The 52,901-nt window shown below is 42.7% G+C and carries 39 protein-coding genes; 6 read left to right on the top strand and 33 right to left on the bottom strand.

Features of this window, described 5'->3' with window-relative positions; all coding sequences use genetic code 11:
• Positions 1 to 321: 321 nt before the first annotated feature.
• The 3 genes from PLE34_RS14770 to PLE34_RS14780 all read left to right on the top strand — a co-directional run bounded on the left by PLE34_RS14770 (position 322) and on the right by PLE34_RS14780 (position 5,576).
• Positions 322 to 1,251 carry a c-type cytochrome gene (locus PLE34_RS14770; protein WP_324558185.1) on the top strand — a complete coding sequence of 310 codons (930 nt, stop codon included), beginning with the start codon at positions 322 to 324 and terminating at the stop codon, positions 1,249 to 1,251.
• A gap of 207 nt (positions 1,252 to 1,458) precedes the next feature.
• Entirely contained in the window at positions 1,459 to 3,297 is a 1,839-nt protein-coding gene (locus PLE34_RS14775; RefSeq protein ID WP_324558186.1) for a cytochrome-c peroxidase, read from the top strand.
• 170 nt (positions 3,298 to 3,467) lie between these two features.
• Positions 3,468 to 5,576: a metallophosphoesterase gene (locus PLE34_RS14780; RefSeq protein WP_324558187.1), complete on the top strand. Its 2,109-nt coding sequence runs from the start codon at positions 3,468 to 3,470 to the stop codon at positions 5,574 to 5,576.
• Positions 5,577 to 5,654: 78 nt separating this feature from the next.
• Here PLE34_RS14780 and PLE34_RS14785 read toward each other — a convergent pair whose 3' ends face one another.
• From PLE34_RS14785 to PLE34_RS14800, 4 genes are all read right to left on the bottom strand, one after another.
• Positions 5,655 to 5,903 (bottom strand): hypothetical protein, encoded by a 249-nt coding sequence (locus tag PLE34_RS14785; protein WP_324558188.1) that lies wholly within the window; start codon positions 5,901 to 5,903, stop codon positions 5,655 to 5,657.
• 58 nt (positions 5,904 to 5,961) lie between these two features.
• Positions 5,962 to 6,300, bottom strand: a complete 339-nt coding sequence (locus tag PLE34_RS14790; RefSeq protein ID WP_324558190.1) for a 2Fe-2S iron-sulfur cluster-binding protein — start codon at positions 6,298 to 6,300, stop codon at positions 5,962 to 5,964.
• A gap of 217 nt (positions 6,301 to 6,517) precedes the next feature.
• The gene (locus tag PLE34_RS14795; protein WP_324558192.1) at positions 6,518 to 7,300 is read right to left on the bottom strand and encodes a class I SAM-dependent methyltransferase; all 783 of its coding nucleotides are present in this window, start codon (positions 7,298 to 7,300) and stop codon (positions 6,518 to 6,520) included.
• 86 nt (positions 7,301 to 7,386) lie between these two features.
• On the bottom strand, positions 7,387 to 8,256 hold the full coding sequence (locus PLE34_RS14800; RefSeq protein ID WP_324558193.1) for a helix-turn-helix domain-containing protein: 870 nt from the start codon (positions 8,254 to 8,256) through the stop codon (positions 7,387 to 7,389).
• A 242-nt stretch (positions 8,257 to 8,498) separates the two neighbouring features.
• Here PLE34_RS14800 and PLE34_RS14805 point away from each other — a divergent pair, with 242 nt between their 5' ends.
• Positions 8,499 to 9,551, top strand: coding sequence for an AraC family transcriptional regulator (locus tag PLE34_RS14805; protein WP_324558194.1), 1,053 nt, complete (start codon positions 8,499 to 8,501; stop codon positions 9,549 to 9,551).
• Positions 9,552 to 9,620: 69 nt separating this feature from the next.
• On the opposite strand, the gene PLE34_RS14810 is transcribed toward PLE34_RS14805, so the two are convergent.
• The 26 genes from PLE34_RS14810 to PLE34_RS14935 form a co-directional block, all read right to left on the bottom strand.
• On the bottom strand, positions 9,621 to 11,312 hold the full coding sequence (locus tag PLE34_RS14810) for a RagB/SusD family nutrient uptake outer membrane protein (protein ID WP_324558195.1): 1,692 nt from the start codon (positions 11,310 to 11,312) through the stop codon (positions 9,621 to 9,623).
• Between the two features lie 24 nt (positions 11,313 to 11,336).
• Positions 11,337 to 14,618 (bottom strand): TonB-dependent receptor, encoded by a 3,282-nt coding sequence (locus tag PLE34_RS14815; RefSeq protein ID WP_324558196.1) that lies wholly within the window; start codon positions 14,616 to 14,618, stop codon positions 11,337 to 11,339.
• Positions 14,619 to 14,883: 265 nt separating this feature from the next.
• On the bottom strand, positions 14,884 to 16,056 hold the full coding sequence (locus PLE34_RS14820) for a FecR family protein (protein ID WP_324558198.1): 1,173 nt from the start codon (positions 16,054 to 16,056) through the stop codon (positions 14,884 to 14,886).
• A gap of 70 nt (positions 16,057 to 16,126) precedes the next feature.
• Entirely contained in the window at positions 16,127 to 16,762 is a 636-nt protein-coding gene (locus PLE34_RS14825) for an RNA polymerase sigma-70 factor (RefSeq protein WP_324558200.1), read from the bottom strand.
• A 175-nt stretch (positions 16,763 to 16,937) separates the two neighbouring features.
• Complete coding sequence (locus PLE34_RS14830) at positions 16,938 to 17,981, bottom strand: L-rhamnose/proton symporter RhaT (RefSeq protein WP_324558201.1); 1,044 nt, start codon at positions 17,979 to 17,981, stop codon at positions 16,938 to 16,940.
• Between the two features lie 191 nt (positions 17,982 to 18,172).
• On the bottom strand, positions 18,173 to 19,117 hold the full coding sequence (locus PLE34_RS14835) for a DUF6786 family protein (RefSeq protein WP_324558203.1): 945 nt from the start codon (positions 19,115 to 19,117) through the stop codon (positions 18,173 to 18,175).
• 7 nt (positions 19,118 to 19,124) lie between these two features.
• Positions 19,125 to 19,445: an L-rhamnose mutarotase gene (rhaM, locus tag PLE34_RS14840; RefSeq protein ID WP_324558205.1), complete on the bottom strand. Its 321-nt coding sequence runs from the start codon at positions 19,443 to 19,445 to the stop codon at positions 19,125 to 19,127.
• Between the two features lie 4 nt (positions 19,446 to 19,449).
• Positions 19,450 to 20,370 (bottom strand): polysaccharide deacetylase family protein, encoded by a 921-nt coding sequence (locus tag PLE34_RS14845; protein WP_324558206.1) that lies wholly within the window; start codon positions 20,368 to 20,370, stop codon positions 19,450 to 19,452.
• Between the two features lie 9 nt (positions 20,371 to 20,379).
• Positions 20,380 to 21,549, bottom strand: a complete 1,170-nt coding sequence (locus PLE34_RS14850; RefSeq protein ID WP_324558208.1) for a M24 family metallopeptidase — start codon at positions 21,547 to 21,549, stop codon at positions 20,380 to 20,382.
• A 205-nt stretch (positions 21,550 to 21,754) separates the two neighbouring features.
• The gene (locus PLE34_RS14855; RefSeq protein ID WP_324558210.1) at positions 21,755 to 23,893 is read right to left on the bottom strand and encodes a glycoside hydrolase 5 family protein; all 2,139 of its coding nucleotides are present in this window, start codon (positions 23,891 to 23,893) and stop codon (positions 21,755 to 21,757) included.
• A gap of 44 nt (positions 23,894 to 23,937) precedes the next feature.
• The gene (locus PLE34_RS14860) at positions 23,938 to 25,377 is read right to left on the bottom strand and encodes a sulfatase family protein (protein ID WP_324558211.1); all 1,440 of its coding nucleotides are present in this window, start codon (positions 25,375 to 25,377) and stop codon (positions 23,938 to 23,940) included.
• Between the two features lie 68 nt (positions 25,378 to 25,445).
• A complete protein-coding gene (locus tag PLE34_RS14865) occupies positions 25,446 to 27,812 on the bottom strand; it encodes a glycoside hydrolase family 3 N-terminal domain-containing protein (RefSeq protein ID WP_324558212.1) in 2,367 nt (788 codons plus the stop codon).
• A 303-nt stretch (positions 27,813 to 28,115) separates the two neighbouring features.
• Entirely contained in the window at positions 28,116 to 29,810 is a 1,695-nt protein-coding gene (locus PLE34_RS14870) for a RagB/SusD family nutrient uptake outer membrane protein (RefSeq protein WP_324558214.1), read from the bottom strand.
• 28 nt (positions 29,811 to 29,838) lie between these two features.
• Positions 29,839 to 33,123 (bottom strand): SusC/RagA family TonB-linked outer membrane protein, encoded by a 3,285-nt coding sequence (locus tag PLE34_RS14875; RefSeq protein ID WP_324558215.1) that lies wholly within the window; start codon positions 33,121 to 33,123, stop codon positions 29,839 to 29,841.
• Positions 33,124 to 33,560: 437 nt separating this feature from the next.
• The gene (locus PLE34_RS14880) at positions 33,561 to 34,427 is read right to left on the bottom strand and encodes an alpha/beta hydrolase (RefSeq protein ID WP_324558217.1); all 867 of its coding nucleotides are present in this window, start codon (positions 34,425 to 34,427) and stop codon (positions 33,561 to 33,563) included.
• A 62-nt stretch (positions 34,428 to 34,489) separates the two neighbouring features.
• Positions 34,490 to 35,872, bottom strand: coding sequence for a hypothetical protein (locus tag PLE34_RS14885; protein WP_324558219.1), 1,383 nt, complete (start codon positions 35,870 to 35,872; stop codon positions 34,490 to 34,492).
• A gap of 25 nt (positions 35,873 to 35,897) precedes the next feature.
• The gene (locus PLE34_RS14890; protein ID WP_324558220.1) at positions 35,898 to 37,376 is read right to left on the bottom strand and encodes a sulfatase; all 1,479 of its coding nucleotides are present in this window, start codon (positions 37,374 to 37,376) and stop codon (positions 35,898 to 35,900) included.
• A gap of 211 nt (positions 37,377 to 37,587) precedes the next feature.
• Positions 37,588 to 38,439 carry a class I fructose-bisphosphate aldolase gene (locus PLE34_RS14895; RefSeq protein WP_324558222.1) on the bottom strand — a complete coding sequence of 284 codons (852 nt, stop codon included), beginning with the start codon at positions 38,437 to 38,439 and terminating at the stop codon, positions 37,588 to 37,590.
• Positions 38,440 to 38,457: 18 nt separating this feature from the next.
• Positions 38,458 to 39,846, bottom strand: a complete 1,389-nt coding sequence (locus PLE34_RS14900) for an aspartate aminotransferase family protein (RefSeq protein WP_324558223.1) — start codon at positions 39,844 to 39,846, stop codon at positions 38,458 to 38,460.
• Positions 39,847 to 39,855: 9 nt separating this feature from the next.
• The gene (locus PLE34_RS14905; RefSeq protein ID WP_324558225.1) at positions 39,856 to 41,052 is read right to left on the bottom strand and encodes a carbohydrate kinase family protein; all 1,197 of its coding nucleotides are present in this window, start codon (positions 41,050 to 41,052) and stop codon (positions 39,856 to 39,858) included.
• A 9-nt stretch (positions 41,053 to 41,061) separates the two neighbouring features.
• On the bottom strand, positions 41,062 to 42,426 hold the full coding sequence (locus PLE34_RS14910; protein WP_324558227.1) for a hypothetical protein: 1,365 nt from the start codon (positions 42,424 to 42,426) through the stop codon (positions 41,062 to 41,064).
• 102 nt (positions 42,427 to 42,528) lie between these two features.
• On the bottom strand, positions 42,529 to 43,728 hold the full coding sequence (locus tag PLE34_RS14915) for an MFS transporter (protein ID WP_324558228.1): 1,200 nt from the start codon (positions 43,726 to 43,728) through the stop codon (positions 42,529 to 42,531).
• Between the two features lie 355 nt (positions 43,729 to 44,083).
• Positions 44,084 to 46,018 carry a hypothetical protein gene (locus PLE34_RS14920; protein ID WP_324558230.1) on the bottom strand — a complete coding sequence of 645 codons (1,935 nt, stop codon included), beginning with the start codon at positions 46,016 to 46,018 and terminating at the stop codon, positions 44,084 to 44,086.
• Between the two features lie 457 nt (positions 46,019 to 46,475).
• Complete coding sequence (locus tag PLE34_RS14925) at positions 46,476 to 47,549, bottom strand: dipeptidase (protein WP_324558232.1); 1,074 nt, start codon at positions 47,547 to 47,549, stop codon at positions 46,476 to 46,478.
• A gap of 1 nt (position 47,550) precedes the next feature.
• Entirely contained in the window at positions 47,551 to 48,561 is a 1,011-nt protein-coding gene (locus PLE34_RS14930) for a 3-hydroxyacyl-CoA dehydrogenase family protein (RefSeq protein ID WP_324558234.1), read from the bottom strand.
• Positions 48,562 to 48,622: 61 nt separating this feature from the next.
• A complete protein-coding gene (locus PLE34_RS14935; RefSeq protein WP_324558235.1) occupies positions 48,623 to 49,348 on the bottom strand; it encodes an SDR family NAD(P)-dependent oxidoreductase in 726 nt (241 codons plus the stop codon).
• Between the two features lie 154 nt (positions 49,349 to 49,502).
• Between PLE34_RS14935 and PLE34_RS14940 the strand changes: the two genes are divergently transcribed.
• Together PLE34_RS14940 and PLE34_RS14945 are read left to right on the top strand one after the other, a co-directional pair.
• Positions 49,503 to 50,531 carry a LacI family DNA-binding transcriptional regulator gene (locus PLE34_RS14940; RefSeq protein ID WP_324558236.1) on the top strand — a complete coding sequence of 343 codons (1,029 nt, stop codon included), beginning with the start codon at positions 49,503 to 49,505 and terminating at the stop codon, positions 50,529 to 50,531.
• A gap of 312 nt (positions 50,532 to 50,843) precedes the next feature.
• Entirely contained in the window at positions 50,844 to 51,089 is a 246-nt protein-coding gene (locus tag PLE34_RS14945; protein ID WP_324558238.1) for a hypothetical protein, read from the top strand.
• Positions 51,090 to 51,092: 3 nt separating this feature from the next.
• On the opposite strand, the gene PLE34_RS14950 is transcribed toward PLE34_RS14945, so the two are convergent.
• The 3 genes from PLE34_RS14950 to PLE34_RS21890 all read right to left on the bottom strand — a co-directional run bounded on the left by PLE34_RS14950 (position 51,093) and on the right by PLE34_RS21890 (position 52,766).
• On the bottom strand, positions 51,093 to 51,746 hold the full coding sequence (locus PLE34_RS14950; RefSeq protein WP_324558239.1) for a hypothetical protein: 654 nt from the start codon (positions 51,744 to 51,746) through the stop codon (positions 51,093 to 51,095).
• 59 nt (positions 51,747 to 51,805) lie between these two features.
• Positions 51,806 to 52,396 (bottom strand): Crp/Fnr family transcriptional regulator, encoded by a 591-nt coding sequence (locus PLE34_RS14955; RefSeq protein ID WP_324558240.1) that lies wholly within the window; start codon positions 52,394 to 52,396, stop codon positions 51,806 to 51,808.
• A 232-nt stretch (positions 52,397 to 52,628) separates the two neighbouring features.
• Positions 52,629 to 52,766, bottom strand: coding sequence for a hypothetical protein (locus PLE34_RS21890; RefSeq protein ID WP_502875879.1), 138 nt, complete (start codon positions 52,764 to 52,766; stop codon positions 52,629 to 52,631).
• Positions 52,767 to 52,901: the final 135 nt, after the last annotated feature.

Consider the following 52,901-nt stretch of genomic DNA (forward strand, 5'->3'; position numbering starts at 1 on the left):
TAAATTATATAGTACTTTCATGCCTTTACGAATTAAATGCCTAATCCTATTTGAAGATTACAGGAGAATAAAAATAAGGTTTTGTTTGATTAACAGCAAGGAAAAACAGCAGGTAACAGCAATTTTATTACTGTCATTGCAGTAAGGAAATGGTAAGATAACCGCTCCTTTTATTATCATTTGTTTATGTTCTATCGTCGCTTATTTTCCGGCTGCCGCCTGACGCCCCGGTTCATACAACATTTTGTTCAATTCATTCACCCGGCACTACACCGCTTTCATAACCCCTGTTACCTTGCGTCAACTTTTAAAAACAGGTTTATGAAAAAGTTGAGAAAAACAATTAAATGGACTGTCATCATTATACTTGTACTCATTGGCGGATTGGTTATAACCGTAATGGCAAGACAAGACATTAAATATGAAGCGCCTTATCCCGGTATCACCGCATCAACAGACAGCGCTATTATAGCAAGAGGTAAACATTTGGTTTACAGTTCGGCTCATTGCATTGATTGTCATAGCAGGCAGCATTCAGATTCGCTGATCAGCTTAGGGCTTGAAGTGCCCCTGAGCGGTGGTGTGGTTTTTGAACTCCCCGTAGGAAAGATATATTCCAAAAATATTACCCCCGATAAAACAACCGGCATCGGCAGCTACAGCGATGGAGAAATTGCAAGAGCTTTGCGGTATGGCGTGCATCCCAACGGAACAGCGGTTTTTGATTTCATGCCTTTTCATAATACCAGTGATGAAGATCTTACCGCCATTATTTCTTACCTCCGTGCGCAAAAACCGGTAAACAATAAAGTACCCGGTCATGAATTGAACGCCATAGGCAAGGCAGTGAATGCTTTTCTGATAAAGCCGGTTGGCCCCACAGGTGAAGTGCCTAAATCTGTTGTACCGGACACTACTGCCGTTTATGGTAAATACCTGGCCTTAAGTGTGGCGGAATGCAGCGGGTGCCATACTAAAAGAAATTTAGCAGGCGAATTCATTGGCGAACCTTTTGCAGGTGGAAATGAAATTGAAGGATTTATTACACCCAATCTTACACCCGATTCAAGCGGAAAAATATTTAACTGGAGCAAGGATATGTTTATTGAACGTTTTCGTATGGGTAAGCTCATCCCTAAAAGTCCTATGCCCTGGAACTCCTTTAAGCGCATGACGGATGATGAGCTAACAGCCATCTACCATTATTTAAAAACGTTGAAACCGGTGAATACAGCCGAAGTAAAAAAATAACGACAGCAACAGTAATAATCCGGATCATTGCAGGTAACACCGGATGAACATGCATCATATTAAATAAAACCGATTAAATAGTATAAGGAGGTTATTCTTTTTTGATTATTTACAATAAGTACGACAGTGGTGATTCCTTTTACGGTTTTTATTATATATTTTAGCATGGTTTATTAAGTGATCTGAACGCTGTTAATTGTATTTCTTTTGAGAAAAGCATTGATCCTTTCCGGAATTGTATTCATCATCTTTTCAGCATTTGCTTTTATGCGGAGCACTCCTGCTGAAACAGGTGTTGACAACACGCTACACTATTTCAAATCACATATTCCAACGCTCATTGCTTCTGCAAAAGAATTGAGGAATGCTATAGAAAGCATATCTGTAAATGACACGGTTTCAATACAAAATGCCAGGAACCAGCTCGGGTTATGTAGAGACGCATATAAAAAAATTGAATTTTTTACTGAATATTTTTTCGGGAACCAGGTTGTTAAAATCAATATCCCACCCGTATTTGAGGTGGAGGAGCCCACACTTGAGGTCGGGTGGCCGGTGGGCTTCCAGGTTATTGAAGCACTCTTATTCGATGAGCATATACAAGACCATAAAAAGGAAATGCTTGACAATACAGACGTTATTATCCTAACGGCTGAAGGACTGAAAGGACTTTTATATGAGACCCCGGTTACCGATGAGGGTATATTGGAAAGCTTGCGCCTGGATTTGATCAGGATTTCAACGCTCAACCTTACAGGTTACGACGCGCCGCTTTTAAAATCGGGTATCAGAGAATCAGCAACAGCTTTGCTTTCATTCAAAAAAAACATACAACCCTACCTGCAAGTAAATAAAGCCTTATCAGACAGTATTTCATTTTATATTGAGCGTTCCCTGTATCTCCTGAACGCCGGTGATTCGTTTGATGCTTTTGACAGGATGTATTTTATGACCGAGGCCATGCTTCCCTTACAGAAGAAAACAGCTTTATTAATAAAAGTGCTGCGTAAAGAAGCGCATGAAGCCACGGTTCTAAACCACGAAGCTGAACATTTGTTCGATAAAAGACTATTGAACATTAACGCCTTCGATACCACTAATGCTATTGATATCCGACAGCCGCTTATGGCACTTGGTAAAAGATTATTTTTTGAAACAAAGCTATCTGGTAATAATAAACGAAGTTGTGCATCCTGCCATTTACCGGAAAAATATTTTACAGACGGACTAAAGCAAAGCATCGCTTTTGATGAGCAAAATGTTGTACGCCGGAATGCACCGTCTATATTGTATACCGCCTACCAGTATAATCATTTCTGGGATGGAAGGGCGCCCAGCCTGGTTCACCAGGTATTTGATGTAACTGCTTCAGCCAGCGAAATGAACGCTGATGCTGAACAGATTGTACAAAAGCTGGTGGCAGACAGGAAATACAGGAAGCGCTTTGCAAAAGCTTTTCCTGGCAGGGAGGCCCATGAAAGCATTACTTTTCAGCATATTGCCGAAGCCATTACCGCCTACGAAAAATCATTGCCTGTAATGACATCCGATTTTGATAAATACATGAATGGCGATAAAACAGCTTTATCTGCAGGGCAAATTGCCGGCTTTAATTTGTTTATGGGAAAAGCACAATGCGGTACCTGTCATTTCGCACCACTGTTTAATGGATTGCTTCCTCCGTTATATGATATTTCAGAGGTAGAATCACTGGGAATAACAACCAACGCAGATTTTGATAAACCCGCAGCCGATACGGATAGCGGACGCTATCATATTATACCTTCACCATTTTATATAGGCGCTTTTAAAACACCTACGGTTCGCAATACCGAAAAAACTGCGCCTTACATGCATAACGGCTCTTTGCAAACGCTCACCGAGGTGATGGAATTTTATAACAAAGGAGGAGGAAATGGTATGGGACTAAATCATCCAAACCAAACGCTTTCTGACAAACCATTGGACCTTACCAAAGAAGAAATCGCAGATCTGGTGAGCTTTATCGAGTCGCTTACGGATAAGCCTCTATGGCTAAAGCAGTAAGCGACGAAAACACCATACGATCCCACCAGCAAAACGCAGCATCCCTCAGTTAGCAATTAATAAATTATTGGTTAACAGGAGAAAAAATCAAAAAATATATATAATTTGTACTTTAATAAAGCCTGTAATCCTTGAAAATGCCGCATAGTATTAATCCTTTCTTTCTACTTATGAACAAGGCAACAGGGTTTTCAATAGTTTTCTGCCTGCTTTTTATATTTTCTGATGCGCAGGATCTGCTCCGTGGCCCCTACCTGCAAATGGGTACCAGCACAAGCATGAACGTTCGCTGGAGAACGGATGCAACCGCTATAAGCCGTGTGAGGTACGGAACAGCTTTGGGTGGCTTGACTAACATGGTTGAAGACCTTACGCTAAAAACAGAACATGAGCTGAAAATAACGGGGCTTTCTCCCAATACTAAATATTGGTACAGCATAGAAGGAGCCACGGGTGTTTTGCAGGGTGATGGTGAAAATTACTTTCAAACACTTCCTCCTGTTGGAGAAAAACAATTATACCGCATAGGGGTGTTTGGAGATTGCGGCAGCAATAATGCCAATCAACTCAATGTTCGGAATAGTATAACCGGTTATCTCGGCGCAAATTATATGAACGCCTGGATATTGCTTGGAGATAATGCATATCCCAATGGGACTGATTTACAATACAGCACAGGATTCTTCAACTATTATAAAGATAAATTCCTAAAGCAAAATCCGTTATATCCTGCACCCGGCAATCACGATTATGACTCCCCAACAGGAGCGAGAACCGCACATAATAATCCTTACTATTCCATATTTACTATGCCTGTTGCCGGTGAAGCCGGCGGGTACCCTTCGGGTTCGGAAGCGTATTATTCATTTGATATAGGCAATATTCATTTCATTTCGCTGGATTCCGACGGATTACATGGACCTGTTGGAAACGAGAAGAAAATGTACGAGCTTCCCAATGAACAAGCTTCCTGGCTGATACAGGACCTGGAAGCGAATACCAATAAAGACTGGGTAATTGCGTTCTGGCATCACCCGCCTTTTACAAAAGGGTCGCACGATTCAGATGACCCTGTTAAAGATAATGATCTCATCCAGATCAGAACGAATTTTATAAAAATACTCGAAGACTATGGGGTAGACCTGATATTGTGCGGGCATAGCCATGTATATGAGCGTACCAAGCTGTTGAAGGGATATTATGGTACATCGTCCGATTTTGAGGAATTGGTGCATGCGTTGAATACATCAAGCGGAAAGTACGATGCCACAACCAATTCCTGCCCCTATTATAAAGAGGAAGCAACAGGTAATACCGGCACATTGTACGTGGTAACAGGTTCTGCCGGCCAGCGTGCTAACGCGGGTTCGATAACCAGCTTCCCGCACCAGGCCATGTATTATTCAAACAAAGATGAGCCGGGCGCTTTGATGCTGGAAGTGGAAGGGAACAGGCTCGACGCCAAATGGATAACCGGGGGCGGTGTAATGAAAGACAGGTTTACCATGATGAAAAACGTAAACCAGAAAACCACCTACAATATAGAGGTGGGTACGCCGGTTACATTACAGGCCTCTTATATCGGCTCTTATTTGTGGACGGGTGAAGAAACCACATCCGCTATAACAGTTACACCTACTGTAGAAGGCACTGAAACCTATATTGTTAAAGATGATAGAGATTGTGTTGCAGATACATTCCTGGTGGTGGCTTCAAGAACCCTGCCTTTAACATGGAAGAGCATAAAGGCATGGTACGACAAAGCAGAAGCATCGAATAAACTACAATGGGAAACCATGTATGAAGTAAATGTAGAGTTGTTTGAGATTGAACGGTCAGCAAAAAATGAGGATGACTTTATATATATTGCTTCTGTAAAAGCAGTGGGAACGAATGAAGAACATTCTTACACCTTTACCGATAACCAAATATCGGCTAACATTAATAAATATTATTACCGGATAAAACAGCGGGATAAAGACGGGAAGTATACTTACTCACCCGTTGTATCTGCAGACCGGCGGGTAAATACAAGTTTTGACATACAGGTTATACCTAACCCTGGTAAACCCGGTCAAATACGCATAAAAGTTTCTGCTGACAGGCAGGTAAGAGCTGAGCTTACCATAGTAAATGCAGCAGGCAAAATAGTGATGAGTAAAAAAATATTGCTTACTGAAACAGCACAATCCTTTTTACCGGGTGTACAGAGCGGTGTATATTTTGTTCGTATTCAAACTGAAAAGCAACTCATTACAAAGCGGTTTATAGTTGAGTAAGAAAACGAATTTCTCATACATTCCAGGTATGCTTCACCACATACAGGCACGTATCTCTTTTATGCTTATTTTAACTGCTCAGCATTCCGAATAATCAGGGGCGAAAATTCCATTTACCGCTATTACAGATGAGATGAGCATTTCCGACCCGTCCTGCATCAGCAAGCAAGGTTGCGCTGAGCCGGTTAAAATGGAACTGATCAAGCCTTCGTAACGGGTTAATCCATTGCTGTCGTACAACAATGATATTTTGTCGCCATCAGCATGCAGTTGCTTTAATAACTGAACAAAGGATTGCTTGTCATTAAGTGTTATTCGTGTATCCATAATTGTTACATTTTAACTTAACAAATGGTATTTATCTTTTTTCACATTGCCGCTGCAATCAAAACAAATCATCCGGAATGTTAATGACTGCCCCGTTTAAAGCATCGTTGATAAAAATCTGGCAGGATAGCCTGGCGTTTTTTCCCACCGCTCCTTTCTTTGCTATCGTTGACTGTTCGTTCCGCTCTAAGGTTAACAGACCACCATCCGGTGCCGTTACTTCCACCAGGCAGGTGGCGCATCTGCCCTGTCCGCCGCATTGCCCAAAATCTTCCATGTAAATTTTATCATTCAACAGCGTCATCAGGTTCCGGTATTCATTTTCATAGGTTTGCACTGCGTACTCCTCTCCAAAACTGATAACCGTAAACGAAATCACCTTCCCTTGTCCATTCATTCCCTTATTTTATTTACTACCATTGTCATTCGCTTATTAACCGCACCACATGTCCTAAGCAATAGGCAAAGTTAATAAAAGCATGAACCTACTTTTACTATTTATTTGTTGTGACACATTTTAATAAACCGTATACCCTTACGTGCAAAAAGGGAATAAGCGGTTGGCTTACTCCCTATATTACAGCAAAATTGTTAACACCGGTTGCTATACGCCTTTATTTTTCGGCAATAAAAACAAGGAACCGGTTGAGCTGAAAATAAAAATCATCTACTACATGATAGGGCTGCAATGCAGTTGCAATGGTATCTTCAACCATTTGCCTGCTGTTACTATTCAAAGCTGCGGCAGCCGGACCTGTACCCATAAAACTTTGTATACCATTGGTCAGGCTGGCATATAAAAATGGACAGTCAATCATGGCTTTGTAAGTAAGTTTCAAGCCGTTATCCTTAAATACGCTTTCCATTTTACCGTCTTCGGAAAGTGCAAACGGACCCGGTGTACCCGGCGGCGGAGGAGGTAATAATGTTCCAATGGACTTCAACACCTCGGTGCCATCGCTCAGTTCCGGCTTGGCCCAAATGGCAAGTACCAGCCGCCCGCCCGGCCTTAGCACTCTTTTAGCCTCCAGTAATGCATTTTCGAAACTGCCGGCATACTGAAAAGAATTAAATCCTGTAACCACATCGAAAGTGTTGTCAGCGAATGGCAGAGATTCGAGGTCTTCTTCCATAAAGTTGTTTTTGGGGTTACGCCGCCTGGCTTCCTCCAGCAAACCCGGCGCCGCGTCAATGCCCATTACCTGTGCCCCGGTTTCAATGGCCAGCTTACTGAAGAGTCCTGCGCCACAACCCGCATCCAGCAATAATTGCGATTCTGTTAGCTGCAATTGTTCCAACACATTTTTGTAGATGGGTAAAAACCAGGGCTCGAAATGCTGTGCCCAATACTGTGGCGCTACGCTCCACAATTTCCCCTGAACTGTTTTTGTGCTCATTTGAAATAAAATTTAATTGTTTAGCCCACAAAAATATAGCGCTGATTACGGGAAGATATTTCCTAAAAGTCCGGAGATTTGACTGATTAGTTCAAAATAGTATTTTGTTGTTTTAAGGATGCCGGAGAACGACCAAAACGCCGGCGAAATACCCGGCTGAAATGTGAAAGACTTTCAAATCCGCTTTCAAATGCTGTTTCCGAAACTGTTTTGCCCATGTGGGTGAGGAGGTGCAGGGCATGATCCAATCTTTTTTCCAGCAGCCATTTGCCGGGAGAAATATGGTAAATACGCAGGAAATCTCTTTTAAAGGCCGATAAGCTCCGGGAACTTAAGCGCGCAAATTCCTCCAGCTTAAGATTATAACAAAAATTATCCTCCATTACCCTTTGCAACGACAGGCTTTGCGGCTCCTGCAGCAGGGAACAGAAATAGGATAACAATTCATGATTGGCGGGGCTATCAGCAAGTAAAAGGATAAGCTCCCTGAACTTCAGGTACAGCAACGCCTGATCCGGCTTACGGCCGTCCTCAAAATAAGGCATCATAGACCGGAAGAATGCCTCTACCGCCGCGCTATTATTTATTGCCATTACAGGATCAAACTTTTTACCGGGCCTGTTAATGGGGGTTGATTTGCTTTTCAGCACTTCGCAAATAAACGCATCTGGTAAAAAAAATAAAATGAGACAAAAACGGGGATCAAAAAACTGCTCTGCAATACATGCTCCTTTTCTTACAAATACGCAACTGCCTTTGTATAGATCATAAGAACCATGGGCCGTATGCCAGATCTTTCTCCCTTCTACCACGTAAACGATATAATTATAGTGGCTCCAGAAGTCCTGGTATTTATTTTCAATCGGACAGTTATAAATAGTAAGCAGCGCTTCCCCGCTGCTCAACTGGCGGAAATGACCTGGATTGGTTGATATCTCTGCATAAATATTGTACATACAGGAAAGATTGCCAATAAATTTTGAATACCATCTGCGGGTAACGGGGCGTTTTAGTTTTTCTTACAAGGGTGAGGAGGCTAGATCAAACATAGGACACTGCCGGGTTTAAGGCGGAGGGTATTGCGGAACCTATCAAAAATCATGCCTTGTGAGATGAGCAGCTTGACACTGGCCACCGATTCAATTGTAATTGCTGGTATTCATTTGTTATATTATTCTTATTTGATCATCGCTACGATATGATGTTCCTCCAAGGTTTTTCATTTTCAAAGAATACCTTAACTTTCCCGCTACTTTATTTAAACACTATATTTGAAAATAAAACTACTGGGTTATTATTCTTCCATAAAACACTATTTTTACAGAAAAAAGCTTTCTTTTTTGCAATTGTTGTCAATAAAATGCATTTTATGCAACCCAAGCTTGAGAAGATACCGTCTGCCTATACTTCTTCAATTACGGTAAAAAGAGAGATAACTCCTTACATGGATTATCCATGGCATTATCATCCGGAACATGAAATTATCTTCGTGGAAAGAAGTTATGGTATCCGGTTTATGGGAAACCATATTGGGAATTTTAATGATGGAGATTTAATGTTTATCAGTTCAAATTTGCCTCATGTATGGAAGAATGATAATGATTTTTATCAGGGAAATAAAAGTCTTTTCGTTGATGTATATGTAATTCATTTCCTCGAAAGTGCCCTGAAAGAAGGCTTTTTTGATTTACCGGAATTATCGTCAATTAAACAACTTTTTGTACGTGGTAAACAGGGGGTGTTGATCCGGGGGAAAGATCATAAAAAAATATCCACTTTAGTAAAAGAAGTCGTTAATGCAAAGGGTATTGACAGATTAATCTTATTCCTCAAAGTACTTGATGCGATTGCAAAAACGGAGGAATATCAACTGTTATCCGGCCCGGGGTTAGCCAATACCTTCAGTTCTCTGGATACCGAAAGGTTAAACAAAGTCATGAATTTTATTACAGAAAATTATTCCAGTGAAATTAAAATTGAAGAAATAGCCGCTTTCTCAAATCTTTCCAAATCATCTTTCTGCCGCTATTTTAAAAGCCGGACACATAAAACTTTCTCCCAATTTTTAAATGAGGTCAGAATTTCAAATGCTTGTAAACTCTTAGTCACAAGCGACAAAACCATCAGTCAAATAGCATACAGTACGGGCTACAACAATATTTCACATTTTAACAGGCAATTTAGGCTTATTACCGGACTGACAGCAAAAGCGTATCAAAAGAAGTATTTAAATTTAAAAGAGGCTATTTGATGACTTTAAAGAAGGGGTGTTCGCACCCCTTCTTACGAGATTGCTTATGGCTTTTCAAAAACTGTCAAATTAATACCCCGTATTTTGCGGATAATTTGGACCCAGTAAATTCATTTCTGCCCTGGGTATGGGCCAATTAACCATATGTGGCTGCATAGCTCTCCTTGCATCAGTTCTATAGGGCAATGGCTTCTCCGGTGTATTATCGGCACCTCCTGCTGTTGAATTCTCCGGGCTGAGATCTCCGGGCATGCCGTATCCGGAGTGATCAACAATGTAGTTGTAAAGTAAACCCAAACGCTTCAGCATATATAACCGCTTGCCTTCAAAAGCCAATTCTCTTGCCTGCTCATTTAAAATGGAATCCATAGTAATTGCTGTTGCCCGTGCAGTGCCTGCCCTTACCCGCACGGTATTCAGCTGACCTAAGGCAGTTCCTGCCGTTGCATCGTCTGTTGATGTTCCGATATTGCCCAGCATTAAATTAGCCTCTGCAGCAAACAGCATGGTTTCTGCCAAACGAAAAACGGCAATGTTTTTTGTCTGGTTATCTTCTGTTGGTATTCCATCATCAGGAAAATATTTTTTACACCCGGCATTCATACGTATAAAAAAACCGTTGCGGTTTGCGGCCGACCCATCAAACTCTTTCCATGGTGTAGTTGGCGCAAAATTTAGAACAGCTCCCAATACCTGCCCGGCTGGTAAAGTAGCGGCATCGTTGAATACATAATCCTTTATGTAATAAGAGCCTTTTATCCTGGTATCATTCGGGTCTGCTGTAAGCAGGTTGCGCAAATAGTTATTTAACGTAAGCCATCCAAATCCTCTTCCTCCTTGCTCAATGGAATATTTTGAACCAGGAGTCAATTCGGCATAGTTTGGCATAAGGTTAAAATTTATTTTATGCGCTCTTCCATTCTCGTTTCTTTTCCACTGTAACACCCACAGATTTTCAGTGTTCTTTAAGTCTCCGCGAAAAACCAGGCCGGTTTGAGCAACCAGGCTATGAATTCCGGTTTGTGCGATCACGGCTTCAGCCTGAGCTTTGGCTTCCTGCCAGTTCTGTTGCCATAAGGCCACATCGGCTTTTACGTGCCTTGCTGCTCCTTGTGTTATTCTTCCAAATTCATTGGTTGTCCAGGGAAGATTTTCAATTGAGTAGGTAAGGTCTTCATTTATTTGCTTATATATGTCGGCTACAGGGGTTTTGTCCTGGATTATAGTCAATGCGTTTTCAGGTGTTGTGGGCTCCGTTGTTACATAAATATTATTAAAGAGCCTGTATAAAATAAATATGGAATTAGCCCTGAAAAATTTCGCTTCGCCCACCAGTCTTTTCTTTGTTGATTCATCCATGATGATTGCATCGGCTGCTTTTACCAGTGCATTGGCCCTGTCAATAATCCTGTAATATGTTCGCCAGTAATTGCTATATACTCCTCCGCAATCATTATCAGGCGTGGTGCCACAAAACATTCTTCCATAATTTGCTACTTCTGCATTTCGGTTTATGGTAAGATCATCCTTTGCGTCTATTACAATAGGATTGGAGCCGTTATTGGCGCCGTTTTCCCAAAATTCCCGTTGAAAACTATACAGGGCATTTACTCCGGCCTCAAGTCCTTCAGGCGTATTGTATACAAAGTCTGCCGTAAATTGAGTGGTAGGTTTTTCTTCCAGGTATTTTTTACAGGAAGAAGTTAGAGCAATTGCAAGCAAGGCAATTCCCCATATATTATAAAAGTTATTTCGTTTCATTTTGTTCCATTTTTCATTGATGAATTAAAAACCTACATTCACACCAAAAGTGAAGCCTTTGGTATCGGGAAAATCATTGGGGTTATTTTCGGGACTGTATGATTTATAATCCGTAATTGTAAACAGATTATTACCTGTAATGTACACCCTCAGGCTGCTCATCTTTATCTTATCCAAAGCAGATTGCGGTATATTATATCCCAGCGAAAGTGTTCGTAATCTTGTGTAAGATGCGTCTGCAATGGTAAGCAAGCCGGTATGGGGCGGAGCCTGACCGCTCGCGTAATTGGGGCGGGGATGTGTAGTGGAAGGGTTTTCAGGTGTCCAGTAATCAACTTTTATCCCGTTTCGGTATGATTGCAAAGTACCTCCCTGGTTAAAATCGCCCAGGTAAGGATTTCGCTTTGTTGCGCCCTGTACGATATAAAAATCAGCAAGTAATTCAAAATTTTTATAAGTGAGGACTGTAGACACAGACCCAAACCAGTCGGGGTTTTGGCTGATGATCACATTATCTGCATCTGTAATCCTGCCGTCTCCATCTACGTCTTTTATTCTAATGGAACCTGCTTTTAAAACAGTTAATGGTGTGAATGGCGTAACTGTGCCGCCTAATGTGCCTTGTGCAGAAGCAATGGCTTCGTCATCTGTTTGGAAGATACCGTCAAACAACATGGTACGAATCACATCTATCGGTTGTCCTACAAACCGGTTACGTGCTATATCATCCTTCGGATCCCCGTTGATATCTCCTATACCTGTTTTAAGAACTTTGTTTTTGTTTGAGGTAAATGCAGTAGTAATGCTCCAATCCCAGTTAGTATTGCGAATAATATGGCCTGTAAGCAAAATTTCAACTCCTCTATTCTGGGACTCTCCACCATTGGTAATCATTGAGCCAAAACCCGAAGCACCGCCCAGTGAAATATCTGTAAGCAAATCGGTTGTTTGGGTATTGTAGTATTCGATTGTACCTGTAAGGCGGTTATTAAGCAGTCCGAAATCCAGCCCTGCGTTAAAGGTACTTGATGTTTCCCATGTGAGGGTGGGGTTGGGTAGTACAGTACCCGGTAATGCTCCTGCCACAATAGCTGAACCAAAAACATAGGGTGTGTTACCTACTACGCCCAGCGTGGAATAGGGGTCGAGCGACTGGTTACCCACCGAACCGTAGCTCAGCCTCAATTTTAACTGATTAACGGCTTTGATACTTTGAAGGAATCTTTCCTTATGCATTTGCCATGCAAAAGATGCTGCCGGGAAGAAGCCCCATTTCCTGCTTTCTGCAAATACAGATGCACCATCTTTTCTTGCTGTAAAGCTCAGGAGATATTTGTCCATCAGGTTATACCGGACCCGGCCCAGAAAGGAAGCAAGCCGGTACTGCTCCTCAACCCTGTTTGTTTTAAAAATGAGGGCGTTGGAAATACCGTCATATCCCAGTACATCGCTTCCAAAACCTGTACCGGTTGATGTGGTTTTAGAGGTATTGCGCTGATTTACAGACTGCACCAGCGTTATATCAATTTTATTATTGCTGTTTATTTGTCCGTTGTAGTTGAGAATATTTTCTATAAGGTATTCTTCCCGCAATGTATTGGCAACGGATGCACTGCCATTCAACGGCAAACCAACAGAATGCTGTTTTGTTAGATAAACTCCTTCATCCACATTGCGGCGACTAAGCAATGTATTGAGCTTATACGAAAAATTTTTACTCAGTTCATAGTTGAGCACCAGATTTAAGTTCAGCAGGTTCGTTTTGGTGTCATTGTCTGATTCTCTTATATCCCATAGCGGGTTTAAAGTGCTGCTGCTGGCATTGGCGCCGGCTACCAGCTTTATCAGGGAACCTGTAGAATCATAAGGCCCTGTAAACGGAGAAATTGTAATAAAGTCGAGATTATTGGTTTCCTTTCTTTGTTTATCAGTTGCGAAGCTCAGGTTAGCTTCAATGCTTGCCCTGTCGTTTATTTTCTGATCAAGATTGATGCGGAAAGAGCCTCTTTTGTAATCGGCTGTTGGGATCAGCCCTCTTTGAGTAAAGTAATTTGCACTGGTAAAGAGTTTTGTGCTTTCTGTTCCTCCCATAACACTTACTGTATTGCTGCTGATAAGACCGCTCTGTAATACTTCGTCTTCCCAGTTCACAAATCTGCCCTTTAAGAAGTTACTGCCTTCCAGTCCCTGGAAGTTTATATTATCGGGCTGGTAGGTGCCAAATTGAGTTCTTACGGCTTCTCTTCTTAACTCGGCAAATTCCTCTGCTGTATATAAATCAAAGTTTTTTGTGAGCTTATGGGTAGTAAGATAGGAGTTTACCTTAACGCGCATTTTGCCGGCTTTACCCTTTTGGGTAGTAATAAGTATTACACCATTGGAGGCTCTTGCACCATATATGGCCTGGGCTGAAGCATCCTTTAATATCTCTATCGAAGCAATATCATCAGGATTTACATCATTGATATTTTCTATCGGGAAGCCGTCCAGTACAATTAACGGGTCGTTTAATCCGCGAATAGACTTCTTACCCCTGATCAATATGTTGGAGTTGCCACCCGGTCTTGCAGAAAGCAAAGTTACCTGCACACCTGCTGCCTGTCCCCTTATCATTTCTGCAATATTAGTAGTGGGTATGGCCTTGGCTTTGTCCATGTCCACTTTTGAAACAGCACCGGTAATATCACTCTTTCTCTGGCTGCCATAACCCACCACCACGATCTGTTCTGATGTGCTTATAGAAGCTTTTAATTGAACTGAAATAGTACGGCCTGACGCCTTTACTTCTGTAGTTTCAAAACCAACATAGGAAATTACCAGTATAGCATTAGCGGCTGCCTCAAGGGTAAAGTTTCCGTTCGCATCGGTCTTGGTTCCGTTATTTGTTCCCTTCACTAATACAGTTGCACCTTCCAGCGGCTGACCCTTTTCGTTTGTTACCTTCCCACTTATCTGGATATCCGATGGCGGCGGAGCCGGCAACATCGTTTCAGAAGGGGTGGGGTCTGCAAGGGTTTTTCTTTTTACAACGATCGTGTTTTCAGAGATACCATAGGTAAGGGGTTGATTTTCGAATATTATATTCAAAGCCTGTTCTAAAGGTACTCTTTTCAGACTCAGCGAAACAGTTTTGGCAGATTTGATGGTTCTGTCTGCATAAAAAAACTGATAGCCGGTTTGTTTTTTTATTTCCTCAAATACTTTTTGTAGTGAAATATTTTTGCCGCTGAGTGTTATTCTTTGTGAATAAGCCCTGGCACTTACCTGGAGGCAGGCTGCGATTATAAAAACTGTTGTAAGTTTCATAATCCGGATTACTTTGGTTAATAAACCGCCGGCATCTGCTGCGGATTTACAATAAGCAGTTAAATACATATATTTGTATTGTTTGTCCGCCAGTTATGAATTTTCACACTGGTGGGAATGATGAATAAGCAAGTCGTTGCAGATTGGTTTATATCAGCATTTCAAACAACTGCCGGGGGCTGTCGCACCAGTTCCCGGTTTTTATTTGAAACAGTTTTACCCTTATCCATCCCGTACAAAAAAGCAGTTGGGCATTTCTATCATTTTAAGGTGAAACAATGATTTTTCTTCCTTCAATCCTGAAATGTACTTCGCCTGTCATCTCCAGTTTCTCAAACACTTTTGATACGGTTGCACTACGGGGCAGTTGGCCTGTAAAGTCAAGATTTACGTCACCACGATATTCAATATCAACATTGTACCAGCGGGAAATCTGCCTGAGTATCGATTTTAAATCGACGGATGTATATTGAAAACGCCCGTTTTTCCAGGCTATAACATCTTCTATGTTCACATCACCGGTCACTGAAATTTCTCCTTCCTTGCTTACTGACGATTGCTGGCCAGGTGCCAGCAGGTGAGGAATCTCGTTCTTACCAGAAACCGTTACTTTTCCTTCCAGCAGCGTGGTTTTTACCGATGCCTCGTCATCATAGGCGTTTACGTTAAAATGAGTGCCCAGCACTTCCACTGCTGATGAAGCCGTTAATACCTTAAAGGGTTTTGTTTCGTCCTTCACCACTTCAAAGTAAGCCTCGCCGGTTATTTCCACCTTTCTTTCATTGCCCGCAAAAGCCACGGGGAAATGTATGGAAGACCCGGCATTAAGCCACACTTTAGTGCCATCAGAAAGTGTTACCTGGTATTGACCGCCACGGGGCGTGGCAATGGTATTATAAAGTTCAGCATTGTCTCCTGTTATATCTTTACTGTTAATGCTGTAAGAAAGTAACCCATTAGCCGTTTTATTTACGTCAATGTTTCCCTGTTTTGAAATTATACCATTGGAAATACTGTCGAGAGGAATAGATGAACCATTAGCAAGTATCAATACCGCTTTATTACCACCCGGTGCTATATCATTGTTGGGTGAAGTTGTACTGGTTATTCCGGTTGGGGCAAATCCGGGCTTTCCGGAGTTGAAAAAGAAAAAATAGGATAAACCCAAAATAATGAGCGCTGCTGCTGCGGCAGGTATATACCGGCGCCGTCTGGACTTTGTAACCTGTAACGCCTGCTTTTGCAGGATATCTTCCAAAAGCCTTTTGTGAATACGGTTCTTTATCACTTCCTCATTAAGATTATCTGTTGCAGTAATTTCAACTTCATGATCATTAAAAGAAAGATACCACTCGTCAAGAATTGCTGATTCTTCCCTGCTGATCTCCCCTGCAAGGTATTTCCCGATGAGACGCTGTATATGCTGTGGTATAGGCATAGATATACTAAGGATATACCAGGTAAGTGTACGGGACGTAATATTCCCCCTATTCGTTTTAGAAAAAAACTTATGCCGTGATTAAAATTGTGAAAATTGCAGGTATAGTACTGATGGTGAATGACCTCGCAGCCGCTTTAATAGACTTAATGGCTTTTGTAAGCTGGTTTTCAACAGTTTTAGGAGATATGTTGAGCTTTTGGGCAATCTGCTTTGCCGACATTCCTTCGTTGCGGCTGTAAATAAAGATCAGCCTGCATCTTTCCGGCAGGCTATCCACTTGCCGTTTTACAATTTCCAGGATGCGTTTGTAGTGCAAAGAGGATTCGGGAGAAATACCCGGTTCCGGCGCTACATAAAGGTTGTTATACCTTTTTTCCCTCTCCAACTTACGAAATCGGCCGAGTACCATATACTTCGTTGCAGTGGCAAGATAACTTTCGAGCGTGTCAATCTGAATAATATGCCTGTTGTCCCACAAGGCCGTAAATACGTCATGTACAATATCTTCGGCAGTCTCTATTTCTTTTAACCTGTTATAGGCAATAGCAAACAATTGTTTCCAGTATCTGAGATAGATTTGGGTAAAGGCTGACGAACTATCCTGTTTTAGTAAAGCAAGGAGTTCTTTAGATCCGTATTGTGATAAGTTTTCCAAGTTGAACGACAAGCGATTGGAAAGGTAGGAAAAAAAGTTTATTTCCATAGTAAGATGTTTATAGCCTTTTGTATGGAATTCTTAGGAATTATTTGTTGGCGGCGTTCCCGGATCAAGTTGTTGCAACGAAGGTTTAAATCAGCCCTAAAGAAAAACTGAACGAAAGTTGTTCGTTAACTTCGTGTAACATCCCCGAACATATATCCAGCGATGCGCCTGTTACTCAAATACCCGCCATATTATTACCCGCCCCGATCAACACAACGGAAAGTATCAAAGCGATGATGCCCAGCCAGAGGTAGAACCGTGTTTTTTTGCTGACCGCCTTCCACTCTTTTAATACTATACCCCACAGGTTGCTGAAGATGATGATGGAAGCCATATGAATGCTCCAGCTGGCAAAATCATACTGTCCCATTTTGGTAGCGCCCATCCCATAAAAAAAGAATTGACCATACCACATCAAGCCACTCAGGAAAGCAAGGAAATAATTGCGGGCAAGCGTCTTTGGGGGCTTTATAGTATAATCGCCAAAGGTTTTGTTTTTAACACTGGTGATAAGATTATAGATAAGATTGGAAGTGAAGCCGCCGGCAAGCGCCAGCACGAAAATAGGAATGTTCACAAATACCGAGTCGGTGCCCATTAGTGCCGCCTGCCGGGCTATGGGTGCCCCTGCTGTTATAGCAAAGGCCATACAGGCGCTTAATACGCCGCCCATCAGCGCCATGATAAACCCTTTGAATGCGGAAAACTCTTTTACGGAAGCTTTTTTATCGGCATCGGAAAGCATGCGGTCTTTGAGTATGCCGGCATAGCCGCAACAGGCTACACCGGCTATGCAAATGATAAACCCGGTTAATATCACCGCTCCGGAAGCAGTAGTAAAAAGCAGTGCAATTTTATCCTGCATCACCGCCGGAATGATGGTGCCTACAATAGCGGAAACACCCAGGCAAATGGATTGCCCCAGGGCAAGACCAAGATATCGTAACCCCAGCCCGGCTAACAATCCGCCAAAGCCCCACAGGAAGCCATATATATAGGTCCAGGCTTTAGCGCTGAAAGCACTGGCGGAAAGTATCTCCCATAAGGCCGGAGAGGTAATCAGTCCCCCGATGGTGGGCATGATCATCCATGCCACAAACCCCAGTACGATCCAGTAAGTGCCCCACGACCATTTACGCACGCTATTATAGGGAACATAAAAGCTTGCGGAAGAAAATCCTCCTATCGAATGGTAAATAATGCCGAGTATTTGCTCCATAAATAAATATTACAGCCGGTTATTGCAGGTGGCAGTGGGTGCATTCCAATTGTCGCTGGCTGGTGAGACACCAGCCAGTGTGGGTTTGCCGTGGGCGGTGAAGACACCGCCCACGAGATAACACACGATACGAAAATTTGAAATGCATCCAGTGGCAGTTTGTATTAGAGAACAGATCATCAATTGGAATCTTATATTAGCCCATAGCTGGTTTCCACCTCTAAGGACAGCACCGTTCCCGGCGCTATTATTTGGGGGCACCCTCCTACAGCTTCAATTTCCATAAATCCTGAATTATCATTGTATATGCTGAACTTAACGCCACGGGCATCTGGCTGACATCCGGGATCCGCATCGCGTATATCAATGTAAGCATGAGCCGGATCAATTTTTTTCGCCGTTCGTTTTACGACCAACCCCTGCTGAGCATGATGAAATGCGATCCAGGGAACCGAAGGCGACAACCCTACCTGGAATCTTTTCTTCCCGTCTACCGGCACTTCCATCATTTCATTGCGCAGCAGGCACTCACCTGCAATGGTTTCGCTGTACAGATCCCACAACTCCGCCGGATCACTGCAGGGGAAGGTTACTTTTCCCCTGTGATCCGTATCAAACTGGCATAGCGACCAGGGCGCGATAATGGCTTCGGAAGAATGTAAAATATCTTTTCCTATATAGGTGATAGACTCTTTTACATTGACGATAAGCTTATTTTCATCCCCGGCTACCCGGATATCCCTTCCAAATAATGCAGCCAGCCCTATGCCCTTGTTATTCACGAGGTCGATCTCCGCTTCTGCAAGGGCGCTGCCTTCTCCACTTTGCTTCACCTGGTAGCGGGCAAACCGTATACCCGGAGCCACTCTCCATTTGCCGGTAGGATACTGGTAGCCCATGAGGGTTCCTTCCGGTGCAGGCCATAACACATCCCCTCCGGGATTATGGTAGGTATTTTGGTCGCTATGAAAACGGATGGCATCTAAGTTTACCCGGTTGACCACCTCCCCGTTCCAAACAGTAAAAAGCCGCCCTTCCATATCCGGCGCAACAAGCACACCTGCGGTGTGGTTGCCAATAAAATGGGTTCTTTTGCCGGCTTTATCAAAAGCTGCCAGCAGATCATTGATATGCATTGCTTAGTTATTGTAAGTGGAAAACTTCTGTCAGCATTTCTTCCCTGGCTTTTGTGCTGCTTTCATTTTCACATTCCAGGAACGAGGTCATCAGTAACCACCAGCGCCGGCATACCTGCTGCTCGGCGAGCTTTTCAACAAGCGCTTCATCTTCCACCTCCAGGTAGCCGAAAAGTTGTTGTGATCCCTCCCTGTAAAAAATGGAATAGTTAAACACGCCATGCGCTTTGAGCACTTCTTTTAGTTCCGGCCATATGGGGTTGTGATGACGGATATATTCCTCTATCTTTCCCTTTTTTGCATGAATTACAAAAGCTTTCCTGGTCATGTGTTCATTTGTTTTCTTTGAATTCCCGTGCCAGCGCTCCGGCGGTTATAAAGCGTCCCCCACGGTCAAGTAATAAACCACACAGGGCATCAAGCTGCGTAATGGCTTCGGGTCCGCAGTTTTCTACGATAAAAGGTAAGGGGGTGACCATGCATTCCCCGAAATCCATTGCTCCCTGCGGCATGGGATAAAACTCCCAGGGGTGGAAATAAAAGCAGAGCACAGGTCTTTCTCCCTTAGCGGATACATAGCGCAGGAAGCTTTCCGCTTTTTCCATTACAGCAGCGGCAGACTTTGTTCTGAAGAGCGGCCATTGATCACGGTCGCGCTGATAGGGATCATTGCTTTTCATTTCCAGGTCGCAGAAGTTGGGGATCTCCACAATGTTCATGGTTCCTTTTTTTGTCCAGTCATCCGCTGAAGGATGGTAGGGAACAACAGGCTCGCCGTAATAATAAAGCGGTAACGACGCGTCTGAAATATAGCCCAGCGACTCCAGCACATTCACCACCCGGGTGCTGCCCCACAAACGGGGGCAGCGAAAACTAACCGGTTGCTCGCCTGTGATGTCAGAGATAATCTTAGTAGCATCCTTTAATCTTCCTTCCACTTCATATGGAAGAATGGGCCAATTGTTGGGCAAGGGAAAGATGGGATCCCCAAGGGTTTCATGGAGCAACCCGTGACAGCCTGTTTCATGACCGGCGCCTTTCACTTTCTTTACCATTTCCGGGTTGTGCATCGCCGCATGACCTGTCCAGTAAAAAGTTGCCGGGATATTGTGCTTCTTCAAAATATCAAGGATAGGATCCGTTCCTTTTTGCACACCATCATAAAAGGTGGTATAGGATCCGATATCGGTTTCCATATCGAAGCCAAGCACAACATCAAATGGCGCTGTATTTTCGTTTTGCAATTGATTCATGGTCCTTTTTTAATGATCCAGAAAATGAGCGTCCATACGGGGACTTAAAGGAATGACACCACCGGCTGTAACCTCGTAGCCGGTTTCAATACGTAACCCATGGAACTCGGGATGTCCGAAAAAGCTGATGTCAACACATATCATCATCCCCGGCTCCAGCACATCATTGCTGTGAGGTCCGAAAAAAGGAGATTCTGCTTCGTGCAGACCAATGGTGTGCACAAAGGGACAGACCAGGTATTGCGACAGTTGCTGCTCCTCAAAATAGGCCCTTGCGGGAGCATCTAATTCCTTGCCGGTCTTTCCTGCTGCCAGACCTGCTTTAGTGCGCCTGAAAGCCTCTTTAAGATGGTCTATGGCGACCTGCTGTCTTTGGGTATAGCTGCCCGAAACAGCAAACACATCTCCCACCACACCCGCGTACCCGTTTACTTTGGGAGAGATGCCGATCATTACCAGTTCTCCGTCTTCCAATAATTTTGAACTGGCTGTAGGCACCACGGCATTGGAACGCGCCCCGCTGCCCACGATCGTTCCAAATCCAAAGCCGCTGGCACTGCGGCTTCTCACGGCGTATTCGCCTGCTGCCGCCACCTCGATTTCGGATACTCCTTTTGCTGTTTTTGCTTTCATGGCATCATAGGCGGCATCGGCGAGTTTAAAAGCGGCACGTATTTGCTGTCTTTCCCATTCCGATTTTATATAACGCAGCCGCACAAACGCATCGGTGATGTCCACCAGCTCAACCCCGCTGAAGCCTTCCACTATCTGCTGGTAACCTGCGGCAGGCATTCGTCCTGCACCTACCAGCCCAACGCGTTTGATTTTACCCAGCCTGCCGGTCAACTCTTCAAATAACTTTTTAAAATCAATGATCGTGGCATTGGGATATTCTTCATCCGGTACCATAAAAACGGTAAAGTTCCTGGTCTCGGTGATCATGCTGTCCAGTTTGGCGAAAGGTTCGCTTTCGGGTCCTCCCAAGATCATGGGTTCGCCCTGCCCGGGCACCAGCACCGCACCGCTTTCAAACTGGGGGCACCAGCCCGTGAGATACCAGCCATTGCCGATGTTGAATTCATCATAATAAACAAGGGCAATATCCAGCTTGTTTGCCGCCAATAATTCCTGTACTTTATGTATCCTGGCTTGTGATTCCGCTTTAATTAAATAGGCCATGATTTTTTATTTAAAGGATTATTTATTGTTTAAAAAAATGCCTGTGCCCGTTACCGTTACCCTAGTCTCGCGTGCAGGCACTGAGGTGTCGAAGTGTGTTTTTTCCTTTCTGCATTACAGGTGTATCTCCTACCCCACAATATTTTTTAAAAAGCTCCTCAAGCATTGGCAATGTCAATCTTATTTAATTGCTTCTCAAAACCGGCTAAAGGCTTTGTATCAAATAATACATGGATTGAAATTCCTTCCCAATTTCAAAACTAAAAACTCCTTCTTTATACGTGGATGGAATATAGCCGGTTATGAATCCTTGTGGATTAATAGACATTACGCGCAGGTTTTTTTTATCTGTTTTGATCTGGATTGTTGCTTCAATAATATCTATCTGAATAGGTCCCTGCCCGGGATTCAATTGCTTTGTTCGATTATCATTATACAGGCTGCCTGTGTTTTCAGCCCTGCCAATCGCCGTCAGTAGCATGTTTGTTGATCGTTTAATAGGATCGTTGGTAAGCGAGCTAATGGCGATCGTAGCAAAATCGGTTTTTACATCAACTTTAAAATCAGTTAGTGACAATATTCCATTTTCTCCTACAAATCCATAAACTACCTTGCTATTCGGAGAATCTATCCAACCAATCCTTCTATTTAAGTTCCGGTAAAGTTCATATGTGTCTGAAAGTACTTCGCCGCCCTCTACATTAACAACTGTCGCATCAGCTGTTACTAATTTATCGCCTCCAGGGGGCATTCCCGGAAGAATGCTCTCCACCCTGTGTTTTTCTGCCGCAAGCAGGAGGGCTTTTCCGCTAACTGCAAAAGGATTGTCCCATTTGATATTTACAGTTTTTTCTGCCGGCCTTACATCCCCCCTTCTCATGATAAGTGCCGCATGGTAGAACAGTCCAAATTTAGCGGGGTCATTAAAGGTATCGAATACTCCCCCCCTGTAATATATTCCGCCAATAGAACCGCCGGTTATCGGTTTACCGATCATGTCTACATTTTCGTCTGCAGAATATCTGTAAGTGTGAATGGCAAAACCACCCCATCCCTGGAAAGATCCTGCCGCTGCCAAAAAAACGGAACTTTCCGCCCTCCATTCATTGGGCCACGGGTTGTCCCATTCAGATATAAAGAAAGGTTTACCCTGCACCCTGTAAAATGCCAAAACCGGCAATAAATTATTGGTTGAGCCAATATTTGGCTTATTTCCGAATTCTCCATCTCTGTCCCGCCATCCGGCACCACCTGCTGTATAAGTATGGCTGTCCGTAAAATCACCTTCTAATTGTGCAGACAAATGAGCTGCGTTCCTTGTCCAGTTGGTTCCGGCAATAGGTATTTTTACACCTATCTCCCGCATATGTTGGATCATCTCTCTATAATACGCTTTGGTAATGTCTACGAAAAAATTAGTGATATTAATATCTTTTTGGTGGTTGTTAAATTGCACTTTGTCTTTATCTATCCTGATCTTTTTTTTAGCTGCCCAGCTCCTGTACGTTTTTTCCAACTCACTTCTGTAAGGTTCGAGCGCCACTGCTTGTGTCCACAGATCATTTTCATTAGTAACTTCCGTAAGCACTATTGCCGGGTCATCTTTATAGGCCAGTTTTGTATAAGGATTTATATGCGTCCATAGGTGGTAATTGAATTGCTTCTGCAATTCGATCAACTTTCTGTTATAAGTGGAATAGGGCTTGGCCGCATCACCCAATTGATCAGCTGCTTCAACATCATCACCTGTTTTAAACCGCCTGTAAGTCAGCAAATCCATATAAATGTAGATTCCTTCCTGTTTCAGGCAATAGATCAGGTAATCAAGGCGGTCTAAACTTTCGGGATCAAAACTTTGAGTGTTTGGTTTGTTTTCTCCTTTGTTAAACTGAAAAATATTCGGGGTAGACCATTCCGCATCCATCTGGTGTAACCGAACAATATTGATCCCTACCTTTGCCAAACGTTTTGCTACTTTATTACTGTGTTCGTGTGGCGGAAAGATCTGGGCACTGTTAAAATTCGTCCCCCAAAACCTTGCTTCTGTACCATCTTCAAAAACGAACTTATCAGCTTTTACTTTTAAATAACCATGTTTTCCCGCAGGTTTTTCACTCTTATAAATAAAAGATAAGTCAATAGGCATATCGTCCCAGGGCAGGGTATAAGGAATTGTTTTTCTTTCCCGGCTTTGCGCATTTTTGTTAGCACTTACCGAATCTCCCTGTCCTTGTACATGAAAAGCCATCATCAGGAAAAAAATAAAAAAGTAAGCCGCCCTGGCATACAATTTTTTGCAATCATTAAATCCAGATACATCGGTGTAACTGATATTTTTATTCATATCCGCATATTTCAAATTGTTATCGAATTGCATTTGCAGATCGGCTAGTTGCCGTAAATGACCCATGGATCATTTATATTTTTTATTTTATCAAAAACCTGTTTTTTAAATTGATTAACCAGCGCAGGCTGTTCACTTGCTATATTCTTCAGTTGAAAAGGATCGGATTTGTTATCGAACAGTAAGGCCCCTGTTTCTTTGCCTTCATTATTCCGTTGCATTACAAATGTGTAACGATCATTTCTCAACCCCCGCATTCCCCCCAGTGCGTTCCAGGGGTTACAAAGCAGATAAAGCGTAAACTCAGGGGCTCCGGCCTTTTTGCCCAAGAAGTATCCCGACAGATCCTGTCCTTCAACACCAGGGGGTATTTGTTGCTCAAGTCCGATGAGAGAAAGGAGGGAAGGCATCATATCCGGCACACTGATTTGCAAATCGCTTGTTCCAGGTTTTAATTTTTCGGGCCAACGGATCACTAAAGGAATACGGAATGATTCTTCGTAAGGAACTACTTTGGCCATAAGCCCGTGGCTTCCCATCATTTCACCATGATCCGAAGTGAACACCACTATTGTATTTTCTGCCTGCCCGCTGGCTTCCAGTGCTTTCAATATCCGTCCGATCTGTTCGTCCACGCCCGTTACACAGGCAAAATAATCGGCCACACTTTGCCGGGCAACATCACCTTGTTCTCCCTCGGGGACATTAGGCCTGTTTAATAGCTTTTTAACGGGGATATCTTTGTATATTTTTTTATATTTTTCGGGAACTGCATCGTACGGACTGTGGGGCGGATTCATCGAAATGAATAAAGCCCAGGGCTTACCTGTGTTAGCCCCTATAAAGTCTACCGCCACATCCGCTTCGTGCTCCGGCGACCATTTCCCGGCAAACAAAGTGTCTTCTACCGGCGAATCGTTTACCCAGTAATAAGGGTTGAGGTGTTCGTTGTAACATCCGTAAGCGTGCCAGAAATCAAAGCCATGCCTTTTTTCCCCCGGCGGTGTGTATGCGTCCCATATACTATTTCTCCAATCGTCAACATCCGGTCCTTTCGGAGCATCAAGGTGCCATTTTCCTATATAGCCGCAAGCATATCCGTTACTTTTCAAAACATCGGGAAAACAGGTTTCATTTTCATGTAAAAAATTTTGAAACTTACGGGTGCTCGTATTACAGTTTGTCAAAACATTATTTGAAAAGCAATACTTCCCGGTCATCAGCATTCCCCTGTAGGGAGAGCATATCGGGCGGTTGCTTACCGCATTGACAAACACGATACCCTCTTCGGCCAACTTGTCGATACAGGGGGTTTTTACAGGATCCTCTTTCATGATCCCCATTGCCTGGGCACGAAATTGATCAGGGAAGATAAAAAGCAGGTTAGGCTGTTTTACAGCTTTTTTTGAAGCATTCCCAAAAGAAAGTGTGGAAAGGATTCCCACCAACAAAAAAAAATGATTCACCGGGAACAACATATTCATTGTTCTGTTTTGTTTTAGTATTGAAAAGCTTTTTGCGGTTTTAATACCGGTAATACCTTAGGAATTGCCTATGTATTTGTAATATGGATTGTATCTTTTAGTCTGATGTCCTCCGCCGACGCCCCGATCATAATTTCAAACTCGCCGGGTTCAATGGTGTAATTCATGTCTTTATCCCAAAGACCAAGCTCGTTGCATGGAATTGAAAAACTGAGCGTGGCAGTTTTTGATGGATGTATCTCTATTTTTTTAAACCCTTTCAGTACTTTAACCGGAGTTGTTACGGAGCTTATTTTATCATTTATATATACCTGAACTACTTCTTTCCCCGCTACAGAACCGGTATTTTTAACCTGCACCGTTAATTCGATAGTATCTGTTTCTTTCCATCTTTTTTGCTTTATCTTCAGATCAGAATATTCAAATTGGGTGTAGCTTAACCCAAAGCCAAAGGGAAATAAAGGATCGGTGGGTGAAAATACATAATCCCTTCCCGGATTGCCTGGAGCACCGGGTTTGTGGTAAATTCCCCTTCCGGAAGGTTTGTAATTGTAGAATACAGGCAAATGCCCCGCACTCCGGGGAACAGAAACGGTAAGTTTTCCTGAAGGGACGACTTCTCCGAATAGGATCCGGGCAACGGCATTACCCCCTTCTTCTCCCGGGTACCAGGCGTCAAGAATAGCCGGAATGTGTTCCTTTTCCCAGGGGATACTATAGGGCCGGCCATGGACCATCACCAGTATAACAGGTTTGCCCGTTTTACTTATGGCCCGGATCAGTTCAGGTTGAATTCCCGGAGGCGTTAATTCAGACCTGTCATATCCCTCCCCGCAGGTTGGATATCCTCCCTGGTCGGCCAGTTCACCCCATCCAACACCCGATAAAGACATACTCGATCCTCCAATCACCAATACAACAACATCACTATTTTGTGCCGCATCAACCGCTTCTTTAAAGCCGCTGCTGTCTAAGCTTGTGATACCGCAACCCCTGGCATAGTTCACCCTGATCTTACCTTTTGTAATATTTTTTATGCCTTCGAGAACAGTAACACCGGTGGAGTTCTCTTTTGAAATGCTGTAATCTCCGTATTGCACCTGGTTTGCATTGGGACCGATAACAGCAATTGATTTTAGCTGCGGAAGCCTGAGCGGTAATAAATTATCCTGGTTTTTTAGCAATACAACAGATTCTTCAGCAATTTCACGGGCGAGCCTGACCGATGCCTTTGTATGAACAAGATCTGATAGTCTTTTAGGTACAAAATATGGCTTGTCAAACAACCCTGCCCTGAACTTAACCGTAAGAATATTTTTTACTGCTTCGTCCACCAATCCCGCAATTTCTTTATCATTTTTTGCCAGTGCGATCAACTCTGAATAAGCGTAATCAGCACCTTCCTGGTCAACCCCTGCTTTAAGAGCCAGTATGGCCGCTTCTTTTTTGCTGCCGGTGATCTTGTGGAAGGTTTGTAACATGCTCACTGCGCCGTAATCTGCAAAGACATACCCTTTAAAGCCATATTCTTTCCGCAGTATATCTTTCAGCAGGTACCCGTTTGCGTGAACAGGAATACCGTTTACTTCATTGTATGCGGGCATTACAGCATATACATTTGCCTCCCTGACCGCTTTTTCAAAGGGATATAAATGAAGTGACCGCAAATCTCTTGGACCCACTTCAACAGGTGCAATGTTTATTCCGGCAGAGGGAGTGCTATACGCCACATAGTGTTTTGCCGTACTGATCAGATGGCCTTCAGGGATATATGCTTTTGTTATTTTTGGATCGCCCTGTAACCCGATTACGAACGCCTTCCCCATTTCGGCAACCAGGTAGGGGTCTTCCCCAAAGCATTCTTCAATCCTTCCGTACCGGGGATCTCTTCCTACATCAAACAAGGGGGCAAAGAGTTGGTCGCACCCGGTTAAACCGGCTTCGTAAGCAATAACCTCTGCCATCTTTTTTATCAGGCCCGGATTCCATGTGCTTCCCTGCCCGATTGATTGAGGAAAATTGGTTGCGCCATGAGCCAACTGCCCGTGAATTCCTCCCAGGTCTACCTGGATGGCGGGGATCCCCAACCGGGTATTTTTCCTGAGATACTGATCGGCAGCTTCTGAAAAACGGGCAATACGATCAATATCAGCAATCACAGGATCAAGGCAACCGATACTCTCACCCTGAAATAATTTTTCTAACGATTCCCTGGTAATGTTTCCTTTTTCGTCCTGTTTAAGATCAGCGAGGTCAAGTTTCAACATTTGCCTGACTTTCTCCTCAATGGTCATCCGGCTTAATAAGTCATTTACCCGGTCCTCTACCTTCAAAGCAGAATTTCTATAGGGCAATATCTGAGCGCTTAAGGGGCTTAAAAATAGGGTGCCCGATGAAAACAATACTACAATTAGATATACCAGTCTGTTGTTCATTGACTTCTTAATTTCTTTATTATAAACTTCTTCAATTTATCTTTGAACACATCATTAATGCTTCTAAAATTTGATCAGTTAAAAACTACTTAATTGAATATTGCCTGTAACTTCTTTTTCTCATTTTTTATAGTATAAAAATTCCGGATAGGGATAGTATCTACCCGGAATAGGGTTTCCATATATTTGATCTGATAGTCGTCTGTTATTAGGGAAATGATAACAATTTAATTCGTTAACAATACACCGGGTATTCAGCATAAACGTAAACGACTGCTGCAAATGCCAATATTCAGCCAATAACTACCAACCCGGGTTTTGCGTTAAATTAGGATTTAAATTTAATTCTTCTGCCGGTATCGAGCTTAAATAATCCCGGTTCTCCTTGAATTGATAGCCATTCGGCAAAAAGTTTTTAAAATAATCAATCAAGCCTTTTTCATCCAGTGGGGGATGGTAGGCCGGGAATTCATTTTGGTCAAAAGGATACCCCTTAGGCCGCTTTCCCTTGAACAACGCATGGGCTGCCCACCGCTTATAATCATCTTCCCTGAAGCCCTCAAGCGCCAGCTCAACCCTTCTTTCTCTTCTTATTTCATACAATGCGTCGGAAACAGGATATCCATAGTCTGTCCAATTCGGATCCGAACTCTGCGGATGAACAACAAAACCCGGCATGCCGACCCTTGTACGTAACTGATTCAAAGCGTTAGTGGCAACATTTCCGTTTAATTCATACAACGCTTCGGCATAGTTTAACAAAACCTCTCCATAGCGAAAAAGAATATAACCGGTTTCGCTGTTTCCTCCGCCTGTAGAGCCTGCACCCGGAGAATTGGGATTAGAACATTTTTTTAACTGGAACCCGGTTGGGTTAAGCCATGCACCTACCTGGTCAACCGATGGTTTTCCAAAAAACTGCGTCCTTGCTACCGATACCACATCCCCGGGTGTCCATACGGTAGCATGAAACCTGGGATCAACATCCTGTGCTATTTTCGTTAAAAAGGCATTTCCTTTGGTCGTTGACGCCAGCTCACTATAATCGTATGGTTGCCCGTTTTTGTCTAGATAATTTGAGATCAAAGACCAGGTAACGCCTACTTCGAAAGGTTGGAAGGTGGTCTGGTACTGAACATCATTAGACACCCCATCTTTGATGTTATAAGCCCTGTAAAGCAAAATTTCATTTGCGGAAGACATGTTGTCCAGTCCAAACAGCGTATAATAATTGTTATAAATGCCAACCTGATAATTTCCACTCATTAACGTTTCGGCTGCATTAACACAAGCCTGGAAATACTTGCCGGCGTTAGCACCCTGGGTCCCAAAAGCTGTTCCCGCATGATATTTTTGCCATGTTCCTTCATAAAGGGCAATCCTGGTTTTAAAGGCCAGGGCAGCTTCTTTGCTGATCCGGTTATTGCCATATTTTGATCTGAGGGAAAGTACTTCAATGGCATGATCCAGGTCGGCCAATATCGAATCAACAACCACCGTTCTCGGGTCGCGTTGACGCATTAATTCTTCCCCGGAGGTGGGCAGTAATTCCGTTGAAACCCAAGGTACACCGCCATATTTTTTAACCAATTCAAAATAGTACCATGCCCGGAAGAAATAAGCTTCCCCCAAAAAGTGTTTATATAATTCAAAATTATCTTTGCATTGCTGATAATTATCCAAAAAAATGTTGACTCCCCGGATATTCGACCATTCGCTCGTCCACCGGCCTCCGGTAACTCCTCTCTCACCATTTAATATGGTGTTAGGCGTTCCTTCTATCGCATTATCTGCATTTTTGATTGAATAACCATATCCAAATTGCCAAAAACTATGTGAAGGAAATGTGGGATAGAATTGAATAACATAATTTTCAAGATCCTTGGCTGTTTTCCAATAACTGTCAATGCCAATCTGATCCAAAGGAGGACGATCTAAAAAATCGTTTTTACATGCACAAAATATAAAAAAGAGTATAACTATTTTTAGTTTTTTCATAACTGTAGTTTTAAAAAGCATTAAACATTTATAATGTAATGTTTATTCCAAAGGAAACCATTTTATCCGTGCGATAAGTAGCTCCCAAGGTGAAGCTGGTTCCCAGAGCAACAGGGTCTATTGGTTTGATTGCGTTGGTGATTGTTAATAAATTTTCACCTGAGATATACATCCTTACTTTTTGTATCCGGAGCTTCTTCAGAAGCGACTGCGGCAGATTATAACCCAACTGTACGTTCTGTAACCTGGCATAGGATAAATCCAGTAAATAGCGGGAGGAAGGCTGCCTGTTTTTATGATTCTGATCGGCCTGTATATACATTTTTGGCCAGAAAGCATCGAGGTTAATATTTGCATCGCCCTCATACAACCCGGTATATTCATCTCCGGGCTTATCGCGAAAATAATCCAGATGCTCGGTTGTAAGCCCTGTGTGCAACCAGGTATTGATGCCCCAGTAAGCGTAATTCGAAACCGTGGTATTACTGGTAACAAAATAATCTCTTTTCCCTGTGCCTTTGATCAGAAAAGAAAAGTCAAAGCCTTTATATTCAAATCCTGCGCTTAATCCATATTGATACCTGGGCGTATTATTTCCAATTACCGAAATGTCGCCGGGGTTATTGATCGAATTGGTACCGTTGTTTACTTTCCCGTCGCCGTTCGTATCCAGGTATTTCAAATCGCCCGGATTCCAGGTATTATAAATAAAGGACAGATCCGTGCGGCTTAAATAGCTGTTTACATCCTCTTGTGATCTGAACAGTTCATTGGCTGTATACCCCCATATTTCTCCCACTTTTTTACCGGCATACCAATCCGTAACGATCCCGGTAGGATTAAGATAATCCAGTACAACAGATTGCGCATCAGCCATATTAAAGGAAACAAAATAAGACAGCCCCGATCTTTTGATCTCGCTGTTCCATCTTATAGCACCTTCCCATCCTCTCGTTCTTAATGTTGCATTATTAGATTTGGGTACAGATGCTCCCAGTATCCCCGGAAGCGGCTCCGAAGGTCCGATCATATTTTTTGTAACACGTTCAAATACATCAAAGTCAAGTTGTAACCTGTTGTTCAGAAATCCTGTATTCAACCCGATATTTTTTGTGGTGGCGGTTTCCCAGGTCAGGTCAGGGCTTACCAGGCTTGGAGTAGAGGTATAGCCTAACGGCCTTGCAGCGCCGTAATTAAACAGCCAGTTCAATTGCCCCGATTGCAAGGGGATCAATGCCAGGTCCTGGTAGGAAGCCACCTGTTGATTACCCAGTTGCCCCCATGATCCTCTCAGCTTAAAGGTGTTCACCACATTCGCCATTCCTTTCCAGAAATCCTCTTTGTTTACATTCCATCCGAGGGAAAAAGACGGGAAAAATCCCCAGCGGTTCTCCTTTTTAAATCTTGAAGTACCATCATACCTCGCATTGGCTTCGAAAAGGTATTTTTCATTAAAATTATACGTTATCCTTCCAAAATATCCCTGGGTTGCCCAATGTTCCAGGTTTTCACCGGCTGATAAGCTTCCATTGGCCGTTTCTAAAGAAGGTACTGATTGAACGATTAAATTGGTCTTGGAAGCGGTAAGCTGGTTAATTTGATTTAGTTCAAACTGTGTTCCTGCCATAAGCAACATGTTGTGTTTACCCACATTGAGATCATAGGAGGTGTAAATATTTGTTGTCCAATAGGAGAGGTTATGATGGCTTTGTGTAATACTGCTTGGAAGGGAACCGGCAAAAGGGGATAAGCTGCCATCTACTAAATTAGTATAAACAGCCAGTTGTCGGTCAGACTCAACAATACCTGTAGACTGATACGCAAATTCGCCATAGATCTTCCATCCTTTAGCAGGCCGCAGCTCTGTTGCCAGAATGTGCCAGTTTTCTGTTGTGGTATGCTCGCTGGTGCCCGCATCCTCTACAAATGGGATTTTTGATTGTATACTATAAGTACCAAAACCGTTATACTTAGCCTGGGTTGGCACCGTTCTCATCACGTGAAAAAACATATAATTATAAGGCATGCCTACGGGCATACTGGGGAACTCCCTGACACTTTTCATAAAACGGGTTTCGTAACGGATATCCATCCAATCTGTGATCGCTGCCTTCACTTTACCAGCTATATTGTATCTTTTGTATGAATCAGTGCCATAGTTGATCACTCCGTTCTGCCCGGTAAAACCCGATGAAAAATAGTAAGTAAGTTTATTCGATCCTCCCTTTACGGATAGGTTATGTTGCTGATTCAAACTATTGCCATAATATTCATCATACCAGTCATAATTTGCATGTGCATCCTGGTTGTTTCCCCATGTACCGTTTGCCAAAGGCATGGACTCGTAATAGGTTGCGCCTGCCGGGTAAAATTGTTTTAAATACTCCCAGTCCTCATTTTGATATGCGATGATCCGGTCTATAGCCGCATTTGAATAAGTACGTCCGCCGCCATTAACCCCGAATTCATTAATGACCCGTGCAAATGTGTAAGAATCGAGCATCTTGGGCAGTCTGGCTGTGCTGTTAACCGACATATTACCTGCGTAGGCGATGGATAACTTTTCATTTCTTTTGCCGCTTTTCGTAGTGATCAGGATCACACCAAACGGCGCCCTGGCACCATAAATAGCCGATGCCGCAGCATCTTTTAGCACTGAAATTGATTCAATATCATTTGGGTTCAGGCGATCCATTTCTCCCGGGAACCCGTCAATGACAACATACGGGCTTCCTCCATTTACCGAACCCATTCCCCGGATATTGATTTTCATTGAGGCCCCCGGTTCAAGACCATTATCTCCCAGTGAAAAATCCAATCCCGGAGACTGCCCCTGTAAAATTTGAGAAACCGTTGGAGATTGCCGGTTCTCTATTTTTTTATTTGAGATCACATCTACAGCCCCTGTCAGGTTCACCTTTTTCTGGGTTCCATATCCAACTACCAGTACTTCGTCCAAAGAAGTGCTGGTGCTTGTCAAAGAAATGTCAATCGTTTCCCGGTTATTCACGGGTATATCTAAAGTTTCATAGCCGACGTGAGTAATAACCAGGATCCCGTTCTGAGGTGTCTTTATCGAGAACTGTCCGTTTTTATCGGTAGATACGCCGATAGCAGTGCCTTTTATCTTTACAGATACGCCGGTTAAAGGTTCGCCTGATGTATTGGCCGTTACCGTTCCGCTGACAGTAATATCCTGTGCATTTACGGAGACTTTTAAACAAATTAAAAAAGCCAAAAAGAGTATCCGGCGAATAAAAAATTTCCGGGTTGAAAGAATAACAGACGTTTTGGAATACTTGTCTTTTCCCATAATTCTGAAGTTTTGATGAGTAGATTGAATGATCACCTGTGTGGTTTTTGGCTAGAGTGCCTCTATTTACCAGTAAATGTACTTTCATAGAAAAATTTAAAAAACGACTGTAAATTCAAATCATGACACTCTGTTTGCATAAAATTGCCTTTGCACTTTTATATAATGGAGATAGATGCCTTTCCCTGCTCCGGGACAGGTTGCACGCTTGTTCCCCTGATAACATAATGAAAGTTGACAGCGTCTTTTTTGAGGCGACCATTATGGCTATGATCACATTGAAGGCGGTGTGCTTCAACAAAGGATCAGCTTTGAGATCAACAGATGCTTTGTAGTTTTTTTAAGCAAACAGTGTAAAGGAGTTGCCAGGACAATGCAGTGTAAAGCTGTGCCAGTTTTATAGGGAGACTGTTTTTCCCGGTGTAACAAGAAACATTTTACTGATCCAGGATGGTTGGAGCACCTTTTAAAAATCCGATAGAGATAAGGAATTTGTCTGCTTCCAACACCGTTTTCTTATAATATTTGGTCCATTTAAAATTAAAAAATCCATGTGTTTGCCCCTCATACAAATGCAAATCACAACGGCTCCCGATTTTCTCCATTACTTTTTTATAGTATTGCACAGTCTCTACCGGTATGGCTTCATCTTTGGTTCCCAGGAACAAAATCGTTGGAGGAGCGCCCCGCCGCAGGTTATGCAAAGGAGAAAAGTTAAGGTATTCTTCACCTATCCTGTCATATCCATATCCTCCGGGGCCATTATCAATAACAGGATTAAAAAGCACCAATGCGTTGGGCCTGGCGGAAATGCTTAAATTATCATTTTTGTCGTTGTACTTTTTGCTGGTAGCGGCTGCTGCTGCCAATTGTCCACCGGCGGATCCTCCGGATGCAACAATCCGGTCGGGATCAATGTGAAATCTTTCTGCGTTCGCACGCAGGAACCGTATGGCAGACTTCGCGTCTTCCAGCGATTCAAAAGGCGTGGATTTATTCCGGGAGGAAACCCGGTATTCCACCAAAACACTTACCATCCCCCTCTCTGTAAAATATTTTGCGTGCGGCCGGAATTGGGAAATATCGCCTATGTTCCAACCGCCGCCAAAGAAGAATACAATTGCCGGGTATTTCTCAGGCTGATCACCCTGCCCCGGCTCTGGAGTATAGATCTCCATCGACAGAGAAACCGAATCAATCATTTTATACACTATCTTTTCCTGACTGATGCCGCTTTGGGAACAGAAAACAGCACAGATCATTACAGCAGTTACCAGCCGGCAGTTATCTTTAAGTGTATCCATCCTGAATAAATACTTTTGGAAGTCAGGTTTATGTTGAAATAAGCAAAACTCCGGGAGTTACGCTAATCTCTAAACAATCCATTCAATAACCTGGCGGCCGTTTCAACAATTTTGTACCCTGCATATGGCTCCAGCCTGCACCATGAAATGGGAGCTCCGGTATAACCGCCTCCAAGTATACCATAAATAGTGGGGCAATACCCGCCATGCCCGTCTGTAAGCCCGACCACAGCGGTGGTTGAAGCCGGGCTGCGGCGTTTGATATCAAGCCCAAACTGACAGTATAGTTCGCACGGTTGGGTCACTATTGCCAGTTCTCCTATGCGAATAGCATGTACCGGCAATATCTCAAAGGGGCTGCTGGTATAAAGTTCCTGCAAACGGATAGCTCCGTATGCCAGGATCGTTTCCATTACGCCAACATTTTCTCCTTTATCAACGCGTGCCAATGTGCTTCGTCCATCAATTAACTGTTCAACGGATGCTGAACGAAGGGCGACTTTTAAATCATGATAGTCATGCTTTAGCACCGGGTTATCATCATAGGTTACATTTTTGTATAGCTCCATGGTTTTGCCGACTACCAGTTCGCTGACTCTTTTCAACTTTTCTTCCGGCGTTTCCGGCTGACGGCCAAGCATATTTTCAACGGAAATATCTCCCTGGGCCCCGTTCAGGAAAAGCACCGGGAGGTCGCTGCTAATCCTGTTGCGGATCATCTTTCTTACTTCTCCCGGAAAATCTGCGGAATATATGCCCGCACCGTAAAAAATGGTGGGATGCGTTGTGTTATTATATAAAACAGCTAAGAGTTTGCCTTTCATGTCTGAAGCAAACATGGCTAAATGCTGCGGATCAACCGGTCCTTCCAACCCGGCAAAGTCTTTTCTTTTAGTATCACCATGCATGGTATGCGTACCGTCTGCCCAGGTCACCCGGCGGTTGAACCCGATCTGCGCTTCCCCTTTCACCCACCCGATCTTTCCCGGCCGTGCAGCTTTCACGGCTTCTGAAGCCAAATCCACCATCCATTTCTGAAGGCGTTCCATATATGCGGTATCTACCGGCATTATATAATTTGTTCTTAGCAGGGATGGACCTCCATGCGTATGTGTGCAGGATATTAATATATTGCGCGGAGCAATGCCGGAAGCAACTCCCATGGCTTCTCTCAGCCGGGCAACAAAGGAAGATTCAAGCCCCACCAGGTCGCAACTGACTATTAATAACTGGAATGTTCCTTTTGAGAAATACATAGCGTTTGCTTCCAGGTTATCCCGGATTTGGGTAGCCTTGCGAAGGGTGCCTGCCCCCTGTACATAATTTCCTACTTCATTATTGATTATTTTAGTTGCGGTGCCAATCCTGAACACTTCGGTTTGCGCAACCGAAACTGAAAACAGGGAAAAAAGCTGAACCAGGAGTGCAGTACAATATTTATTCATAATTCTTATTATTTGCATTATTATATTATGGGATAAAGAAATTATCACGCGTCTTTATATGTTGGTGTAGTTGCTCCTGAAGTGATTTGATCAGTTTTTTATGCTCGGGTCTGTCGGCTATGTTTACATTTTCTTCAGGATCAACGCGGTGGTCATAAAGCATTCGTGCGGAAGGCTGTCCTGTTCCGGGGTTGATCCATTCCGTATATCCATGGGTTGTGGTCAGAATGGTTTCCCCGGTTCCGGCCCTGTAAAAGATGGATTCCTTCCAGGGCTGATCAGGATTGTCAAGAAGCGGGGCAAAACTTTTTCCCTGGAGATGTACCGGTGCACTTAGTCCTGCCAGTTCGCAAAGCGTAGGATAAATGTCCACAAATTCAACTAATGCCCCTGTCTTTAACCCTCCGCTTTTCCAGGGTACTTTTACAATTAACGGTGCGTGCGGCCCTTTTTCCAGGTTGCTTTGCTTGGTCCAGAAACCATGCTCTCCAAGGAACCATCCATGATCTCCCCAAAGTATTACGATCGTGTTTTGCGCCAGTCCGAGCGTTTCCAGTGCATTTAAAACCAACCCGATCTGGGCATCAACATAACTTACACAGGCGTAATATCCATGTATAAGATTAATGGCAGTTGTATCGGGCAAAGGACCCGCAGAAGGCATACCAGCAAAAAATCTTAACTCGTTCCAGTTAAGCCGTGCGGCATCCGGAGCATCTCTGGGAAAAAAATAGTTCGAAGGCAATTGGATATCCTTCTTGTCATACATGTTCCAATATTTCTTTGGAGCATTAAATGGAAGGTGAGGTTTTTTAAATCCTACCGCAAGAAAAAAAGGCTCCCTGCTATCTTGAAAATGCTGTAACTCTTCAATGGCCCGGCTGGCGATCCTTCCATCTTCATAAGCAATGTCGGGAACGTCGGGGCTTTCGTAAGCAGGTCCTCTCTGGGGAAGGTTGTTATTGTCGCGAATGCGTTGGTCTTTATACCACTCTTTGTTTCTTTCTTCAAAGGTTCGGATGCCCTCTTCAGATTGGTAATCCCAATTAGTGGTAGTTTCTGCCGGACGCCAGTTTTTAACCCAGCTCCCTTTTCCATCTTCAAAATTATTATACACCTTGCCCAAAGAAACCGTTTGATAATTATTGTTTCTAAAATGCATCGGCAGGCTTACAATTCCCGGAACATCCTTATCCTGCGAGCAATTCCAGATAACAAATCTTTTGCTACCAGGGTATATACCACTTAACAGGGAAGCCCTGGATGGCCCGCAAACAGGATAATTGGCAAAGGCATTGTTAAAAATAACTCCTGACATTGCCAGACGGTCAATATTAGGTGATTTTATATGTGCTTTTCCGTAGCAGCCGAGTTCCGGTCTAAGATCATCCACAGCTATAAAAAGAACATTGGGCCGTTCAGGTTTTAACAGCTTAACCTGTCCAAAGGCAAAGGAAGTGGATATAGCTATACCTGTCAGGAAAAGTAATTTACTTTTATTCATACTTTCTTTGATTCTGAGCAAAATAATCTTTACAATTGGAAACTCAATGCCCGAACATTGAATAAAATTATTGCTATTATTAAGTTTGGAAAACTACTGTATTTCCCATTTGCGACACGCTGTTTGCATATTTTTGTTCCATAATGGGTATCCGGGATGAAGTAAGGTGTAAGTAACAAAGAACACAAGCATCCATATCCCCCAAAACTGCTCAGGAGATGGAAAGATGATGTGTACGCAGGATATCCGAACCCTCCTTTGTTGATATCTTCCCATGAACTATGCCCATCAGTACTTTGGTAATAAGAGGAGGACTGGCATGCTGGATTATATTGCGACCATATACAATTCCGCTCGCTCCCTGCTCCATTAGTTTTGCCGTGCGGACAATAATTTCTTCATCATTGGCTTTACTCCCTCCTCTTACCAGGACAGGGGTAGCGCCGGCAATTTCAATAACACGATAGTAGTCGTTAATATCATTGGTTGGATCAGCTTTAATAATATCCGCGCCAAGTTCAACCGCCTGCCTTACCAAGGATACGATTTTCCTGGTATCACCGTCAACCATGTAACCTCCCTTTTCTTCATTTGGTCTGAATACGAGTGGTTCGATCATTAATGGCATGCAGTACAAATCTGATTCTGCTTTTATCTTCAATATATTGTCAATACATTGCGCTGTTACTTCCGGTGCGCCGGGAATGCTAAACAAATTCACACACAAACAAACAGCGTCGGCACGTACAGCCTGGAGTACAGCCCGGCTGATCATTTTGCTGAAAGCGAATGCGGGCAGGGAAGATCCGTAAACATTTGCCACATCTGTGCGCAGCACGAGGGATGGCTTTTGCTTTCCTGGTATTGCCTGTAAATATTTCAACTGTCCCACGGTCAATTGAACAGCATCGGGTCCTGCATCGACGATAATTTCAACGGCAGACCTCATGTTTTCTATCCCTCTCAAAAATTCTGCCTCATTGAAAAAACCATGGTCTATGGCAACATCAAAACATTTGTTTGAAACAGGATTAAAAAGCCTGTTGAGCCTGTATTGTTTCAAGGGAAAAGTTATTTTAAATTAGTATCGGTATCCAAATTCATTTTCTACTTCCGAAATCGCATCTTCAATAATATCCATCCCCATTTTTGCATATTTTTCATCCATAATAAGCGGTGGAGACATGCGAAGAATATGGCCGGCAGGGATCCAGGCCAATCCTTTTCGGAAAGCTTTTTGATATACAAGATTTCCGGCTTCGGGAAATGGTTCCTTTGTGCCTTTATCTTTTACCAGCTCAATACCCAGCAAAAACCCTTTACCTTTAACGTCTCCGATAATGGGGTGCTCTTCTTTCATCTTTTTCATCCGCGCCATAAAAAAATTGCCAACGGAACGAACATTTTCCAGGATATTTTCATCTTCGATCACTTCTATAGACGCCAGGGCTGCGGCACAAGCCATAGGGTTACCTCCATAACTGGATGAGGCGGAGATCTTTTCAAGCGCCTCCCCATTTTCTTCGCTCACCACCATGGCAGTAACCGGGAATCCATTACCGAACGATTTGCCAAAGGTCACGATATCAGGGATTACCCTCCAGTGGTTTAAGGTAAGCCATTCGCCGGTACGGCCCATCCCGGCCAATACTTCGTCATCGTACAGGAGAATATGATGCTTCTCACATAACGTCTTTAACTTCGGAAAGAAGTCATCTGGCGGGAATATACTCCCCGCCCAACCCTGGGCAGGCTCTAAAACAAATGCGGCAACGTTGCCCACAGTTCCTTCAACCAAAAATTGTTCGTAAAAACGGATATAAGCATCTGTATCAATAGCCCCATCTGCTTTGCACCAAAGCGGACGGTAGGGATCGGGGCGCGGAACCATATAAAAACCCGCGGCTCTTGTTGGTCCATAACTGAATGTTTCCCCCCGATACATTTGTGCACAGCTTACCGCACCCATCGTTTTTCCGTGAAAATCGCGATAAGCTGAAATAAATTCATGTTTCCCGCTGATAGCCCGCGCCGCACGGATGGCTGCCTCTACAGCGGTAGTTCCATCGGAATACAGTTGAATGGCATTTAACTTTCCCGGTAAAATTGAAGCCATCTTTTCCATTAGCTTTTCCTTAACGGGTGTGGAAAAATCATGCACATTCATGAGCCTTTTTGCCCAATAGGAAATAGCCTCTGATATTTTAGGGTGGCAGTGGCCTAAAGAAGCCACATAGATCCCGGATGAGAAATCAAGATATTTATTCCCATCCACATCCGTTAAAGTAATGCCCGAGCCTTCTTCAAAACAAACAGGGAACAATTTTACCTGTGAACTAAGTCCCTTCATATACCTGGCGGTATTGACATGCATGATCCGCGATTTTGGACCTGGCGTTTCAGTGATCAGCCGGGGGATGTTCGCAGCGCTTTCTCTCCACCAATCTGTAGCTGTATTTAATTTATTCATAGTAATTTTTTAGCGATCTCTCCATTCATTAGCAGCCATTTCCAGGTCTGGTAAATCATTGTATTTAGCCAGCTTTAGGTTGCTTATTTTCACCAATACCGATTTCAACTCTTCCCGCATCTGCGCCCAGTCGTCCAACTCGCTATAGATATCTGTGCAATACAGGCAGTTTCTGCCGGCCATGGCAGCATATTTCAAAGCATGTTCAGGGTATTCTCCATCGAGGATCGCTGCCAGAAATGCTGCCGATGCGGTATCGCCCGCTCCCGAGGCATTTTTTACTTTTGCAGCATCAATCGGGAAGGCATTACACCAGAGTTCCTGGTCATTCCATCTTTCCTTTTGTAAATTGAAACCTGTTTTTTCATTTATGGATGATACATCACCCGTTAACAGGTACGCCCCCCGATGACCGGCTTTTATGAACGCAATTTTAACCCCGGCATCAATTATCCGTTTTCCGATCTCCCGGATGGTCGAGATTGTAACCAGATCAATAATATCGGCATTGCCGGAAGTCAATTGCATTGCGGCATATTCATCGGGCATCATTATTTGCAGTGCTTCCTCCAGGCTGGGAACGAAAATGTCGATATATGGCAATACGCGCTTTATGATCTCCGGCCAGTTTATTTTACCTGATTCACTTTCGGGGTCAGGCAGGCTGAGATCGAGCGAAGTAACCAGGCCCATTCCCTGTATCACAGCAAATAATTCAATCAGTTGGGCGCCTTCATTCAGATAAAACTGTTTTAACAGTGGAGGATAGCCGAAATGAAACAACCTGCTTTGTGCAACAACATCGAAATCAATATGCCTTATATCAAATAAGTGACTGCAGCCCGGCGATTCGAGAAAAATGCGGTCAATACCCGGAGGCGCAATTACAAATCCAAAAGCTGTTCCTTCGCCTTTCATTACTTTCACGCCGGTTACAATATCAGCATGGTTCAAATACATAAGGGCGATCTTTCCGATTAGATCATCCCCGATCAATCCATTCAGAAAAACATTTTTAGAGAATCTTTTCATGACCATCCCCATATTTGCCACAGCGCCTCCCGGTGTATAACTGAGTCCGTCAATTTCTATTAGTTTGCCCGGCTTTAAAAGTTCGGAGATATTACCAACTGGTTTATCCCTTTTAAACTCAGGGATCAGGTCAACGCAGATGTATCCCGCAATAACAATATCATATTTCTTCATATTCCGCGGTTATACTACGTTGATGTTTTTTAAATAGCAAAAATCTGTCAGCTCCCGGATGTGATTTCCGTAAACAATGATGTAGTGCTGCCCTGAAATTTTCTGGGCAAACTCTTCCACGGGAGTATCAAGGAATATCTCAAGGCTCGGGAGTTGGGGTGCCGGCCGATCCCATCCTGCTTCCTCCCAGGGTCTAAATCTCCCTTCTCCCGTACATATATGCATCGTATATTGGTTTGCGGTATTGGAGAGCCTTGCTATTGTAAGCGGTCCGGCCTTAATATCTGAAATATTTAACAACCCGCCGCTTATCCCGCCAAATGCTGCCCGGGTAACTTTTACTTTTCCATTCACAATTTCAGAGGGAACAAAATCGGGCACCCCCATCAGCACACTCTCTTCAAAGAACTCATAAAATTCCAGATAAGCGGCGCATTGCCCGGTAAGATGTTTAACAACCAATTGGGTAACAGCACCCATTACATCATTTTCGGGAATGGTGCATAATTTCATTTCATCAGAAAGAAGCATGAAGATTAACGCAGGAGGAAAATTCAGGATTTTTTTCATCCCATCTACATCTTTTAGCGAGATGGCATCGAAATGATTATTTTCAGCGATTTTCTTAATGGCGAGGTAATAGGCAATTCCCTTTTTCAAAAAGTCATCGTCAACGGGTTTAATAAAATCCCACTGCTGTTTAATTTTCTGGCATAAGCTCAGCACCTCTTCTTCTGCAACACTTTCACTCAGTTGAAGCATTTCCAGCATTTCAAAAAATTCTATCTCTGTACCAATGGTAGCTTTTAAGGAAATCCCTTCGTAGAGTGTATTGTAAAGTTTCATGTCGCGAAATCCCATCATACCCACTTTCGTATTCCCAATTGATCTTACAGCGGATGCCGCGAGTCCAAAACTTTTTATTTTTTCCAGGGGAGAAGGTTTTCCAAAGGTGTTATAAATGTACCGGAACTTATATCCAAGATCATCAAATACTTTCCGGAGTGCAGTTGTACCGGCCTGCGCTGCCGCTGTTACCATGCGTCCGTTTTCCATATACCCTGTAAGCCCCCACAAGATCATTGGCTTGTCTTTAAATTCATTTGTAATGGAAATAACAGCATGGGATGGGATCCAGCCGGCAAGGCAAATAATCAGCACATCGAAGTCTTCTTTTTCGAAGTGTCTTATCGCCCGCTTAACATCAAGTCCTTTAGGGTCATCTGTAATTACTTCGGTTGTTATTACTTCAAATCCCAGAGACCTTATTTCCTCCAACGCTCTTGAACAACTCTCCCTGATTAATTGCATAGGAGAATTCACTTCTCCAAATCCTGCAAATGCTGCACTAACAGGTACCTTTTTAATTATCATTGATATTACTTACTTTTTAAAATACAATAAACTCATCCTGCCATTCAAAATAGTTCAGCTTTTCAACGTGACGGGAGCTCTGCCCGGAGCTTTCTCAAGTCATTACACTCCTGTTTTACTGATGTTTACATTATTAACAATTGCCACACACAGCAAATAGAGGATAGATAAAACAGGCACAATAAAAGCAATTTGGATAGAGAAGCTGTCGGCAACCATCCCCATCACGGGAGGAATAAAGGCACCTCCTATAATGGCCGATACCATCAACCCGGATAATGCATTGGTGTGGCCAGGCATGTAGTCTATGGTTATCGAAAATATAAGCGGGAAAATATTTGCAAATCCAAGCCCTACAAAAAAAATCCCGATCAGCGTCAAAACAAATGAATTACTGAAAATCAAACCAAACCCGAGGAGCGAGAACAAAACGGTAAGCAGCAATAGCCGTTTTGGTGTTATCCGCGACATAATCCACGAACCCAAAAACCTTCCCGATAGTATGGGTAAGTAAAAAAGCGACCAACTGATCAATAGTCCCATCTTCTCTACGGAAACGTTAAACTTCTCTTTTAGCAGTATAGGTACATGAGCACTCATCGCTATTTCAACGCCACAATAAATGAAAATGCCCGCAACCATCATGAATACATAACCGTTTTTAAGCAGGCTGAAGCATGATCTGAAAGTTGCATGGTTATCTGTACTGTCACTTCTTTCCCTGATCCGGATACTATTTATCCATATAATACCCATCAAAACAATTCCCGCGAAAAATGGAAATAATATACTCCAATCCAGTCCAAAGGCATGGAACATAACAACAGGCAGAAGGAAGCCCAGCGAAGATCCAATGGTAATGAAGGATTGTGCCAACGAAAGATTTTTGGAATATTGGCCTGCTTCAGAAATATCCCGCATAACAGGATTCCCCGAAACCTGGAGGATCGCACCCCCTGCCCCTAGCAGGAGGATGGCTGCTAAGATTTTATAAAATTGCATCAAGGAGCTGCTGTCAACCACCATTTTCCCAAACATGCCCGATACAATTGGAATTATGAGCCCGGTAAGAGCTATTGACAGACCAAGGTTCATGATGAATTTTTTCCCCTTTTTGTCTTGTAACAACCCTATCGGTACAGACAGCAAACCGTACATGATGTATCCTAACATAGGCAGGAGCGAGGCCATGGCAGTTGATATTTTAAATGATTCTTTGGCCAGGCTGACCATTGGCCCTACCGAATCAATCAAACCCATAGCCAGGAAGATCAAATAAACGGGAAACGTCTTTATTTTCATGCAGACCAGATTTGGGGTATACGACCTTATGCCTCTCTTTTTCTGATGTTCTCAGCTCCTGAAAAACAAAACTATCTGATTATTATTTTTCAATAAACTACTACCTTCCCCAATTATGACACTATATATACCTCTTTACCTGTTAAAACCCTGTCTGTTCAAAAGAAGTCGCAGCGGGGTCTTCATTCAAGGTTATTGCGGGCAGCCATGAGACCCTGGTGCTAAATAGTTCGCCGGGGTCTCACCCTTCACATAGTTGCCTGGCTGTGAAGACCCCGTCAGGACGATGTTCAAAATAACAAGCAATGTTCACACGCGCTAAAGTAAAGTTCCGGGAACTTTAAAGCAACCTGGTTTATTGCTCTAACCGGTTAAGGAGATAGTTGCAATTGATGACTTTTTCAACGAGGTCCTGTTGAACGTAATAATATTGATTTGAAGCTTCATAACCAATCCGGGAATCTTTTCCGCATAGTTCAAACAGCTCTGAAGCAAGCTGTATTTCATGGTTCAGTATACGGCGTATTTCTTCCCGGATCTTACTTTTAGCCGGTGAGGAAAGATCGTTTGCTAACAGTTTGTCTCTGTTAATAATATAAGCGATCTGATTGGCAACTGAAGCAAAATGTAAATATGCCGCTTTAGCAATATGCTCATCAGATATAGCGATGGTCCGGTGCGAACTGTCGGACGCAGCAACTGCCTGCTTAAAGTATGTAAGCCCGTTCATCCAGCCATCTGCAACTTTCCTGAACTGCTCCATAAAGATGTTCGCAGGATATGCACCTTTCCAACTTTGCAGGTCATCATATGGAAATCCAACCATCGTAGCCTTGTATCCTGTTGGTTGTTCATATAGCAAATTCGCGGGTCCATATTGTTGGGGTGCGTTATATAATGTGTGACCTCCATACGGGAATTGCTCGAATGCATTGCTGAATGCGGTCCATGCCTTACGTGCTGCATTTACAGCACGCTTTCCATATCTTTCTTCGGCAAGGGTGTTTAACAATTCGTCCTTTGAAAGCTCCGGGTTCTTTGAGATACGATCTGTGATTTCCAGGTTGGGAGAAGGATAGCCTCCGAGGGACCAGCTTAACATTAACCCGTCGGTTTTTGCATCTGAAAGGGCTGATATATGACGTACAACAAGATCTGGTACCGGCAACCAGGGAACGGAAGAAAGTTCCCATGTATTATTTACCTGCACTTTGGCAATTGTCTTCAACCCTCTCTCTTTTGCCCATTTCCAGTGTTGCAGGGCCCTTGGACCCGGGCCCACCGCAGACATGGAGTATTCGCCAACTTCCGATATTACACCTCCACGGTCAATTGATTTCGCCCACTCGCTTACAGACATAAGATACACAGAATGTGGTAAAGCAGCGATTACATCGGGGGCAAGCCCATGGTTATGCCATCCCCAGTCCCATACCATTACTTTAGCATCAGGATTGCCTTTATGAACCCCCTCTTCTATTATGCGATTTACCTCCGCAATAATTTCAGCATAGCTCCGCCTGCTGCATCGTTCGCAGCTCTTTTGATTTCCATGTGATGCGCAATTGGTGAAATTTTCTGAGGCTGTTATGGTCAGTACGCCTCCCAGTCCGGGCACATTTGAAAAAACATATGTTAACGCATCTCTGATCCATTGTTGAACTTCCCCGCTGCTGGTGCACATTGCATAATAGTTCCCTTCTTTTGCACCTCTCATCCGATCCCTGTTAATAAAAAAAGCAGCATCCATTGCTCTCGGCTCATTAATGTACAGATAAATGTCTATACCGTATCGTTTTGCCCGCTCAACGATCCTGTTTAGATTTTGAATGCGTAACGCATGACCTGCTCCAAATTCGGGAAATGCGGCACCGCCCGGAGCGATCTGATTTAAAACTACGTGCATCCATATACCATTAATCCCGCTTTGAGCCAGCTTTTCCAGTAAACCGTCGGGGTACAGATCCTGTAAGGTGTCGGAAAGAGGGTCGCCGTAAATGCCAAAATATGAATAAACGATTTTTGGACTTTTATCCTTATCCGGCTGATAAACGCTTTCTGCTTCTTTTCCGGAAGCATATTTTAGATCTTCAATGAATTGAAATGGGGTAAAAGCGCTTTGTTCGCGGAAATACCTTTGAGCAACGCGTTTTATGTTTAATGCGCCCCTGATTGTATTTTTGTCCGGGGGACTGTACCTTAGCTCCTCAATTTCCGGTTTCAGATTTCCGAGCTTGATGAACAAACCATCGTCTTCCTTTAGGGCAACAGACAGCTCTTTACTGCTCATGTTAAGTAGCGTAAGCAGTTGAGAATAGGGCAATAAATGCCAATTCCTTCTTATTACAGTTATATATATACGCCGATCAAAGTCAGCGTCCTTAGGTTGATAGGGCGGGAGTCCCATCGAGGATGCAATTTTAGTAATATCGGAAGCATTGCATCCTACTGTTTTACCCATTGTTCCGGGACTAACCAGATTCCAGTTTCTCCATACAAAAGCGTACAATCTGTTTGGAAAATGTGTTACCGGTATAGCTTGCGGATGACTTCCCGAAGGTAATGATTCCTGTTGCCCTAACGTAACTTTGCACCACGGGAGCAAAGCAATCAAAAAAAATGAAATCACCTTTTCCATAATAGGTTTGGGGTTTATTGAAGATTATACACTGTTAATATGCTGTATTATTATCGATGGCAGGAAAAGTCCTGCGAAACCTTTCTTCGCAAATTAAATAATATCCTAACTACTTCCACGCATTGCGTAAAAATCTTAACCAGTTACCGTGAAAAACATTTTCAATATCGCTTTGTGAATAACCGCGTTTTGCAAGTAATCCCTTTAATTGCTGAATATCTGCGATCGTATTTATATCACATGGTGATTGTTCAAGTCCGAACATACCGTCAAGATCGCTGCCTATAGCAATATGATTACTGTTGCCTGCAATCTGGCAAATGTGATCGTAATGATTGATCAATGTATTAAGCGTAATGCCCTCTTCTTTGGGATTATGCTTACCGAGTATCCAGCCGGGCATCAACATCCACGTGTCAAGCACGCCGCCGATCACAGACCCTCTTTCTATCAATATTCTTATTTGTTCATCTGTAAGCTGCCGCTGGTGGGGAACCAATGCCCTGCAGTTATGATGGCTTGCCCAGATATGACCATTGAATAGATCAACTGCCTGCATAAAAGCCCCATCCGTGAGATGTGTGATATCAAGAATGATATTGAGTTCTTCCATTTTTTTTAATAATGCCACGCCTGCCGGTGTTAAAGGACCTTCCATGCCTGTGCCCGGAGCATATCTTCCGGGGCCATAATGCGCCGGACCAAGCGCACGCAATCCGTTTTGCCATGCTTTTTCGAGATAGGAAAGATTGACAAGGGAATCCGCCCCTTCAAGACTGAGGATAAAACCAACAGGTTTATTTTCATCAGGCACAGTGTTGCTATTCCAGAGTTGAATATGATGCTCTAACTGATCGGTATTGGTTATCTGCACCATCTCACCCTCTGTTTCCATTGCCTTATACCAGGCGAGTTGCCCTTGTGTTTGCGCCCATGCCTGCTCAGGCGAATGCCAGCCAGGAAGTGTACTGTCTTCCGCCACAAACCTTGCTATCTGCGTTGCTACAACAAGTCCTATTTTACCTTTCCTCAGTTCGGGCAATGATACCGTTCCTTTGCCACGATCAGGTTTGTCGGTAAGATTGCTCTCTCTTGCTCTTATATCTGCTGCTGTTCTTTTAAGATCCCTGTTCCATTCAAGGGCGTTCATTGAAAGATCGAGATGCGCGTCAATGATCAACATATTATTTGGCTTTCTTTGCTGTGCGTAATTTTTTTGCTGCTGCTAATTTTTTCTTTACAATGTTTTCAGGATATTTAAGCGCAAGCGCTCTTATATCGTAACTAAAATCGGTAAAGGTTTCTTCCCAAAGCTTAGCTTCTTCAGGCGTGTATTTGTGAAAACCATGTGCATTGGCAACACCTTTTCCACCTTTCTTAACTATATCGTCAATCAGTTTGGGAACTTCTGTGTCATTATTTAATGTAGGAAACAGATCTTTCATTACGGTATGGTATGCTGGTACTCCGGTAAGATCCATCCAGCGGAATACACCAGCCAAAGTCATCCAGTAGCCGGCGTTGTTGCGGCATGCACGGTCAACATCTTCAACGGTAGCATAACCATTTTCTACAAGCGATATTGCTTCCCTGTAAGCCGCATACATAATACGGTTAGTGATGAAGCCGCGTATATCTTTACGAACAAGCGTCGGCTCTTTTCCCCAGTTGTGCGATAACTTATATAAATATTCCCCTTTTTTTATATCGCTTTTATCGCCGCAAATTATTTCGAGAAAACGGGTAGTATGTGATGGCTCAGCCCAATGCAGTCCAAAGAATCTTTCAGGTCTTGTAGTTTGCTTCTGCAGCAGGCTGATAGGAATAGCCGAAGTGTTACTTGTCATTAACGCATTGAGGGAAATAACATCTTCTATTTTTTTATAAACCGACTTTTTTATGTTGATGCTTTCGATAGTACATTCAATTACGAGTCTGCAATTTTTTAAAGCGCTATAGTTTTCGGTGATAGTCAGATTTTTAAGATAATGCTCCGGGAGCTTCTTAGCCAGCTTTTCCTTAAATGATCTTTTAAGATGTGCGGTGATGCGTTTTTTTGCCAATAACAGATCAGCGGGTATGGGCGCTACCGCTATTACCCTGTGGCCGGCGATCAGCAGGCAGGTAGTGATACTACAACCCATTAATCCTAACCCTACAACACCTATGTTGACTACAGCAATTTTGTTTTTCACTTTTTTATTCATTTTGATTAAATATTTCTATCCACCCCGGAAGTTCCTTTGTTCCAATTAATCAATATAGGGCTCGTCCTCCTGATAAATCAAAAGTGAACCCTGTTGTAAAACTGTTTTCAGGCGATACAATAAATGCTGCCATATTTGCCAGTTCCTCCAATGTTCCGCACCTTTTCATAGGTATCTTGTCTGTCATATACTTCACCTGAGTGGCGGGCATTGCATCCACAAGAGGTGTCCGGATCACAGCCGGAGCAAGCGCATTAATAGTTATACCTGTTTCTGCATATTCTTTGCCTTGTACTTTTGCCATGGCAATAACAGCAGCCTTGGAAGCCGAGTATGCAAGCATACCTGCATTTCCCTCCTTTCCCGCAATAGAGGCAATATGTAAAATACGACCATAATGATCAGCCAACATAAAGGGTAACACGTATTTCGACATTAAAAAGCTGCCGGTAAAATTTACATTAAAAACCGTTTGCAGGTCATTGGCATTAACTTCATGGCTTTTAATGTTTGTAGTTCCGGTTATCCCGGCACTGTTTATCAATATTTGCACTGAGCCGAACTGTTCAATTACCTTCGCTACACTCTCCTTAACCTCATTTTCATTTGTAACATCGGTTTCAAATATTTTATAATTGCCCGATAATTGCTTAGAGAGACCTAACAATTTTTCCTTTTGTTTATCAAATAGAGCAAGATTTATATTTTTTTGCGATAGCTTTTTTGCAATGGCGAGCCCTAAACCCGAAGCAGCGCCTGTTATGATTGCAGTCATTGAATTAATATTTTCGATTCCGGTATTTTTTGCAAAATAAAGACTGTAAACCATATTTTTTCAGACAACCGGTTGCGTTGATTTTTTAAAACGGACCGTTGTGGTCTCAATCGCTTCAGCTACTTTTCCGTAACTTTAAAGAAAAACAATTTTTATGACGCCCAGGAAGGTCACAATTATTGATATTGCCAAACGACTTAATATTTCGAAGTCTACGGTATCCAGGGCGCTGAGTGACCATCATAGTATTGGGCTACGCACTAAAATGCGTGTGCAACAGCTTGCATCAGAGTTGAATTATGAGCCTGACAACAGGGCTATCTTTTTTAAACAGCGTAAGACGTATTTAATTGGCTTAATTTTACCATCCTTTTCTAATGGTTTTTTTGCTTCAATAGTGAGTGGCGTTGAGGATGTGGCATATCAGAAAAAATATACCTTGCTACTGGGACAATCAAGAGACGATCAGGAAAGAGAAAAGAACATTGTAGAAGCAATGAAGGACCATCGCGTGGATGGCATGCTTATATCTATCTCGAAAAACACCCTTAGTTACGAACATTTTAAATTGCTGGAAAAAAATAATATACCTATAGTATTTATTGACAGGATACCTGAGATGCAAGACATTCATTTTATAGCCAGCAAACTGGAGAGTGGTATGATTGAAGCAGTAAATTTTTTAGTAAAAAAAGGACACAGCGTAATCGGATTAATTAACGGCCCCGAAAAATTTTCTGCCAGTAAAGAACGTCATATCGCTTATGTAAAAGCACTAACAGAAAATAGAATTAAGTATAACAAAGAACTGATTGTTTATTCTGATCTTGCGATGGAGGGAAATATAGAAGCTTCCAAAAAATTACTGTCACTCGTCAGGCGACCAACCGCAATAATAACTTTTAATGATTATGTAGCTTTGGATGTAATACATTATTGCAAACAGCAGAAGATAAAAATCAACAAGGATATAAGTTTTGTAAGTTTTGCCAATGAGGCTATCTGTAATTATATGGATCACCCTCCTCTAGCGTCAGTAGAACAATTTCCTTATCAGCAAGGACAAAAAGCCACTGAAATGCTGATAGAAATTATTGAAAAAACAAAATCGGAAAACGGAAATAAAAAAGAGCTCAATAATTTATTATTGCCATCTCAGCTTATTGTACGTAATAATCTTTAAATACCACATCAGTTAGTATTAAAAAATTATTTCGGATATTTTTATATTCTTGATATGATAATGGTAGCGGACAACCATTTAGGGATAATTATAAAACTATTTTCAAAATTAAAAGGATAAAAGACGGCTATGAGTATGAAGATCGTTACACAGCGTTCAACCGTAAGGTGAATAAACTCGTGCTTGAAAAGAGCATAGGCAGGCTACCGAAGGATCGGAATAAAAAAACTCCATTCCTGTTTCAGGAAAATAGAAGTAAGCAAGGCATATGTTTTATGCCAGCATACAGAAGCATTCGGCATTACAGGCAAGTTGCAGGAGATAGTTTGCCTGTTAGGAAAGGGACATGTGTTTGAAGAAGGCGCAGACATGCTGCAAGCGCTATTGAGGCTTGATATTAGCGGTAAGCAAATACAAAGAGTAAGTGAATATTATGGACACGAAATAGAGGAGCTTGAACAACAGGATAACGAAAAGCAGGTATTAGCGTTAAAAGATCCGCAGAAAGCGGCGTATTGTAAATATAATCGCTTTTTTTTCTTCCTTTGTGTGTCATAGCAATTATTGTTTAAAGGTCGTTGGTACTTTGTCCAATTTGCTTTTAATAAAAATCAAAGCGGTTTCCTCGTTCTTCATAAACGGTGTTTCCTTTCCGTTTTTTTCTTTGATGAGTTCAACGGTTTCCATTAGTACACCTTCTTCGTAGCTGTAGTGTTGGGTAATTCTGAACTTGTTGTATGGCATAAACTTGCCCGGATTCGGTACGTATATTGTCAATACGGATTTACGAAATTCTGTGTCGCTTGTTCCTATGCCGTTACCCAATGAAGAATTGATGATTGCTTGTACCATTCCGTTAATCAGATTTTTGTAAGCAATTTCAAAATACATTGTCTGGTCTCTATCGCCTGCTTTACCATCATAGTCGGGGTGAATACGGTGAAGTGATTTAACGGACTTCCAAATATTGTCGTAACGTTTTTGAACAACATCAAATTGGTAATCGCAACTCTCGACTCTTAGCCATTGCCCGTTTTCATAGCGGTATGCCTTGCTGATACCGTTCCAAATAATCGTGTAAGCATCGTCCAACTCAACCGAACGATTACGAGGAACTGTTATCTGTTTTGAAGTACTGCAACTTGCCAAAACCATAAATATTACTGACGCTGCAGAAAAAATTACCTTTTTCATTTTTGAAACTTTTTTAGTCAAACATTAAATTTTTACACCACAAAAGTCCCAAAGGCGAATTAGGAAGAAATTGACAAATGTTACAATCGTAACTTATGGGCAATTTTTTTTCTCAACCGACTTAAACTTTCTCGCTCAAGTCCCAAATAAGAAGCAATATGGTAAAGCGGTATTCTGTCAAAAATATGGGGTTGATGTTTAAGTAAGTCAAGATAACGTTGCTCTCCGTCTAAAAACAAAAAGCTCTCAACACGTTGGGTAGTCAGCCTGTAAGATTGTTCAGCTATCATTCTACCAAAGCGTTCCCAATTTTGTGATTGGTTGTAGGCATTGTGTAAAGCTGATAAATTAAACGTAACAATTTCAGCATCTTTTAATGCTTGAATGAAATACCTGCTTGGCTTACTTTGCAAAAAACTGTCATAATCTGCTACAAAATTGTTTTCAAAAGCAAAATACGTATTAATTTCTTTTCCATCAGCAAGGTAATATGTTCGGAAACAGCCATTATTGACAAAGCCGATTTCGTAACAAATTTTTTCCTCACTTAAAAAATGTTCTTTCGCTTTATAGTTTTTGATTTGCAGGTAAGGTTCAAACAACGAACAATCCTTTTCAGTCAGAAAAAAAACCTTTGTGAGCCAATTTTTAAATATTCTAAGTTCGTCCATTGTCCTGTGTTCATTGGTCTGTCGGGGGTGTCATTTAAGTTTGCCCATAATTCAATAATCAACATCCTGCAGGTATTGTAATTCAAAGTACCGGATCAATTAATTAAAATGATCCCCCACTTATATCGGTTTCAAAAGTAGATGTCTTCAAAAATATAAAAACATCCATGTTTTTCGATTTCGTACTACAGGAAAATTAATAATTCGCTAGCTACTAACCGACAGCTAAATGTTATATTAATAAATGCAGATCTAAATATTCTCTGCGCGTATATGATTGTGTCTGCGGATTCCACACAGGTAGATAGTAGTCGATGTACAAACTGTACTTCCCTGACTTCAGTAATTTCTTTCTAATATTTCCTCTCATAGTCCTTCACTTTTACTGATGAAATAATTTAATACCTGTTGCTTGTGGAAGAGCAACTTTCTTCCAATTTTCAATTTTGGAATCATTAGTGTCCGGTAAAAATACTTGATTGATAAATTTAAAGGAGGCGGTAAG

It is taken from the genome of Agriterribacter sp. (assembly GCF_035445465.1).
In the GTDB taxonomy this organism is placed as follows: domain Bacteria; phylum Bacteroidota; class Bacteroidia; order Chitinophagales; family Chitinophagaceae; genus Agriterribacter.

Coding starts and splice junctions, on each gene's coding strand:
- PLE34_RS14805 (WP_324558194.1), top strand. CDS start 8,499: ATGATGTTCCTCCAAGGTTTTTCATTTTCAAAGAATACCTTAACTTTC.
- PLE34_RS14835 (WP_324558203.1), bottom strand. CDS start 19,117: ATGCATATCAATGATCTGCTGGCAGCTTTTGATAAAGCCGGCAAAAGA.
- PLE34_RS14785 (WP_324558188.1), bottom strand. CDS start 5,903: ATGGATACACGAATAACACTTAATGACAAGCAATCCTTTGTTCAGTTA.
- rhaM (WP_324558205.1), bottom strand. CDS start 19,445: ATGACCAGGAAAGCTTTTGTAATTCATGCAAAAAAGGGAAAGATAGAG.
- PLE34_RS21890 (WP_502875879.1), bottom strand. CDS start 52,766: ATGAGAGGAAATATTAGAAAGAAATTACTGAAGTCAGGGAAGTACAGT.
- PLE34_RS14830 (WP_324558201.1), bottom strand. CDS start 17,981: ATGGAGCAAATACTCGGCATTATTTACCATTCGATAGGAGGATTTTCT.
- PLE34_RS14780 (WP_324558187.1), top strand. CDS start 3,468: ATGAACAAGGCAACAGGGTTTTCAATAGTTTTCTGCCTGCTTTTTATA.
- PLE34_RS14855 (WP_324558210.1), bottom strand. CDS start 23,893: ATGAATAAAAATATCAGTTACACCGATGTATCTGGATTTAATGATTGC.
- PLE34_RS14800 (WP_324558193.1), bottom strand. CDS start 8,256: ATGTACAATATTTATGCAGAGATATCAACCAATCCAGGTCATTTCCGC.
- PLE34_RS14885 (WP_324558219.1), bottom strand. CDS start 35,872: ATGAATAAATATTGTACTGCACTCCTGGTTCAGCTTTTTTCCCTGTTT.
- PLE34_RS14810 (WP_324558195.1), bottom strand. CDS start 11,312: ATGAAACGAAATAACTTTTATAATATATGGGGAATTGCCTTGCTTGCA.
- PLE34_RS14935 (WP_324558235.1), bottom strand. CDS start 49,348: ATGACTGCAATCATAACAGGCGCTGCTTCGGGTTTAGGGCTCGCCATT.
- PLE34_RS14915 (WP_324558228.1), bottom strand. CDS start 43,728: ATGAAAATAAAGACGTTTCCCGTTTATTTGATCTTCCTGGCTATGGGT.
- PLE34_RS14790 (WP_324558190.1), bottom strand. CDS start 6,300: ATGAATGGACAAGGGAAGGTGATTTCGTTTACGGTTATCAGTTTTGGA.
- PLE34_RS14880 (WP_324558217.1), bottom strand. CDS start 34,427: ATGGATACACTTAAAGATAACTGCCGGCTGGTAACTGCTGTAATGATC.
- PLE34_RS14865 (WP_324558212.1), bottom strand. CDS start 27,812: ATGAACAACAGACTGGTATATCTAATTGTAGTATTGTTTTCATCGGGC.
- PLE34_RS14920 (WP_324558230.1), bottom strand. CDS start 46,018: ATGAGCAGTAAAGAGCTGTCTGTTGCCCTAAAGGAAGACGATGGTTTG.
- PLE34_RS14795 (WP_324558192.1), bottom strand. CDS start 7,300: ATGAGCACAAAAACAGTTCAGGGGAAATTGTGGAGCGTAGCGCCACAG.
- PLE34_RS14860 (WP_324558211.1), bottom strand. CDS start 25,377: ATGAATATGTTGTTCCCGGTGAATCATTTTTTTTTGTTGGTGGGAATC.
- PLE34_RS14910 (WP_324558227.1), bottom strand. CDS start 42,426: ATGATAATTAAAAAGGTACCTGTTAGTGCAGCATTTGCAGGATTTGGA.
- PLE34_RS14870 (WP_324558214.1), bottom strand. CDS start 29,810: ATGAAAAAACTAAAAATAGTTATACTCTTTTTTATATTTTGTGCATGT.
- PLE34_RS14955 (WP_324558240.1), bottom strand. CDS start 52,396: ATGGACGAACTTAGAATATTTAAAAATTGGCTCACAAAGGTTTTTTTT.
- PLE34_RS14925 (WP_324558232.1), bottom strand. CDS start 47,549: ATGTTGATCATTGACGCGCATCTCGATCTTTCAATGAACGCCCTTGAA.
- PLE34_RS14850 (WP_324558208.1), bottom strand. CDS start 21,549: ATGGCCTATTTAATTAAAGCGGAATCACAAGCCAGGATACATAAAGTA.
- PLE34_RS14940 (WP_324558236.1), top strand. CDS start 49,503: ATGACGCCCAGGAAGGTCACAATTATTGATATTGCCAAACGACTTAAT.
- PLE34_RS14845 (WP_324558206.1), bottom strand. CDS start 20,370: ATGAATCAATTGCAAAACGAAAATACAGCGCCATTTGATGTTGTGCTT.
- PLE34_RS14770 (WP_324558185.1), top strand. CDS start 322: ATGAAAAAGTTGAGAAAAACAATTAAATGGACTGTCATCATTATACTT.
- PLE34_RS14905 (WP_324558225.1), bottom strand. CDS start 41,052: ATGAAGAAATATGATATTGTTATTGCGGGATACATCTGCGTTGACCTG.
- PLE34_RS14900 (WP_324558223.1), bottom strand. CDS start 39,846: ATGAATAAATTAAATACAGCTACAGATTGGTGGAGAGAAAGCGCTGCG.
- PLE34_RS14825 (WP_324558200.1), bottom strand. CDS start 16,762: ATGGAAATAAACTTTTTTTCCTACCTTTCCAATCGCTTGTCGTTCAAC.
- PLE34_RS14875 (WP_324558215.1), bottom strand. CDS start 33,123: ATGGGAAAAGACAAGTATTCCAAAACGTCTGTTATTCTTTCAACCCGG.
- PLE34_RS14820 (WP_324558198.1), bottom strand. CDS start 16,056: ATGCCTATACCACAGCATATACAGCGTCTCATCGGGAAATACCTTGCA.
- PLE34_RS14890 (WP_324558220.1), bottom strand. CDS start 37,376: ATGAATAAAAGTAAATTACTTTTCCTGACAGGTATAGCTATATCCACT.
- PLE34_RS14815 (WP_324558196.1), bottom strand. CDS start 14,618: ATGAAACTTACAACAGTTTTTATAATCGCAGCCTGCCTCCAGGTAAGT.